Below are 56,949 nucleotides of genomic sequence, written 5' to 3' on the forward strand. Positions count from 1 at the left end.
TTTGGCTTCGACGTACATGCGCCTGAGCAGGTCGGCGTCGCCCTTTGGATCAAAGACGATGACCACCTCATGGTCGACGCGGTGAATGTCCTGGGTGATGTACACCTCGGCGAGTCGTGTTTTGCCGACACGAGTGGTACCCAGCACCAGTGTGTGTCCGACCCGTTCGCCCAGCGGCAGACCGACTTCCATTTCGTCTGGCTCGACCCCATGCAACAGCGGTGAGCCACCTACCGGGGGCAGAGGGCGCAACGGATTGAAGGCACTGTCCCAAGCCGTGACTCGGGCCAATGTCGAGAGCGGAAACGGTGCATGTTCCAGGCGTCGTTCGAGTTCACGGGCCAGGCGATAGCTGGTCGGTTGGTCGACATAGTGGGCGACCGCCGGATCCTGGGCCTCGACCAAGCGCTGGGTGTGCAGGCGGGTCCAGCGAAAGCCGCGGCCCATGAACAGACGCTTACGGCTGACCGGAATCTGCTTGCTGGTCAGTTCGTAGCGGGGCAGCCGCCGGATATTGCGCCGATAGCGCAGCACCTCCCAGGCTTGTCGCAGACGGATAAGGCCGAACAGGGTATAGGCCAGCGCCGCAGCCAGGCCGATCTCGGGTGAGAGGGCCACAGCCCAGGGCGAGTACACGCACAACACCCCGGCGGCGATGCAGATCGCTACGGTGTACAGTTCCACTGCTGGCCGGAGTTTGGACTCCATTGCATGCTCGGCCATGACCTATACTCACTGTTCCAATGAGGTGGCGGTGATCAGGACGGGGTAGTGCTCAATCTGCAGGCGGGTGGCGATGTCGTTGCCGTTGACCGGCAGGATGGTGATGTCCGGAGCGGCTGCTCGAATTCGGGCCAAAGCTCCGGTATCGGTTACTTCAACCGCTAGACCGGCCGCGCCCATTTCCTGCAGTTCAGTCGCGCGTTGATGCAACCAAGCCAGTGACTGGGGATCCTCACCTACCAGGAAAAATGGCCGTAAGCCGGGCATGTTCAGGGCGCGAGACTTGATTTGGCCGGGGCTCAAGTGAGAGCTGCGGACGGGTAGTATCCAGGCTTCATCGGCAAAAGTGGACAGGTCCGCATGCATGGCCCGATTAGGCTGGATCTCGTTGTTTATTGGCGGCCTGGCGACCTGAAAATGGAGGCGGGTGAAGTCGCTAGGCTGATCCCCGGCTACGGTCAGTTCCGGCTGGGCGAAAGGAGCCAAGAGCGGGATGAAATAGCAGATAGGGGGTATTCGCTTCATTGTGGTGTGCCCTGTTTGAAGGAAACCTGCAATCGTGCGAGTTGTCGGGAAAAGCCGGCGCGGTAACGCGCGGCCGGCGTTCCTCCTGCCGGGCGGTGATATCGGCCGGCAGCTGACACCCAATCACCGGTAGCTGCGTGATGCTCCTGCAACAGCGCGGCAGTCACGGCGAGATTTCGGTAGGGATCGAGGGCTTCGCAAGGGCTGGAGAAACGTTGTCCGTGGTAACCCAGGTTGGTTTGTCCAAGACCGACATCAACTCGCTTGGCGTTATGCCGGGCGAGTGCTTGAAGCAAGGCGTGACAGGCGGCCGCTCGGGTGGTGAATCGGTAAGGTATTCCTGCGATGTTCAGGGTCCACGGCCAGGGCAGCAGTCGACCCCGGACGCGGATACCACTCTCCTGCAGGACAATCGCGAACAGCACCGTAGAAGGGATGTCGGCGTCATGCGCCGCCAGTTGGTAGGCCGGAGGCGGAAGTTCGTCAGCCTGGACGGCGAGCACCGTCAGCATGAGTGCAATACTGCTCAGTCGAGGCGTTGCCATTGTCCATTCACCTGCTGGAGATTGGCGGGTAATGGTCCTGGGGCACCCAGGCTGAACCAGCGACCACGGTCATGGTTCAGGGTGATCTGCCGGCGTTGAACCTTGGCCGGATCGATGTCTGCTTGACGAGCCCAGCTACGGACACGTTCATCCTTGCCCTGGCTGCCCACCAGATAGATATCGAAAGCCATGTCGCTGCTTTGCAGACGCTGCGCTTCGGCGGTGCACGCTAGGCAATGGTCCTCGACAAACAAAGCTCGGCGCGGCTCTACCGGTGAGCTAGCGGTGGGCGGGGATGCCATACCCTGAATCGGCAACAGCCCAGGAAACAGCTTGGCCCAAGCCGCGGTGTAAGCGTTTTGGTAAGCCAACTCGCGCTCGGCGCGTTTGGCTTCCAACGCCACCTGCAATTCGGCATAGCGCTGGCGTTCTTGGTCGGTCTCTGCCTCGACGCCGAGCGCAGTCAGCGGATCGATATTCGGGCTCCAGAAACCACGTGGGCTGGCTTGGATCTGTTCGAAGCGTGTCCACTCCTGCTTCGTGAGACCCCAGCTTGTCGCCTGTTCAGGGTGCGAGCGCCCCAGCGGAGTGGACTGTGTGTCCTGGACCCGTGATGGTGTCGTGACAGGGTTAGCCATCGCAGCGGCCGTGCTAAGCAGTGAAACGAGACAGACGACGGGGGACAGTAGCGCTCGGTTCATGATCGTTTCTCAAGGGAGTTGCACGGTCTGGTCTGGCCGAGTGGTCACCGCGAAGATGGCCGTGTTCGGCTCCAGCACCTTCAGGTGCCATGTGCCTAGCTGCTCGCCGCTGTGCAGCAACTGGATATCCTTGAGCGAACGGCTATCAGGAGGAGCGACGGCCAGAAAGCGCTCGCCACCGCGAGATTCGACACCCAACACGGAGAATGGCGGTGAGAGCGGGGTAGGTTTGGCGCGAGCGGCTTTATTCGGCTTGACCGAGGAGGGCGTTGGTGGTGGGAGTGGTGGCTGGGCCTTGATGTCCAGGAGTTGCTGCTCGACGTGCTCAAGTCGTGCGCGTAGCGCGATCATGTCGGCTTCGGTGGCGCGGTCTGCCAGACCGTCGCGTAGCTCCTGTATCTCTTGCGCCCATTGATCCAGCATCGGATCGAGGGTATTGGCCTGTTGCTCACCGGTATCGACCATCTGCTTCAGGTCTTTCAGTGCGTACTGCAGCTTTTCCTGTGCATCCATGAGAGTGCTTGAATCACGTTGCAGGGTGTCCAGGGCCTGTAGGTGTTGGGTGTTCGCATTTTCCAGCTCGGTCACGCGTTGATACTGGTTATACAAACCACCACTCAGCCCGGAGACCGCCAGGCAAAGTGAGCCGACAATGAGGGTTTGAAACGTCGAGGCTTTCATGGGCGTGCCTCCGACTGATGGGACGAGGTTGGTGTGATCTGCACGGTGCCAGCGTCATTTTTCTCCCGTTCGAAGCAGACCGAACGGCTGACCTCATCGGTCGTGAGTTGCCATGCGGGGCCTGCCAGCACTTGTAGCGCGTTGCGTAATGAGATCGGGCCGAGTCGGTAATGGGCGGCGGGCAGAGCCCGGGTAAACAGTATTTTCACTGGTTCCTCGGCAGGGCAGAGCGAATAACCCGAGCGCTGCAGCACGTAGTGCATTGCTTCCTGTACCGAAGGATTCAGGTTGGACGGAATGCTCACGTCAACGATTTGAGCGAGAAGATCACGTTGTTCCGTGGTGGGCTCGGTGCTGACCAGCGTATAGCGGCCATAGCGGAGCTCTGACGGATGGTTTTCGTCGGCTGGGCTCCTCGATAACTGAGGCCGATTGGAGCCACCGTCAATCTCTGGATGAGTCGGCAATGGGGTTGGGATTGGCGCGGTGCAGGCGCTCAACAAGCCCAGCAGGCAGACAGGCGTGAAAAAACGCTCCATGGAAAAAACCTCATGTCAGATTCAGTGCAGAACCTGACATGAGGTGAAGGAGCGATTCAGTGAGGAAGTTGATTCAAGGTGGATCGTGTTAACGCTGAACTCGTTGCTATTCATCAAAAATCGCGAGCCCATCCAAGACGGCGGCGTCGGGGTCGAAGATCAACAACCTCACATCCGCCAATGCCGCTAGATACAGTACGTTGACCAAGGCTTCCGGCGTTCCGGCGTCGAGCTGTTCTTGCCTCAGCGACGAGTAAGGATTGCCCTCGATCTGCACCAAGTTATCGTCGGTCCAGGGCGTGCCGATTAGCTTACATCCGACGCCATTGCAGTCTGGCAGGGCAAAGGGTTCAAACAGTAGTCCGGTTGGCTTGGAGTCGAAATTGCCAACCCAGCTTTCCAGGTGGCGCAGCGCTTCGTCAGTGAGGTGTGCGGTACTGATCTCCCAGGCTCGACTGTAGTGTCCTGTGTCGAAGCTCAAACGATGGATCGTGGCTTGGGCTTCTTCCAGGGAGTACAGGTCACCGACGTGATGTCGCTCGTTGAGCATCTCGCCCGTCACGGCATAGATCACTTGCCGCACCAGCCCGGTGGACGGACAGCATTCATCCAGCTCATCCGGAATGAATTGGCCTTCGCTGATCAAGGCGAAATCATCGTTGAAAAGGCAGAGGAAAAGTTCCAGCGCATCGTCGGGTAGATGAGCTTGTGAGTCGTGTATGGAGCGAAAGCAGGGAGGGCAGTCGTTTGCGTAGGTGATCAGTAGCAGCCGTTCGATAGATAGCTTGTCATAGCCGCGGACGAATGGGTTTGAGGCCCCCAGCATGTCTGGGGTTTGGGTAGTGGAGTTCATGAGTATTCTCCAGGATGAAAATGAACAAGGCGCCCGAAGGCGCCTGTAAGGGTTAAAGCCAACCGTATTCGGCAAGAGAAAGTGGGCGACCTTCACCCACGATGAAGTGATCCAGTACGTGAACCTCGATCAACGCCAAGGCCTCCTTCAACCGTGCGGTCAAGACGCGATCTGCCTGGCTGGGTTCCGTACATCCCGAGGGATGGTTATGAACAAAAATGGCGGCTGCTGCGTTATGCGCCAAGGAACGCTTAACGACTTGGCGGGGGTAAACGCTGGCGCCATCGATACTCCCGTGAAAGAGGATCTCGAATGCCAGAACGCGATGACCGGCATCGAGAAAAATCACACCAAAAACTTCATGCTCTTGGGGTGCAATATGCAGTTTCAGGTATGACGCCACGGCGTCAGGTGACGTTAGGTTGGGGCCGCGGGTGAACAGCCGACGATCCAGAATGTGCAGCGCTTCGTCGATCAGCTGGTTTTCCTGGGCGATACGATCAGCCTCGACATCCGAGGTTTCAATCAGGGTGAGTTGGGTGCTCATGGGGTACCTCCGAAGGGAACAATCCGGGGGTACACACCCGAGGGGAGTGGTGTCCCCGAGGTGGATATAGAATGACGGGCATTGCGCGATGACGCGCTGTTTACAGCCGAGTGAATCGGTGGCGTTGTCCGTGCAGGTGTGAATCACAACCGTCGCAGGGCAATGGAGAGGCAGTTCTTATACCCTGGCCAGTTTCGGGATCGAAGTCGGCACTGATGGGCATTAGCCGAACCAGGCCAAGATGGAGGGCGGCGATACGTTTCGCGATCTCATCTGTCGTGTAGTAGAGCGATAACATGCTGTAGTCCTCGTAAGCCGTAGCGAACAGGCAATCGTCGCAGAGCCAGAAGGATTCCATATGGGTTCTCCTGTGCTGATTGAAGAAAAGGCGCTCGATTGAGCGCCTTGATGTCACCATCGTGGATTGTTCAGGCGGACCGAACAGTACGTGTGGCAACACGGCGGGCCGTGCGGGGAGTGGGTGCAGATTCAGGTTTGATCCTGCTCTCTGTTGGGTTGTCGGTATCCTCAGCTTCGGCATCAGCCGACGTTGGGGATGGCTCACTGTTTGGCGTTTGCTCAGCAGGTGCTGTTGCCTCCTGCCTGGCAGGCGCTTTGTATTCGAACGTGCCGTTGACCTTGATCCAGTCGATGTACAGCAGACGACCTTTCAGGCTGGCACCCGGCTGGCCTTGTTTATCGCCTTTCTCATAGAGAAATGGGTCAATCCACAGATCGCCGATACGGAACGACAGCAAGACCTTTTTCTCGGCTCTGACGGCGTCCATATAGAGACGAATCAAGCGTTCAGCTTCGCCACCAGCGACTTTGCAGTCGAAGCGGGTGTACTCGACCGCATCAGTGGCACCGTGCAGAGCCGCGATATCGCAGGCCATGAACGGCTGACCGCGGCGGACTTGTACTTCACGAACACGGTTGAGGTAGCCGATACCGACAGTGTGCAGATTGAAGTAAGTGGTCGCTTCTTGGGATTGGTTGGCGTGGGCCATGGTGGTTCTCCTATTTCAAGGGAAAACGGCGACGCACAGCCCCTAACGGGGATGTGAGCCCCGTCAGGGTGAGTGAGGTGAAGGCGAACGATGAACGACTTGTCACCGGTAAGCCGATGACGATCAGAACGATGCGTCTGGAAAATAGCGGTGCAGCAGAGGAGAAATCGGCAGCAGGTCTGCGGATCTAGGGTAGTAGGCATTCATCACCGCTGACGCGGTAATCGTGCGAGCCTCCGAATGCTGATCGCACTTGGGTAAACCACCACGAGCGTGGCGTAGCCTTGAAGGTTCAAGCTACCTGGGCTGGGCTGTCAACGACAGCGAACCACACCTTTTGTATAAGCCTGTCATAGGGGCGCGTCAAGATACCCCAAGCCGTTTTTTTATGGCCGGAATACAGTGGAAATTACTGGACTGAAGAAAGTGAAGAATGGGCCTGGCTAGGGGCCAGGCGAGGAATAGATAAGCCACCTTAGGCGGTCTGACGCAGTCGACAAGCTCCTCGCAAAACTTGATTTAACTGGGCCATGATTCGCCAACCGACCCTTATCGTGGCCTGGGTCGGAATACGCTGGCACGCATCCGCGCACAAAGGGTGCCCAGTATTTCCCCGGCGGGCTCCGGGACTGAATGCGATCGCGGTAGCGGATGACCGCTAATGCCTGGCAAAGGCAACAGCGGTCATCCGCCACCACGATCAGGTCGAGCACAAAGCGGGAATGAAATTCCGCAGAAGAGAAGGCTCCGAACTCAGGGAGTCCGACCGAGCTACCCGGAGCGAATCGGTCTTGGGTCGCCGTAGCGATGATCCTGAGGCACTACAGCAGAGCGGGTGTGACGACGTCAAGCCAGTGTGCTGAGAGGTTATTTGCTACTGAGATGAGCGGCCAGCCGTTCGACGGTCGTCAGGATAAAGGCACGGTCGCGTTCTTGAAGGCCGCTCAGCAGGCCCGCGATCATCTGGCCCTGGTCGTTGGGGCGAGTGCTCGACTCCGTCAGCAGTTCATCCATCCGGCAGTCGAAGATGTCTGCCAGTTGCATCAGCTTGACCACGGAAAGCTCCACCACACCCCGCTCAAGGCGCGAAATGGCTTCGCTGCCGATCCCCAGTCGTTCAGCCACCTCTTCCTGGGTCAGATTACGCTGGGTGCGGTGCTTCGCGATCATGCGTCCGATTTGGGCTTGGGTTGGATGTTTATGTGCCAAGTGATGAGTTCTCCAATTCAACCCGAATGGTTGAGCAAAGACCCGTTGACATGAACATCCTTAACGGTTGAGTATCAACTTATAGGGTTGTTATATTGACTGAAATACCTGTTTGTCGCGACGTGACATGTGTTCCTTCAGGAATCAGAGCCCGTAGTGACCAGTGAGACTGAGCGGTCTGATAGGACCAAATGGAGGAAAGGTTGAGCATGGATGAGCAGCACGAGAACGACATGGACTTGATCTGGGATCGAACACTGGAGCTGTTCATTAAGATCCATGATTGCCCTGATAACCCCGCACACCTCGACAGCCTTGTTCATTGGCTCAACGAAGATCCTGCTCACCTGAAAGCGTTCAACGAACTGGGGCAGATATGGATCGCGACAGGCATCGCGTTGGCCCGTGAAATCGGACAACCGCTAAGCGACTTGGAGAAGGATCAACTGCCGTTGTTGATGCACTGACCCGTACATCAGCCCCCCAAAGATTCATGTGATCACCAACGGTGCGTCATGGCCGACGCGGACCTTTGCTGATCGGCACAGTGCCTTTGCAGTTCGGGTAGTGGGAGCATGACCAAAACGGTCCTGATTTTCCCTTCCGCCTAAGCATCGAGGCGTTGCAAATGGGGCAGTGCGGTCCGGCTTCGACCGGTACCGACAAGGTGAGCGCTCCGGAGTGCTCGACCAACTGCGTAATCCAGTTCGCCTGCTTGGCGACGAATGCATCCAAGGTCAGCCGTCCCGCTTCGATTTCATCCAGAGCTTGCTCCCAGATCGCGGTCATACCCGGATCCGCGACTGCAGCGGGTACCGCTTCGATCAGCGTATGGGCCGCTGCGGAGGCCATTAAGGCACGTTTTTTCTTCAGCAAGTAACCGCGATCAATCAACCCCTTAATGATACCGGCACGTGTGGCTTCGGTGCCGATACCGGTGGTGTCCCGAAGTTTCTGTTTCAGGCGTGGATCGTTGACCAGCTTGGCCACATTTTTCATTGCCGTAATAAGATCGCCCTCGGTGAGCGGTTTGGGCGCAGCGGTGCGCATGGATTTGAGTTCGACGTTGTCCACTGCGCACTTCACACCCTGTTGTAGAGCGGGCAACACCTGGGACTTTTGACTGGGTTCATCGTCTTCGGCGCTGTCGGAGAGCAAGCCTTTCCAGCCTTGGACGAGGATCCGTTTGCCAACAGCAGTCAAACGCTCGGCGCCGCACTCCAGTTCGACCTCGGTTCGATCAAACTCGTGATGCGGCAGAAATTGCGCGAGGTAGTGGCTACGAATCAGTTCGTAGACTTGGCGTTCTTGTTCAGACATTCGCCCAAGGTTTGCCGGCTCGGTGGTGGGGATAATGGCGTGGTGCGCGGTGATCTTGGCATCGTTCCATGCTCGTGAGCGCAATGATCGATCGACGCTTCCGAGCGCTGGGCGTAACGCGGCATCCATTTTGAGCAGGGCAGCGAATACCGCGGCGACCTCGTTGAACATGCTCTCTGGCAAATAGCGGCAATCGCTGCGCGGATAGCTGGTGGCTTTGTGAGTTTCATATAAGGCTTGGGCGATGTTCAGGGTTTCCTGAGCGCCGAGTCCCAGCTTGCGTGAACAGACTTCTTGCAGTGTGCTCAGGTCGAAGGGCAGGGGCGGCGCTTTGCGGAAATGCTCAGTCTGCAGCGAGACTACGGTGGCGGTCTTGCTGCTAAAAATCGCTTGGACGGTCTGACTGGCAAACGCCTGCTGCAGGCAGCGACCGGCTTCGTCACGTCCTGAGCTGGGCGGTATCCACGACGCGATAAAGGGTTGCCCCATTGAAGACAGGTGCACATCCACCACCCAATACGGCACAGAAACGAAGCTGGCAATCGCGCGGTCTCGTTCAACCACCAAGCGCAAAGTGGGCGTTTGGACGCGTCCAACCGACAGCACGCCGTCATAGCCCGCCCGCCGTCCTAGGAGGGTAAACAAACGACTGAGGTTCATACCAATCAGCCAATCGGCGCGGCTGCGGGCGAGGGCTGAGTGATAGAGCGGGAAGGTCTCCTGACTAGACTTCAGCGAGGACAGTGCTTTGCGAATCGACGCCTCGTTGAGTGCGGATAACCAGAGGCGCTCAACAGAACCACGATAGTTGCAGAGCTCTAGTAACTCGCGGGCAATCATTTCACCTTCGCGATCGGCGTCGGTGGCGATGACGACGGTGGTAGCTTCGCTGAGCAGCTGTTTGATGATTTTGAACTGCGCGACAGTCTTGGGTTTGACCTCAACCCTCCACTGCGCGGGGATGATCGGTAGATGATCCAACGACCAGGTTTTGTACTGATCGCCATAGGCTTCAGGTGGGGCCGTTTCCAGTAGGTGACCGATACACCAGGTGACGGTTGTCTCGCGTCCGATCAAGCAACCATCGCCACGTCGGCTGGCTCCGAGAACCTTGGCGATGTCACGACCTTGGGAGGGTTTCTCGCAGAGAAAGAGACGCATAGAACTGCTCCGGGTTGAGTTCGGAGCAGCGTTGTTGGAAACAGCAGTGGCAAGCTATGAGAAACCTGTATGGCAGGTTCCTCATATTAGTCGGTGAGGGCAATCTTGATTGGGGGCGAGGCTAGTACCTTGTAGTCACGTGGACCACAGTGCTTCACGAGCAGCGAGTAATGACAGGCCGGGGACTTCGTGCAAAGGCGCAATTTTTATGCCTCAAGTCAGTCATGCCGGTGGTGGCTGCCCTCTGCGCTTTTTGGACTTCGCCGCAGGCGAGCTGGCTTGGACTGTAGCCTGCCCGACGGGAGTCGCAGACGAGGCTGATTCACTTGAGCGCTCCCGCATGACCACGTTCTGCACGCGATGAGGCAGGATGCCGACACGACGCGCCTCGATCTTGAAGGTGACCCGCGCATTGTCTTCACTGTCCTCCCACTCATCGCGCACCGTGCGGCCCTCTACCAACACGCGCATGCCTTTCTGGTACAGCGTGCTCCAGTGTTCAGCCTCGCGGTGCCAGAGCTCGACCGGCGCCCAATAGCCGCCTCGATCTTCGTAGCTGCCATCGCGTGGCACGGGGTTGTCGAAGTACACATTCAGCCGCAGCAAACGCCGTGGCTCGTCATTGCCTGATGGGAACTCCTGGAACTCTGGCGCACTGCCGATGTTGCCTTCGCCGACGAAAAAAGTACTCATCGTGATATCTCCGCTGCTGGTGTGGACTGGCGCAGCGGCCGTTCGGCACTGGCCATTTTGATTGCGCAGGTTGAAGCCTGACGGTAGAGCGAATGCATCACACTCATCTGCAAGTTCAATGCAATGCGTTCGCATTCGAAACGGTGCAATGCCTCGCGTACGGTTTGCGGCAAGGCCTTGTTGGAGGCCTGGCGTTCCCAGACCGCAACGCCCATACGGGCGAAGTCACGGGTGCGCCATCGCAAAAAGGTGCTGCCCGCACTGGTGTTCTGCAGCACCAATCGAATATCCAGCAGCGAGTAAGGCGGTTGTCCGGCCTGCTGCGCCACAGCCTCCATCAGACGACGTAACTGCGCCTCGGTTTCCCTCGCCACCTGCGCCAGGTATTCCAGCTCCCCCTTACCCTTAAAAGGTTTTAAAAGGCCTTTTAGGGAGGTAGCGTGTTCGAGGTGTCGATAGGCATCTGGTGTGAGTGTTTCGAGGGGGATTGGCTGAGTCGAGATAATGGGCTTCATGCTTCGTCCTCCGACTCGTCTACTGTCGCAGATGGCTCTGCCGCGTTCTCCGCCAACGCGTCAGCGTCATCCACTGCCACAGCACCACGACGAACGATGGGCGGCGCGAACTGGGAGCGGCGATGCCCCTCAAGGATGTCCGTAGGGGGCAAACCCATTCTCTCGATTGCCGCCAGAGCACGAGCGTTGTTCGCCGCCATGTCATCACGGGTGACGCCAGAATGCCGATAGCGCTGGGCCTGGCCGAACAGGCTGCGCAGCAGATGGGCGCCGTCGTCGATCCAGGCTTCCATGTCTCGGCGGCCGATCAAGGCGGTGTGATGGGCCAACAAGGTATGGCGCACCAAGGTGTCGTAGTCAGTCAGCAGGTAGACGGCGAGGAAGCCCAGCTGGCTGCCGATGTACAACGGCAAGGTGACGGGATGGATGTTGAGGTTGTCGCCCATGTCGATCTGTGTCGGCAAGTCCTGTCTGATCCGGTCCAACTGCTGGGTCAGTTCCAGCATCCCAGCCTTGGCCTGCATCAATTTTTCTTCGAGCTGCATGATCGCCCAGTCGGCATAAGGATCGTCCTGCGCTGCGGCTTGTTTGATCAGGTTAGTGACGCTGATGTAGCCCGCCATGCCCATGATCGAGTGGACGCCTTCGCGTGCGGTTCGACCTTGCCAGATTCGGGCGGCGTGGTGGGTGTGCAGTGTCAGGGTGATGCTGCTGCGCAATGAGCCAAGGTTGAGCTGATAGTGATCGGCCACGGTGTCGTCCTCGCATAGGCTTGGACGGGAACGTTGCGACAGACGAAGGTAAAGGACATCCGAAAAGCTGAATGCTGTCTGTTCGGTTTGGTTCTAAATGGTTGATTTAGAGGCGCTCGACAATGATGCCAGTGGCATCAAATCTACTGACGTCCAGGGCGTTTGCCACGCAGCTGGCGCAGTTCATCCAGGCACGCTTGGGCGAGGGCAGAGGCAGGTTCGCCCTTTTTCCTAAGCTGGCGCGGGGAAGCGGGTGGCGGTTCTGCAACGGGTAACGATTCAGCCTGACCTGCCCAAGGGCGGAAATCGCCTTTCAGCGCCCGCTGGATCAGGCCCATCAGATACGCCGCCGGTTTGCGGACGCTACCTGCCGCACACCGCGCGGCCGCTTCGTTGAGCACCGCCTGTCGATCCGCTAGTTTCAGCTTGTTCAGCGTCACGGTGACGGCCTGCCGCTCGCTCGGACTCAGGTACAGCGGATCAGGCCAGTGCAGGTTGTCCACCGCTGGGGTCGCGCGCGGTACAGTACAAATACTTTCTTTAAATACAGTACAGGCAGTGTTCGGATTCCGAACGCTGCCGGAAACCTTGGCGTTCAGACCCGGTTCGGAATCCGAACGAGGTTCCACACGATTCCGAACGAGGTGGTCGCCACCCAATTCGGAATCGTGTGATGCTTCATTGGGCGCCTTATCCAATCCTTGTTTTGTCCAATGGTCGCCCCAACTGTCGAGCCGGGTGGGGAGTTGACCCAAATCGATATCGGTGTCCTGACGAATTTCTTCCAACACATGCCGAGCGACAATTCGCACAGCCTTGGTCGCGTGAGAGAGGGCATGGCCGACCAGCTCCAGATAATCCTGATCCAGCTCCATGGCTTCGGCGGGGGTTAACGGTTCATCGTGCAGGACGTAAAGAGAACCTTGTAGGCGTCCGCTGAGCTGATCGCGACCACGGCTTACCAAACTAAGCCAGCGCGTCAACCTGAGCATCGTCAAGACGCGAGCGATGGTTTCACGGGATGCAGATACACCATAGGGTACGCTCGACAGGTAAGGTTGCAGATCTTCATAACGCGGCGTGACCACGCCATGGCCTTGCAGCATGAGTCGAAAGACTTGCCATGCATTACGTTCCAACGGCGTTAGCCGACAATCCAGGAGCAGACGACGCGGTACGACTTCGTGTGATTGGCCACTGAACAGAAAGCCAGCCTGGAGAGCTTGGTTGGAAGGTGGTTCGGTGGTCGGGTGTGCAGGCCAGCGTTCACTCAACTGCTGGGTGCATTGCTGCAGAACACGCTGCCAGCGACTGGAGGAGACGGTGTTCATGTTTCGTTGCTGTAATGGTCGATCTGCTGCCAAACGATGGTCAAGCTGATCTGTTGCTCCTCCGCCAACATCATCATGGCGTCGAGCTGATCCTCAGCACCGTCCTCAGCGCGTAGCTGGCACCAACGATGCCAGAGCGCATGTTCCTGCGCTTCGCTCAAGTTTTGGGGGCGGCCTTTACGGGTTTCTATCTTGAGCAGCCGTCGGCGCAGGGCGGTCTCCGAATGCGCCAAGCCGAAGCACTGATACATGATGGTGCTGCTGGCACCGAGCTTTAGCGCTCGGTTGATTAAGCGCTCATTCTGTTCGTCGCGTTCGGCCTGGTCGATCAATCGATGCAGCACCGGCGAATCAATCCTGATCTCAACCCAGGGGACGGTGGCGTGGGCCAGGCGTGACAGCGTGGTGGGCGGTAAGGACTGCAATAGGTAAATGTCCTCTTCATCCAGCCCGAGTGCTTTGCAGCGTTGCAGGTTACCCAGGCGCAACTCGTGAAGGACCTGAGTCAGCATGGCCTGGTTGAGCACATTGAAGGACAGGTTCATGGCTCCTCCCTTGGTGAGTCGACTTCAACGGAAATCGATAAGTCGATCAAGCGCCGGGCTAAGCGAATGAGACGATACAGTTTGATTAACAGACTGTCGGGCAGTCGCTCCAGCCCTACGTCCATGGCGGGACGATCTGTCAGCGGGAGTTGATAGACCCCCAATAGCAGTTGTCCGAACAAGGCTGAAGGCAATTGCTTACGATCCTCCCAGTTCACTTCGTCTTGAGCGCGGAGCAGGGCCAGGAGCAATAGGTGAACGCCGGTTGCGCGGGGCGCTGCAAGATCAAGTTGATCGATGTTCAGGGCGAAGCCCAAGTCGCGCTGCTGATCGATGACGCTCTCGGGATACCCGGCATAGGTCGCCAGTTCCCGAGCCAGCCCAGCAATGGCTAAACGCAGCTGCTCAGGGGTATCCAGTGTTGGTGCGATGATCCAGAGATCGTCGATCATGCAGGTTTCGACGGTCGGAGCTGGTTCGGGGGCAGTGTCGCGATCAATCTGTTCGCGAATTTGTTGGACACGTGACCGAGGGCTGACTGCTGATGCGACATTCGTTTTGGACAGCGTGAGTTGTTCCTCTGGCGCTGTTTCGGCCCGGGTTCTGGTTTCAATTAATTGAGGGCTGGACTCGGAGGAGGGAGGTCCTGCCGCGGCGTCATCAGCGCTCGGTGGGTGGCTGTTGTCCGAGGGCGTAACGACAACGCCGGGCGTCCGGATGTCCCGCTGTGTGGCGCTCAGCTCCAGAGCCAGCATACGGTAGGACTGTCCGAGTAAGGGGCTCATGCGTTCGAGCAGTTCATCCTGGACTCGTTCAAGATCAAAGGATTCAGGGTCGGCATCAAATTGGCCTAAGGTGTCGAGCCAAAATTCGGGGAACGCAATGACGTCGGTTGGATAACGATTCCACATTCGTTCAGCCTGACTGCGCAGACTGATCAGGCGTTCAATTTTGGGTTTACCCAATCCGGCATACAGGGTTTGTGGGATGGCGGGCAGCAGGTATTCGAGGGTGTCGAGCATCCGGCTGATGTGCGACTGTGAAATGGGGTAGCCACCAGCGGCAAGACGTCGTGCCAGCTCGCGTTGCGAGAGTGTTGCTCCATCTGGTTCGAGCATAGTCTTGAGTTTGGCTACTGCCAGAGCACGTTCGATGAAGGTGAGCTGGCCGTGCAGATCGCTTTCGGCCAGATGGCCGAGAAGAGTGGTGACTTCATTGCTCCAGGGCCGGAACAGGCAATGAATGCGAAAAAAGCGCTCATCGTGGGTTTCCTGCCATAGCTCGCCGAGAATCGCCAATCGTGTATTACCGCCGTTGCGGATTATGAAATAGGTTTCACCCGGACGGCGGGTAATCGGCGGTGGTTGATCCAGCCCGCGTTCACGAATCGAGGCTTTTATGTCGTGATAAAGCGGATTGCGGATGAAGCGTGGGTTGTGCTCGTAGGGCCGCAACTGCTCCAGGGTGACCAGCATGGGGGTGTCGATGACTGGATCGGATAGCCGCTCCAGTTCTGGACCCCGAGGAAAATGATCCTGGTGCAGTTTGTCGGTGATCTCCTCCTGACTGAGCTTCTTCATTTGAACAGCCTCAGCTAACCCTGGTTACGCAAATGGTCACCGAGCTCAAACTTAACGATCTCGGCTGTTCCCAAACCTTCGGAATACTGAGACAGCTCGGCGAGAAATCGCCCCATGGCCGAGCGCCCACGCTGCAGGCGAAAGACCACGGTGCAGTATTCCTCGCTAGGAGAATGATCTTGTCGAATAGATGGCTGAACGATGATGGGAAACTGATCCAGCATCAAAAGACTCCTCGCCAAACGCTGTTGGCCTCAACGTTGAACAAACAAAATGATTTGGCGCGAAATACCGTCTTCGGAATTCGCCTTATCAAACCTCTGCGTATCTGTTCACCCTAGAAATCGCCTCGCGCCATTCCGGAAACAACTCGATGGTCAGCGCTTGCATGGTTTCCAGCGCTGATCGCGAGCGTCGTTCACCTGGCTGGCGAGTCTCGATTCGGTGGGCTGGTAGACCAAGGGAGGCGGCATTGAGGTAAGCCACTCGGTCTGGAACTACGGTGTCTAGAACTGAGATGTTGGGAGCCCCAGCGAAGGCCTCGTGCAGGCCACGGATGATCATTCGCGTGTCTACTCGGATGCTATTTACCTGGTTCAGCAACAGTCGCAACGGTGGCAGCGTAATACCCAGGTGACGAAATGGTTCGAGGTCACTGATCAGCCTCAAAGTGCCGCGGCGCAGTTCGCGGGCGGCTAGTATTTCCGGTGTGATGGGGGAAAGGGCGATATCGCAGGCGAGGATGGCCATCTCCAGCAGCACGCTACGTGCGCCTTGGGTGTCGATCAAAAGCAGGTCATAACGGGGGCGGAAGTCGTCAAGCAGATTGCGCAGCCTTAATCGCCCGTCAGGGGCGTGCAGCAGCAACGTATTCAACTGGCCTTGAGCGTCGTTGGAGATGATCAGGTCGAGCCCCGCGATCACGGTCCTGGATACAATCTGGGTAGGCGTTGTTAAGTTGAGTGCAATGAGCTCGTACGCGCCGGCAACAGCTTTATGACTCAAGGCGTAATAGCTGGAGAGGGTGGGTTGGCTATCTAGATCGAGCAAAAGAACGCGTAGACCAGCATCCGCCAGCAGACCACCAAGATTGGCCGCTACTGTGGTTTTGCCGACCCCACCTTTGGTGGAAAGCACCGCAACCACACGCATGGTGTCAGCCCTGCTGGCTCAGGCGTTCAACGACCCATCGCTCGATCTCGAGCGAGTCCCAGCCGACTGCGCGCAGCCCAATGCGTTTGGCTTGGGGGAATTTTCCTTCTTTCATCAAGCTGTAGATGTGTGCTCGCTTGAAGCCTGTTCTACGCTCCACCTCCTCACGCCGCATGATGTGACGCTCGATCTGTGGTTGAGGCATTTCCGCGATGGGGAAGGGGTGGCTGGACATGCTGGTCGCTCCTGGCGCTAATTGGCGCGTGGTGGGAAGTGACCTGAAGTGAATAGCAGAAAAGCGAGCGAGTCATTGCACTGCAATCGAGTGCGCTGCATTGCAATGACTTGGCTCAGGTGGTTTTTTTTAGAGCGCGTTTGGCTGCAGCGAACTTTTTATCCAACGTTCGTTTGCTGAGACCGGGAATATCACTGTGGCGCGCGGTCAAAGCATCGACGATTGCGGCTTGGCTCTTGAATACGGAAAGAGGTTTACCTGCGGGCGACACGTCTAAGACAGTGTTGACCAAGGCACCGATGATCTGCAGGTAAGTATGTTCACTACGATCGCTGAGCTGTCCTTGCGTTTTTACCAATGTTTTAAGACTTTCCTGCTCAAGGCCCAGCGCCTGAAGGTCAGTTTCGACAGCTTGGAGCTGCCGTTGCAGAGCATCGCGCTCTCGCAGGAGGGCATCCCGTTCGGCCTGGAGGGCAAAATAAACACCCATGCTGATTTTATCCTGAGCGTCATCGCGCGAGTTGAACAGGAAATCGGGCCGCTGATCGGGATAGTAGATTTGCATCCAAAGACGTAAATCGGAGTGTCTAACAGTCAACAGGGTGGGCTCCACAGGGGTACCCAGGGGGACCGAAATGCCGAAGGAGCCATACGGCAACTCTCCATTGCGGACGGCATCATAGATTTTGTCAGTATTGGCCTGTAGGCACGGCCATTGAGGAAACAGATTCCGGAGCTTTTGCGGGCAAGACCAAGCCGCTTGCACGATCTGCGCTTCGTAACGAATGAGGTTGCACCAACGCAATGCTGCGTCGATGGGTCGATAGAAGATTTTAGCCTGGGAGTTAAAGTTATTTGAAGACATATGCGAACGGACCTCCATTTCCAATGGAAAGGGCATCTCGCACGTCCCTATTTTTTTGACTGCCTGCTGGGAGAACTGCCGGCAATATTCATTGGGACCTTCTGCTTGATGAGCTCATTCCATCTATCCAAATCCTAAAGTGGTGCTCTTATTTTTTAAAGGTTTCCTCCCAGGCAGACGGGACAGGATCACATCGCAGGGATTTGCCATTGATTTTTCGGCTAATCGCGACATTAGATCCACAGGGGGACCGTCATTTTGATTATGGGTTCATGCCACCAGTCGCAATTTCGTTGGGGCTGAAACGACCAACGCGCAGATCCTTCTGCTTAAAATACGACGGCCTCGTTCTTTGTGATACGTCGCGCGTACGGATGATCAAGAACAACGGTAGATCGGGTAATGACCGGTGCCGACCCATACAGCAGACTCCTCTCCAGACGCCGTCAAGCCAGACGGCTCGCAGCACAAGAATAACAATGCGCAGAGGAGCCACCATGTCGGGCATCGATACCCTTGGCTACATCGGATTTACTGCACGCGATATCGGTGCCTGGAAGAAGTTTGCGCCCGAGGTGCTGGGTTTGCAGATCGGTCAGGAATTGGAGGACGGCACATTGGTGTTGCGCGCCGACCTCCACCAGCGTCGAGTCGTCATTCATCCTGGCGATCATGACGATGTCGCTTATGTGGGTTGGGAGTGTCGCGGTAGCGAAGACCTACACAACGTGCGGAACGCGCTGCGGGATGCAGAGATTCCCTTCGAGGAAGTACCCAACGAGGTAGCGCAAGCGCTAGCCGTGCGGGAAATGATTCGATTCCGGGATGTCGATGGCGTGCTGATCGAAGCCCATTACGGACCTACGATACTTGCCAATCAGCCATTCGTGTCGCCGGTCGGTGCACGCCCATTCCTGACTCAGGAACAAGGTCTGGGACATCTGGTGCTCTCGACCGCTCAATATTCCGCTCAGATCGACTTCTATGAAAAGGTGCTGGGCTTCAAGCGCACCGACTCATTGATCATTTCAGGCGTCAACTGTGAGGCGATGTTCATGCGGGTGAACGAACGTCATCACTCCCTCGCCATCGTCGACATGCCGCCAACCCATGGCCCACGCCTGCATCACATTCTTCTGGAAATGAACTCGCTCGACGAAGTGGGTTTCGCCTATAGCCGCGCGCGCACGGCGGGCGCCCACATCCTTATCGATCTTGGACGGCACGTTAACGACAATATGTTCTCGTTCTACGTCCTGACCCCGTCTGGCTGGTCAGTGGAGATTGGTTGGGGCGGCATCCAGATCGACGACGAAACCTGGCACGTGACCCATTACCCCACCAACAGTAGCTGGGGACACGAATTCCATATGCCAGCCCAGTTTCAAGCGCCCAAGTAACGAAGGATGACCACCATGACTGTTCACACTGCTGAAACCACTTCACGTTTCATTGAAGTTAATGGCCTCAATATTCATTACCACGACACCGAGGTAGGTGACCGCGTGCTGGTGATGCTGCACGGGGGAGGACCTGGGGCGTCGGCGTGGACCAACTACCGGACCAACCTGCCGGCCTTCGCTGCAACTTACCGGGTCATCGCCTTCGACGCGCCGCACTATGGCAAATCGGACAAGCCCCTCAGTGCCTACCAGGACACGGACTTCTATACGGAGGTTTTTGCCCAGGCGCTCGACAAGCTAGGCGTGAAACGGGCCGACTTCATCGGAAATTCCATGGGCGGCACCATCTCCATGACCATGGCGATGAAACGCCCCGATCTGGTCGCAAAGCTGGTGCTCATGGGGCCTGGCGGTTCGCCGACCATGTTCACGCCGATGATGACCGAAGGTATCAAGATTCTGGGCGCCTTCTATCAAGGCGAAGGTCCGACCCGCGAGAAGCTCGAAGCAGCGGTACGCATCATGGTGTACGACCAGTCGATGGTGACGCCTGAACTGATCGAGGCGCGTTATCAGGCGGCTACTCATCCGGATCTTCTCAAACCGCGCGAATGGAAGGGCCATCCGATGCTCAATCTGTGGGAGCGCCTGGTCGGCTCGCCACTGCAGAACTCCACGTTGCTGATTTATGGCAAGGAGGACCGTGTCATCCCGTGGGACACCAGTTTGCTGCTGATGCGTTTGTTGCCCAACGCGAGCCTGCACGTATTTCCGCAATGCGGCCACTGGGCGCAGTTGGAAAAAGCCAGTGAGTTCAACACGCTGGTGCATGGTTTCCTGGAGCAGAGCGATGACTGATCATTCCTCTTTGGCCCAGCGTCTGCGTGTCGCCTATAAACAGGGCCCTATCGCACCGCTGCGCGACGGCCTGGCTCCCGATGACGCGACAGGCGCGTATGAGGTGCAGGCCATCAACACTCGCTATTGGGTAGAGCAGGGGCGCCGCATCGTGGGCCGCAAGGTGGGCCTGACGTCCCTGGCGGTGCAGAAACAGTTCGGTGTGAACCAGCCGGATTTCGGCGTTCTGTTCGAAGACATGCAATTGATCGATGGCGGGGTGCTCGACCGCGACGCCATGTTGCAGCCTAGGGCTGAAGCCGAAGTGGCGTTGGTGCTAGGGGCAGACGTGACCAGCCTCACCGCGACGCCGGACGACATCGCCGCCGCGACGCAGCACGCGTTTGCCGCGATCGAGATCGTCGACAGCCGTATCGCCGATTGGAAGATCACCTTCGCGGACACCGTCGCCGACAACGGTTCAAGCGCACGTTTCGTCCTGGGCAAGCAGGCCTGTTCGCTCGACGCACTGGATCTGTATACCTGCGGCATGGTGTTGGAAGTCAACGGAGTGGTCGCCTCGGTAGGGGCTGGTGCGGCGTGCCTGGGACATCCGTTGAACGCCGCTGCCTGGCTGGCAAGGACCCTGGCCGCGGCCGGTGAGCCGTTGCGTGCTGGCGACGTGGTGCTAACGGGGGCGCTGGGACCGATGGTCACCCTGGCCCCCGGCGACCACATCATGGCGAAGATCGGTGGCTTGGGTGCGGTGTCGTTCACCTATGGGGAGTCTGTCTGATGAAAACCGCCAAAGTAGCGATCATCGGCTCGGGTAATATCGGCACTGACCTGATGATCAAGATCATGCGCAACGCCAAGTATCTTGAAATGGCCGCCATGGTCGGCATCGACCCAAGCTCCGACGGCCTGGCTCGCGCGGCTCGACTGGGTGTCGCCACGACCCATGAGGGCGTGGAAGGCCTGACTCGCCTGCCAGTCTTCCGGGACATCGATTTCGTCTTCGATGCCACTTCGGCTGGCGCCCACGTCAAGAACGATGCTTTTCTGCGCCGCATCAAGCCGGGGATCCGGCTGATCGACCTGACGCCAGCCGCCATCGGCCCGTATTGCGTGCCGGTGGTGAACCTTGAGCAGAACCTGGGCCAACTCAACGTCAACATGGTGACCTGCGGCGGCCAGGCCACCATCCCGATGGTGGCGGCGGTGTCTCGCGTGGCCAAAGTGCATTACGCCGAGATCATCGCCTCGATCGCTAGCAAATCCGCCGGCCCTGGCACGCGCGCCAATATCGATGAGTTCACCGAGACTACCAGCAAGGCCATCGAGGTTATCGGTGGCGCGGCCAAGGGCAAGGCGATCATCATCATGAACCCGGCCGAGCCACCATTGATGATGCGAGACACGGTGTTCGTGCTCAGCGAAGCAGCGGATCAGTCCAGGGTCTGCGCCAGCATCGAAGAAATGACCGCCGCCGTGCAGGCCTACGTACCGGGCTATCGCCTCAAGCAGAAGGTGCAGTTCGACGTGATTCCCGATTCGGCGGCCCTGTGCATCCCTGGCCACGGCCGATTCAGCGGCCTGAAAACGTCGATCTTCCTCGAAGTGGAAGGCGCCGCTCATTATCTGCCGGCGTACGCCGGTAACCTCGACATCATGACCTCCGCCGCGCTGGCGACCGCCGAGCGCATGGCCCAGTCGATGGGAGTCTCGGCATGAGCAAGAAACTCTATATCTCCGACGTAACCTTGCGCGATGGTTGCCACGCGATCCGTCACCAGTATTCGATCCAGAACGTGCAGGATATCGCTCGCGCGTTGGACAAGGCCCGTGTCGATTCTATCGAGGTGACCCACGGCGATGGCCTGCAAGGTTCCAGCTTCAATTACGGCTTCGGCGCGCACAGCGATCTGGAATGGATCGAAGCGGCTGCCGACGTCATCGATCATGCGCGTATTGCCGTGCTGCTCCTGCCGGGCATCGGCACTGTGCACGACCTCAAGGCCGCTTACGAGGCTGGCGCCCGCACTGTGCGCGTGGCCACTCACTGCACCGAGGCGGACGTCTCGAAGCAGCACATCGAGTACGCCCGTTCGCTCGGCATGGATACTGTCGGTTTCCTGATGATGAGCCACATGATCCCGCCCGAGGAGCTGGCCCGCCAGGGCAAGCTAATGGAAAGCTACGGCGCGCAGTGCATCTACATGGCTGACTCCGGGGGCGCCATGAACATGAACGACATCCGCGATCGCATGCGAGCTTTCAAGGCGACGCTGAACCCCGAAACCCAGACCGGTATGCACGCCCACCATAATCTCAGCCTGGGCGTGGCCAACTCCATCGTCGCGGTGGAAGAGGGCTGCGACCGCATCGACGCCAGCCTGGCCGGCATGGGGCTGGCGCCGGTAACGCACCTCTGGAGGTCTTCATTGCCGCAGCAGAGCGGATGGGCTGGAACCATGGGACCGAGCTGTATCAGCTAATGGACGCCGCTGATGACTTGGTGCGCCCGCTGCAGGATCGCCCGGTGCGTGTTGACCGCGAAACCCTTGGCTTGGGCTACGCCGGCGTCTACTCCAGCTTCCTGCGCCATGCCGAAGTGGCTGCCGAGAAGTACGGCGTCAAGACCCTCGACATTCTCGTTGAACTGGGCAAGCGGCGCATGGTGGGCGGCCAGGAAGATATGATTGTCGACGTGGCATTGGATCTGCTGAAAGACGTTGCGCCCGCCACCTCGCCTAGCCGACCGGGCTGATTTCAGGTCTCACTTTTCTACAAACCCCGCTGCGGGAAAAAACAACAAAATGAATAGGAACTCGGTAATGACCACTTCTACCGTGAAGGCTTCGTACGACTTGCGTACACCCGTGCTGATCGCGGGGGCCGGCCCGGCGGGGCTGACCCTCTCCCTGGCGCTCAGTCGTTATGGTGTTCCACATATGCTCTTGGAGATGTTCCCCGGGGCGGCCCATACACCACGTGCGCACATCACCAATCAGCGCACCATGGAGATCTTCCGCGACCTTGGCATCGAAGAGGCAATAAAGGCCAAGGCGACACCCGCAGAGGGCATGTGGAGCAATGCCTGGATCACCACCATGGCAGGCCCGGAAGTGTATCGCTCTGAAGCATGGGGCGCCGGGGAAGAACACGCTGCACGTTACGCTCAAGCGAGCCCCTGCGGCATGTGCAATATCCCGCAGAACATCATGGAGCCGGTTTTGATCGAGGCCATCGAGGACGCGGGTGTCGCCGATCTTCGGTTCAGTCACCGGCTCGAGTCGTTCGTACAGGATGCGCAAGGTGTAACTGCAACGGTCGTCGAAGTACACAGTGGCGTGAGCTACACGGTACGTGCCGATTACCTGCTCGGGGCCGACGGTGCCCGCAGCAAAGTGGCCCAGGACTTGGCCCTGCCGTTCGAAGGGCAGATGGGCGTAGGCGGCGATGCGGGGATCGGTGAAGTCATCTATGTCTGGTTCAAGGGTGATCTGGCCCGTTATTGCACTCATCGTCCGGGCACCATGTTCTGGTCTACCGACATGTATAACGGAGCAACCTTTGTCAATGTCGCCCCTTGGGACGAGTGGATCGCCGGCTGGACGATGCCGCCAGGCATGACCTTCGATGGTGATCCCGAGACCCTCCGCAATCGGGTGCAATCCGTCATCGGCGATAGCACCGTCGATATCGTCATCAAGGGCGTGTCGCGCTGGACCATGAATAAAATGTGGGCCACCCGCTACGGCGAAGGGCGGGTGTGGTGTATGGGTGACGCGGTACATCGTCATCCTCCGATGAATGGCCTCGGCTCCAATACGTCGGTGGCTGACGGCTACAACTTGGCCTGGAAACTCAAGCTCTTGTTGGAAGGCAAAGCCGGGCCCGGACTGCTCCAGAGTTATGAGCTGGAGCGCCAGCCGGTGGGCGAGCGTATCGTCAACCGCGCCTGGGATTCGGCGATGGGCTTCTGGGGCCGCTTCTATTCCGAGTTCCTGGGTGTCAGCCCTGGCGCCACGCCGGACGAGGTCAAGCGTTCGCTGCTCCAACTGCATGAGGACAGTCCGGAAGGCGATGCCCGACGCGCTGGTTTCGAACGGCTCAAAGAGGAGGTGCTGGACCCAGCCTTCAACGCGCTGGGGATCGAGCTGGGGTATCGCTATCGGGCTGGCGCGCGGGTGGACGACGGTTCGCAAGAGCCACAACTCGATGGTCATCCAGACGTCGCCTACATGCCAACGACCTGGCCAGGCGCGCGTCTGCCGCACGCATGGATCGAGAAGGGGCGGCGGCGTATCTCCACGCTGGATCTGGTCGGACGCGGCCAGTTCGTACTGCTCACTGGCCGTGGCGGCGGCGCTTGGTTCGAGGCGGCGCAAGCCGCCCTGCACGGCACAGGTGTGCAGGTGAACGTCATACAGATCGATAGCCGTTTCGGCGCCGTGCGTGACCCCCTGGGCTACTGGGCGCGTGTTCGCGGTACGGGCAGCGATGGCGCCGTACTGGTCAGGCCGGACGGACATGTTGCCTGGCGTGCGCAGAGTTTGGCCGGCGCCGCTGAGTTACCGTCGATCATGGCGCAATTGCTCGATATGGGGCATGCCTCGGACAGCGAGCAGGTGCCGCAGCGGCCCGGCCTTGCGCTCGCAGCGCACGGCTGAATCCTGGAGAGCCTGATGATGAGCAGTAAAACCTTGGTCGACGCGTGGATCGATGTCCACGCGCACTTCAGCCCGCCGCGCTCGGTCGAACAACGTTCGGCGATGTGGCAGGCCCTGCAACAGGATCACTGGTCGGGCGAGCAGCCACCGGACTGGTCGTTGGACGACCGTCTTGCCTACATGGACAAGGTCGGCATCAGCATGCAGATGCTCAGCATGGTGCCGACAAGCCACGCAGCGCTGGAAGCGAGCAACCGCTACGGCGCCGAATGGGTAGCCCGGCACCCGGCTCGTTTCGGCCTGCTGGCCGGCCTGCCCACCGACGATGCCGAAGCCGCCCTGCGGGAATTGGCCCGGGCCGAAGCCTTGGATGCCGATGGGTTTGCGGTGTATTGCCAGTACAACGGCGTATTCCTCTCCGATCCGCGCCTGGAATCGCTTTGGGCCGCGCTCGATGAGCGCGCAGCGGTGGTGTTCGTACACCCTGACCACGCCGTACCGGGGCAATTCTCTCGACCCGGCGTATTGCTGGAGGTGGCCTATCAGACCGCCAGTGTTATCACCGATATGCTCTATGCCGGGGTGTTCAGGCGCTACCCGTCGATCCGCTTCATCCTCGCTCATTGTGGCGGTGCGCTGCCGGCGTTGTCGGGACGTTTGATTCTGCTCGGCAATGAGTCCTGGGTGCCTAACCCGCAGCGAATATCTCAACAGGAGATGCGCGAGCAACTGGCGGCGCTTTACCTGGACACCGCGATGACTGGATCGCAGCAGAGCCTGTCGGCGGGGCTTGCGATGACGTGCGCCGAACACGTGGTGTACGGCTCGGATTGCGGGGCACCCTGCACGACCGAACACACGGCCATTGCCAACATTGAGCAATTGCTGGCGTTCAGCGGACTGCGGCGCGAGCAGATCGAGCAGATCGGCCGCAATGCCCTGGCGTTGTTCCCTAAAGCCGCAATGAGGATTCAAGACGCGCAATAACGAGCGGTTAACGGTACCCGGCAGGTTGTAGCGAGATGTTCCACGACGTTTCGCTGCTGGTCGCAACGCCTGTGACCGGTGCAACAAAACAACAATAATAATCGAGGTAACTTCCCATGCGCGTACAACCCACACTACGTTTTGTTCCTTCTCTGGCTGGGCTGACGGCTGCCTTCATGATGAGCACCGCGCTGGCCGGCGAGACACCCATCTATGGTGGCCCGATTGGTGGAACCGACATCGGCGCCGCTTATCTGCCCCCACAGCCAGGGCTCTACATGGGTGCCGGTTACATCGGCGTGACCTCCGACGACTTCCGAGACGTCAACGGTGACAAGGTGCCGCTCGACACCGGTTTCGATGCGTCGGCCGGCGTGGTCGGGTTCAACTACGTCTACGACGCCAAGATATTCGGCGGCAGCGTCGCCACCTCGGCACAGTTCGGTTACGGTCGCCGCTGCATTCGTTTTGGCGAGCGCCATTGCAGTTCTGGCGCCGCCGATATCTATAGCGACCTGTTCTTCTGGAGCAAGTACTTGGGGGGAGGCGAGGCGGGCAATGCCGGACTTGCGCCGCTGCCTTACGGCCTGACCATCGGTGGTGGTCTTGGTATCACGATGCCCACCGGAAGTTATGACAAGCACGAGCCGGTCAATACCGGTGGCAACACCTGGATCGTTTCGCCGAACCTGGCCGTGAGCTACCTGACCGGTCCGAAGTATTCGTTGGGGGGCGATGGAACCGAATTCAGTGCTCGGCTGTTCTACTCGATGCCGCAAAAAAACCATGACACCGATTTCGACGCCGGGACAGTGGTCAACCTAGATTGGGCGATTACCGAACGTTATGGAAATTGGCAGGTCGGTCTCGCTGGGCAACAAGCCAAACAGATCGACGGTGACAAGCTGCCCAACGGTCTGCGAACCAACGATAGCAAGTTCTCGTCAGGCTCGGTCGGCCCGGTGGTCAGCGTGTTTCTGCCTAGCCTCGGTAGCCAGCTCAAGGTAAAAGCGGCGGCCAATTACGATGCTGAAAACACCTTCTCTGGTTACAGCCTGGTGATGATCATGGGTTGGAAAGTCTTCTGAGGCCATTTCTGCATCACGTTTTTCGACAAAGCCGGTGCATAGTTGCCGGCTTTGTCGTGCGTGTGCCTGACGGCTTTCTCCATGGACATCGACGGGCATATTGCTGATAAAGCTGATGGACGCCCTTGCGGCGGTGCGTTAGTTTGGCGTAACAACAATAAACAGGCACGTGATGCCTCGCTGCTTTCGCAGTTGGAGAAGCGTATGTCTCAGCTAGCCAATGCTATTGCTCAGGACCCGATAACGCTTGATCAAGGACTCTTTAAGTACCGCGACGAGGTCCTGTGGTCGCTTTCCAATCCGGCGTGTTACTTGCCTTCGGAAGCATTCGATCTTCTCCTTCGTTCCATTCGACTTTCTGCCGCCGTGCCGGGCCATGCCAACCTGACCGCTCCCTTTGGCGTGGATGTCCGTTACGGAGCGGATACCTTCGTGATCTACGAGGCCTACCGAGGCAAGTGCGTCGTTTCGTTCGATGCGCCGGTAGAGCCTATGAATTTCTGCCAGGGCGACATGTTGGTGCTGCCTTTTCATACGCATCATCGGATCATGGCGCCGGACCATACGCCTTGTATTGATATTCGTGATTTGATGGCCGCGCAGGTGGAGCCTCATTTAACGGATTCCCAAGGCCACCCTTCACTTGGCCTATTACTTGATCAACAGGTCAATTATGGCGGCGGCGGTGAGTTGTTCGAGCTGCGCATGGTCATTATGTTCGTCGACAAGCAAACCTCAGGCGCTTTGATCAACGGCTTGCCGGGGCCGATGTTGCTCAAGGGGTTCGCGGACAAGCATCGTTCATTTCTCAACGCCATCCATGACGAGCTGGATGTACAGCGCGGGAGTCGGTCCGTCACGCAACCCGCAGCAATCCGGCTAGCCGAGGCGTTGCTGACCATCGCTCTCAAGGAGGCCACTTCACAACCGGATACCGGGCCTATCTACAAGGGACTGGCCGATCCCGCTGTCGCTCGGGTGATTTCGGCAGTGCTCAAGGAACCTCAAAAGGACTGGGATCTACAGGATCTGGTCGAGGTCGCCCATGTTTGCCGCTCGGCGCTGAACAGTCGCTTCATGGCCTCGGTCGGTATGTCGCCGCGGCACTTCGTAACCCACGTGCGCTTGGCTCGGGCGAGCGAGATGTTGACAGAGACTACGCTGAGCATTGCGTCAATCGCTGAGCGATCCAACTACAGCTCGGAAGCTGCATTCAACCGTGCTTTCCGCAAATGGTGCGGTCTGACGCCAGGAGCGGTTAGGGATGCTGCTACTTCTGTCTCGAAGTTAGCTCCCAGCTGAGCGTTGGCTAGCCGCCCGAGCCGATATCCGTTTGGTTCGGCTGTTCCCAGATTCGCACTAATGGCTTACTGGTTCCGCTCAGATAACAGTTTTCTGGGCGTCAAAAAAACCGGGGCTTGCTGGCATCGGAGCCTGATCGGGTGATTACAGCCGCACTGAAGTCCAAGGCATTGTCCATGGCTAAGCAGCGTGCCGAGTCCAGTGAGGGTAGGGCGAAGCCTGCCACGGATTTGGCAACGTCCGTTACCCCAGTGCCTGCGGCTACGCTGCACGCGACCCTCACGCTGCTTGCAAAGGGCGATGTGCTCCATCGTGCGCATCAGGATAAATATCAGCCAGATCAATTCAATCCCGGTGTTTGATTCCTACTTTGTATGTTGGCACGACAGTTGAGGGCACCTTGATGGAGACCGTTTTCACGGCGTTCCCCACACGGCTGGCTTCAAGAGCCTCGACAAAGGAAAACTGACTGGGCAGGTTCGTTCTGTCGTCCAGGTTAGCCAACCGCTGCACCTAGTTGATCTGTCCAGCGTGCCCCTGCGGCAACTGGGCATCACGCACAAACAATTGATCGACACTGAGAAAGATCAATGCCCTGCGACGTGCAAATGGGCAGAGGCGATCCATTGCCAACGCCCAAATGCGCAAGGGCTATCATGCGAGCATGAAGAGGCGCGACGCTTTCAGTGTGCTAGTACCTGAGCGCACAAGTCGAAAAAAAACAGTAGCTTGAGCTGATTTTTTGCGGTTTTTGAAAAGTAGAGAAAGAGCCCATCATTGCCAGGTGAGCACTCAAGCAATACGGGCTCCAAGGCACCGCAGGCCAGCTCCCTTGAGGTATGAAAGGTGGATGAGTAGATGAGTCCGACGCCTTTAGTCGCTAGGCTGCGCATGAGTTCACCGTCGTTGACTGTGATCGGGCCTATCGGATCAATTCTTACGGTCGACCCGTTCTCGAGGAATTCCCAGCGATAAATGTCACCTTTCTCCGGCCGGCGAAACCTGATGCAGTCGGTGCATGAGGTCGCTGGTGGATTGTGGCTTCCCCTTGGCCTTGAAGTAATCCAGGCGCCCCAAAAACCGCCCATTTGAATGGTTTGCAAAGCCTAACCGCAATCATGTCCTGGGCGATGTAAGAACCGATAAAAATGCCGGTGTCATAGCCGTCGGCGGCGAAATTTTCGTGCTGATTGCTAACAGTGAGTTCCAGACTCAGGTTGGGCCATGCTTTTCGAAAAGCTGGTAACACAGGCTCAACAGCATGCGGCAATGCCAAACGTTCCATTAGTAGGCGCAAAGTGCCGGAGGGCGCCTTGGCTGACTGAGCAGCATCTTCCAATCCCGTTGCGGTAATTTTGGCGGCTGGTTCGACTTTCTGAAGTAAATCCAAGCCTGCTTCGGTCAGAGATACTCTACGTGTCGTCCGATGGAAAAGGAGGATTCCCAAGCGCTGTTCAAGTCTGGGCGGCGTATCGAGCCGGCACTGCATAAGAATTTCGGAGGCCTCGATTGCTCGTGTATGGCCGGATGAGATTGCCGGGCCTGGCGATGATACTGTTTTGGATCTGCGACGCCACAGCCGCCGAGAAGAATTATGACGTTACCACTTCGTTGATGGGGCGATCATCAGCGAAGTGGCCCAGTAGGGCACCGTACCGTTCTTTTTATGGGATTTTCCCGCTGCATACGTCCCATCGCACCTGAAGGGCTTCAGTCTATGACGACATGTCCTGGTTCGCTGGGGGCAACACGGGCTCCTGCGCCTCGCCAGCCTGAAGGTCATCTAGCAATGCCTTCCATAGCGACACGCACATCCCGATCATCACCAGCAGGAACGGGGCGGCGACGATGATGGCTGCGGTCTGCAACCCAGCGAGGCCGCCCATCACCAGCAGCACTGATGCAGCCGCACCGGCCAAGGTTCCCCACAACACTACCAGCCAGCGCGGTGGTTCCAAATTGCCGCGGGAGCAAAGCATCCCCATGACTATTGAGCCGGCGTCGGCCCCCGAAATGAAGAACACGCCGACCAGCACCATGGCCGCAAACGAAGTCAGCGCCGCGACGGGATACTGAGCCAGCAGCGCGAAGAGCGCCACTGCTGGTCCCTGATCATTCACTACAGCGGCAATACCACCGACGCCGGTCAACTCCGAGTACAGGGCCGCGCCCCCCATGATCGAGAACCACACCATCGTCACCCCACTGGGAATGAAGATGACGCAGACGACGAACTCGCGAATAGTTCGGCCGCGTGAAATTCGCGCGATGAAGGTGCCCACGAACGGCGCCCAGGAGATCCACCAGGCCCAGTAGAAGATGGTCCAGCTGGCGAGCCACTTGCCATCACTGAAGGCCGCGGTGCGAAACGACATTGGCACCAACTCGCGCATGTATTCGCCTACCGACGCGACCAGCGTGTTCATGATGAACACGCTGGGCCCCACTGTCGCCAGGAACAGTAGCAGCAGCACTGCAACCACCATGTTGACGTTGCTGAGAAACTGCACTCCCTTGCCCACGCCGGATACTGCGGAAAAGATGAAGAGCACTGTCATCACCGCAATGATCGTCAACGCAATGCCATTCGATTCACCGGTATGCCACAGGTAGTTCAGGCCGCTGTTGATCTGCTGCGCGCCCAGACCGAGCGAAGTAGCGGTGCCGAACAGAGTGGCCAAAACCGCGAGCACGTCAATCGACTTGCCCAGCGGACCGCGCACGCCTTTTTCGCCGATCAGCGGCGTAAAGGCGCTGGATATCAGGTTTGGCAGCCCCTTGCGGAACGAGAAGTAGGCCATGACCAGGCCGACGATGGCATAGATCGCCCAAGGGTGAAACGCCCAGTGGAAGTAAGCGTACTGCATGGCCAGCTTGGCGGCTTCCCTAGAGTGAGGCTGCGCCAGTCCGTGCGGTGGCGTCGCAAAGTGCGTGACCGGCTCGGCCACCCCCCAGAACATCAGCCCGATACCCATGCCGACGCTAAACATCATCGCGATCCACGACGAAGTACTGAACTCCGGTTGCTCCCCATCCTTGCCCAGCTTGATTCGGCCGAAGCGGCTGAAGGCCAGGAACAGCGCGAAGACCAGGAAAAACACTGTAGAGACGACGAAGCTCCAACCGAACTCGTCGATGATAGTGTTGAGCAGCGCCTGCAACGTCGTCGCCATGGCCTTGGGTGAGAGCGCCCCCCAGGCGACGAACGAGGCTGAAACCACGGCAGCCACCCAGAAAACCACCTTGTCGACGGATGAGTCAGGTGTTTTTTGCATTCTCTAATTTCCAGTAAAGTATGGAACCCGCGCGGCGGGGATAGCTATTGACCCCTTAATGGTCGCTGTCTTAGTAAACAGTGGCTTGCGCGTGGACGATCCCCACAATTCCAAACACGACAGCGTTATCAACAGTGCCAAGCAGGGACTAAAAGAAAGCTCTGGTGTTTTGACTCATAACAACGCTGGTCACCCCAGTGTTGCCAGTGGCGAACTTGCTTGAGGGTGCGTTACCGGCGATGAGGTTTACTACAAACCATCGCCCTTAACCTTTTCTTTGGATAAAACGTCTGGCTGAACAACGGAAAAGTGCCTATAAGTCACGAGCGCTTCGCCGGTGGGAGCTTTAGGTGAGTCGATCTGCCGCCACAGGCGCGGCAGGCATAGTCAAACCTTCGTACATTGCCCGCACTAAGGCACTGCTGAGGCAGGGGCGATTTGGAACAACGTCCATCTGCCTTCGAATCCGAACATTCCGCTTGTGATTTCTTTGACACTGTCGGGCATGCATTGAACTCGCGGGAGTACGAGCATGATCGGTATCCATAGCTCCTCGGTTTTTATAGAACAGTAGGGGGGGCATGAAGCGCAGTCCAACCTTCAGATATTCTTTGTAGTTGCTGCTGGTTGTGGTTATAGATCCTAAGGCTTATGCCGTGGGTAACGAAAATCGGGGTCAATAATAATCTACCCTGTGCGGGTGCTACTGATTTGCACAGCGGCTAGGGGCGATGCGTTCGCTCTGCCATTTTTACTCCCTGCTGTTTACGGCGCGCTACCCAATATATGGTTCTCGGTCAATCCTGGTATGAGTTATGGATGATCAGTGCTGCAAGGCGCGATTCTTGCTCGTAAATTCATCCCGTCACTTTTTTGATGGGGAAAATAAGAAGAGCCTCTCTCTGAGGCCTATGCTTTATGTGAGGAGATACCGCAATGCTGACGTCCAACTCCGGGGCCCAACCCCAGACCCATGCGCCTCAATCCATTGGCTTTTTGCTGCTGGACAATTTCACGCTAATTTCCCTGGCGTGCGCGGTGGAACCGCTACGCATGGCCAACCAGCTGTCTGGTCGTGAGTTGTATCGCTGGACCACCCTCACGGTCGATGGGGCTCAGGTCTGGGCCAGTGACGGTTTGCAGATCACCCCCGACGCCTCCATGCACAAGGCGCCGCCCCTGGACATTGTCATCGTCTGTGGCGGCATCGGCATCCAGCGCACCGTGACCCGTGAACATGTGTCGTGGCTGCAGAGTCAGGCCCGCCAGTCCCGTCGCCTCGGCGCGGTCTGCACTGGTAGCTGGGCCCTGGCTTGCGCCGGGCTGCTGGACGGTTTCGATTGCAGTGTGCACTGGGAATGCCTGGCGGCGATGCAGGAAGCTTTCCCGCGGGTATCGATGAGTACCCGCCTGTTCACCCTCGACCGCAACCGCTTCACCAGCTCCGGCGGCACCGCGCCGCTGGACATGATGCTGCATCTGATCAGCCGTGATCACGGTCGTGAGCTGTCGGCGGCGATCTCGGAAATGTTTGTCTACGAGCGTATCCGCAACGAACAGGATCACCAGCGCGTGCCGCTCAAGCACATGCTCTGGCACCAATCAGCCGAAGTTGCAGGAAATCGTCGCGCTGATGGAGGCCAACCTCGAAGAGCCGATCGACTTGGACCAACTGGCGGTGTATGTCGCCGTGTCCCGGCGTCAGCTGGAGCGGTTGTTTCAGAGATTTCTGCACTGTTCGCCGTCGCGCTATTACCTCAAGCTGCGGCTGATTCGTGCGCGACAACTGCTCAAGCAGACGCCGATCTCAATCATCGAAGTTGCTTCAATTTGCGGTTTCGTCTCCACGCCGCACTTCTCCAAGTGCTATCGCGAATATTACGGAATTCCGCCCCGAGACGAACGCGTAGGCTCCAATACCGCTCAACAGATTGCTTTGATACCGATATCGCCGAATTTTGTTTCATCACCCTTTGGAGCGCTGTCGATTTTGGGTCAGGCTAGCGAAGAGTCAACGTTTGCTAGCGTTCGGTTATGAACTGCGGCATCGCTTGGCGGGTTTGGATTTGCGAGGAAGCATGCTAGGGCCGAGTACTGATCTGTTTTTGCGTTAACGCGAAGTGTTAGCGTCTTGGTGAGACTTCAGTGATAGAATCGATGCCTACGCAGGAGGTGTCGTGAAAAGCAAGTCTAACCATGCAGCAAGAACCCCTAAATTGTTGAACCCCGAAACCCTCGGGGTGCGCCTGCGGACCGCCCGTAAGCAGCGAGGCTGGACGCTGATTCAGCTTTCGGAGCGTTCGAACGTTTCGATCACCACTATCTCCCGAGCGGAGCGAGGGCAACTTGCCTTAGGCTATGAAAATGTCGCCGCCCTGGCTCAGGCTTTACAGTTGGATATAGGCACGCTGTTCTCCCAGGACTATGAGTCGTCGCCACCTGATCAGGGACCGGTTGTAACTCGGGCCGGGGAAGGCGTGGCCTACAGGGGACTCTCGTTCACCTATGAGTTTCTCGCCACCGCTGTGAGTGGCAAGCCCATCAACCCTGTCTTGGGTACGATCCACGCCCGCAAAATCAATAGCCCAGAAGACTTCGCCAGGCACTCTGGGGTGGAATTCATCTATGTGCTCGCTGGGGCAGTTGAGGTGCATTTCGAAACAGGTGAAGTGACTCGCCTGGGGAAAGGCGACTCACTGTATTTTGACAGTCGTGTTGGTCATGCCTACATCAGTGTCAGCAAGCAGTTGGCCAAAATAATCGGTGTGATCACGGCTGAAAGCGATCATATGCTCCTTGCGCGGGAAGGGCATGATGAGCCTTCCCACTGAGTGATCACGGCTACCGTCCTTCTTCGCACCATTAGTTTTGTCTTCCCACATGCAGTTTGCAGCCGCCCTGTTCAAGGCATGTCCATGTGGGACTGTGACGGCGTCGTCACGTCTTTCTCTTGACCCCCGTGAACCAGGGCTGATCTGTTTCGCGAGGTCAGTTCCCCAGGGGACCGGCCACCGGGCTCGGCATGCAGCCGTTCCGCACAAGGAACTGTGCAGAGTCGAGAATGGGCAGCCATTTCGCACCTCTGACTTTCGCTAAATTTGCGTATTAGCAAAAAAAGCTTGATAAAAATATTCTCCAGTAGTTTCATATGGTTTTCGCGTATACGCAAATTTGAGGCTTGGGTTGACCTTGTCGAGAATGGTGTATTCAGTCGAGGAGATGGTGGGGCTGCGTGTTTTTCACGGCAGCAGTGCATCGGTTTCGGTGGCCATGGGAGAAGCGGAAAACAGGCAGAGCAGAGTAGGGTGAAAACAGGCAGTCAGGCATTGGTGCCGCTTCGGCTGGTGAGGAGGCTCAGCGTGCAGCCAGTCGGCGAAAATGGCATCCAAGTCGTTTCGGCGGAAAAAGCTAATTTCAATAACAATTAGGCTATCGGTAGGTGTTCACAAACATGGCAAATAAACTTCTCAGCTCTCGCCAGATATCTTTTATGGCGTTGGGCATGTCCATTGGTGTCGGCCTCTTTCTGGGGTCAGCATCAGCGATTAAGTCCGCTGGACCCTCTGTCCTTTTGGCCTACATCATCAGTGGCGGTGTGATATTCCTGATTATGCGCGCGCTGGGTGAAATGACCGTTCATAATCCGGTTTCCGGCTCATTTGCCGCCTATGCACACGAATACCTCGGACCGTATGCGGGTTTTTTATCCAGTTGGAACTATTGGATTTTGATGGTTGGGGTAGGGGTCGCTGAATCGACTGCGGTCGGTATTTACATGAAGGCTTGGTTCCCTGATGTGCCGCAGTGGACTTGGGTTTGTTTTTCCATCGCATCAATTTGTGCGCTGAATCTCCTTGCGGTTCGCGCCTTCGGTGAAGCCGAGTTCTGGTTCGCACTCATCAAGGTCGCGACGATCCTGGCCCTTATTGCTGGGGGCGGAATGATGATTGTTACCGGCTGGGGCAACAACGGCGTACCGCTGGGACTCTCCAATCTTTGGCAGCATGGCGGTTGGTTTCCCAATGGCATCAGCGGCATGTTGATTTCGTTGCCCATCGTAGCGTATGCCTTCGCTGGCGTAGAAATGATTGGTATCGCAGCATCGGAGTCGGAAGATCCAAAGAAAACCATCCCGCGCGCTATCAACTCTGTGCTGTGGCGAATTCTGCTGTTCTATGTAGCCGCGATTGCAGTGATTCTGGCCATTTATCCCTGGGATCAGATCGGAACGCAGGGCAGCCCGTTCGTTACAACATTTGAACGCTTGGGCATTAAAGAAGCCGCGGGCATCATAAACTTCGTCGTGATAACCGCAGCCCTTTCCAGTTTCAACTGCATCCTGTTTAGTGGGGGGCGCATACTCAAGAGATTGGCCGACGAAGGCCAAGCACCGAAAATGCTCCAAAAAGTTCGTAGCAATGGAATCCCTGCGCGTGCGGTATTCGCAACGGTCGCCTGTATGGCTCTCGGGGTGGTTCTGAATTATGCGGTTCCAGATCGTGCGTTTGGCTACATGATGTCCTTGTTAGCCTTCAACGTCGCTTGGACGTGGGGAATGATTACGTTGACCTATATATTTTTCCAGCGTCGGATCAGGAAGTCCGGTGTCGTCAATGATTATCCGATGCCGTTGCGAAAAATCTCCCCGGCGATTTGTTTGTTATTTGTGGCGTTTGTATTGTTCATGCTGGGTTATGAGTCAGAGACGCGGGTTTCACTTTATGCGGGCGGTATCTGGACAGCCGTTATATCTGTGTTGTATTTCTTGAACCGGCAGCCCTCAAAAGCCGATATCGGTGGTGTGTCAGTACCATAAGAAAATAAAAACGTTAGAAATCTACCTCCTGATAAATATTTATAAGTAATAAGGTGAAAAAACATGGGGAGTTATCGCTCGGGCTTAACCCTGCTCGGATGTCTGGCTGCGGGGCACGTCATGGCCGCCGATCAATCAACATCAGCTGGATTCGTTGAAGATAGCCATTTCAATATATTGCTTCGAAATGCTTACATCAGCCGAGATTATGATGATCGGCGAGAGGACAAGGCAGAATGGGGCCAAGCGGTAATCGGAAAGTTTTCCTCCGGGTTTACTCAGGGCACTATAGGTATGGGGGTTGACGCGTTCGGGCTCTATGGCGCTCGTTTGGATGGGGGTAAGGGGAAGTCGGGGGCAGGGGGAATCGATTTCTTCAAACGTGGAGATAGTGGAGAAGCCGCTCACGATCTAAGTCGTGCGGGGGCGTCGGTGAAGTTTAAGTTTTCGGATACCGTTCTGTCCTATGGCGAGTTGATGCCAAGCTGGCCCATACTTAACCATGACGATGGTCGTCTTTTACCCGAAAGCTATACTGGCACGATGCTCGTTTCCAAGGAAATTCAAGGATTGGAACTGAATGCCGGGCATTTCACTGCACAAGCTCGCAAGAGCGCCGAGGGACGGGATAGTGGTGGGCTGAAACAAATTGATGTGTTAGGGGCAAACTACAGTCTTAGCGACAGTCTTAGCGGCTCCTTTTACGTTTCCGATGTCGAGGATCGTCTGAAGAAGCAGTACCTCGGGGCGACTTATTTGATCCCGTTGGAGAGTGCCCGTTCTCTGAAACTTGACTTCAATGGTTACCATTCCCAACTTGATCGAGCCTATGCCGACGAGTTGGCCACTGGGCGAGAAAACACCATTTGGAGCTTGGCGGCTACCTATGCTCTCGGACCACATTCGTTCACGATCGCACACCAGCGCAGCAGTGGCGACACCGGCTACCAATACGGGCGCAACCAAAATGCTGGCGGCGTGGGAGATGGGGGCGGCAGCATTTTCCTGAGTAATTCTTACTGGTCGGATTTCAACGCGGAAGACGAGCGATCCTGGCAGTTGGCTTATGGAGTGGATTTTGCAACTTACGGTATGCCGGGACTGACATATCGAATCGCTTACGTGAAAGGAGACAACATCCGCACCAACGAGGGCGAGGGTAAAGAGCACGAGTTGTTCAATCAGGTGCAGTACGTTGTCCAAACCGGGCCAGCCAAGGATCTGAAGTTACGTCTACGTGGGTCCTGGCTTCGAGTATCAGATAATGCCAGCGACTATAACGTCAGCGGCAACGAGGTCCGAGCGTTCATCGAGTATCCAATAAGCATTTTTTAAGTATTGGAATCGACGTTGGTGGGGCAGTGATTTGAACCCTACCACCGTCACATCATGTGGCGATTTTTTATTCGGCATTTAGGGGGCCGACTTCGTATTGGAAGTCGCTTCCTGAATGTCGATGAGCAACGAGTAACGGCAGTTTCGTTTTGCGCAACAAGCGGTTCGCATACACAGGTTATAGGTCCCGGCGCTATTGCCCCGTGCAACCTATGCTTTTCAGCACCCGAAATTGAAGGATTACAGATGCACATCATTGTTGTAGGCGCTGGCATCAGTGGCACCGTGACTGCGCTGACGCTGATGCGTGATGGCCATAGTGTCGAGATAATCGAAGGGGCTCACGCGCCTGCCACAGGTGCAAGCTTTGCCAATGCCGGACTCATCTCCCCGGGTCACTGTTTCAGCTGGGCCGAGCCAGGCATTGTTGGTATTGCAGTTAAATCTATGTTGGGCTTGGGTGATGGCATCGGAATCCACGGTCCCTGGACACCCGCGCTGGCCCGATGGGCCACTTTGTTTGCTCGGGAGGCAACGCGAGAGCGGTGGCTGGCGAACTCAAAAGCTGCTTTAGCGCTCTCGTGCTACTCGCGTGATCTGCAATTCGGCCAGTGCGACATACCTAATGCCGACTATGGTGGGCGTCTTAGTGGGATCTTGTATCTGTATGAAGAGGGGCAGACGCCCGGTCCGTATGATGCAGCGTTATTAAGAGAGGCGGGAGAGCCATTCGAAGAACTCGATTCAGCTTCCTTGCTGAAGCAAGAACCTCCATTGCAGGCGGCCCGGGTAAAGTTTGCGAAGGGCATCTACTGTTCTCAAGACGGCACGGGAGACGCCGCGCTTTACGCCAGCGCCGCAATGAACAGGGCCATTGAACTTGGTGCGACGGTGCGGTTCGACGAGCGAGTGCTCGGTTTTGATGTTCAGGACGGTGTCGCTAAAGGGCTGCACACCGACAAAAGTTATCGTCAGGGTGACGCTGTCGTAGTGGCAGCTGGACTTGCATCGCGGCAACTTATGAGATCGATCGGGCACAACCTGCCGATCCATCCAGTCACAGGCTATTCGATTTCCTACCCAGCTCCCTCAGGTCGAAGATCCCGTGTTGGTGCTGTGTCGATCCGGCATAAAGTGGCGTGGGCTTCGTTCGGTGAAACACTGCGATTCACGGGCTTTGCTGATGTGGGGATTCCCGATGGTCCGGTCATGCAGACGCAGTTTGCAGCACTTAAAAATTTCGCGGAAAAAGTCTGTCCTGACATTCAAGGCGTGACTCCACTTCAATGGGAGGGACAACGTCCAATGACCCCGGACAACCTTCCGTTTCTAGGGGCGAGCCATATACCCAACCTATTTCTCAACTGTGGGCACGGCGCGATGGGATGGACGATGGCCTGTGGTTCGGCACGCATTGTGAGTGATCTGATTGCCGACCGTAGACCCGTCATTGATCTGGCACCCTATCAGTGGGACCGCTACGGTCTTATAGGGCGTCGCCCGGTCAAGCCCACAAGTTCTTGCTTTACATCTTAAATACGGGAGCCTTGCCATGACTCGACATGCAATTTTTTATCCAGCGGCACCGCAGTTGCCTTTCTCATCCGCCGTCCGCGCAGGTGGTTTCTTATTGCTTTCTGGGCAGATTCCTTTTGATTCGAACCTAAAGCCCCATGCCGGTCCTATCGAAGAACAGAGTCATGCTGTTTTGACAAACATTGGTAAAACGTTGAAAGATTTAGGAAGTTCTATGGATCACATCGTGAAAGTTACGGTGTGGCTAAGCGACCTCAACGACTTTGCAACCTTCAATGAAGTGTATCGCGGCTACTTCAACTCTCAACGCTTGCCTGTGCGTAGCCTTGTGCAGGCGCAGCTCGCGTTTGGTGTTGGCGTTGAGATTGAAGTTCAGGCAGTCGACGTTAACGCTTGAACGACGGCCCGTGATCAATCAGGCAGTTTTCCACGCTGATTCCTCATCGTCGGATTTGTTCAATTAGCTTAGTTCCGCACTGCGGTAATGATTTGGTTTTTGCACGCCGAACAAACGAGTGATGGTTAACTCGGCCCGTTAACACTGTGCAAAAGTTTAATGCTGTTTGGAGCATTCATGAGCATCGATTTGCAATATCAATCAGGTTTTGGGAATGAGTTCAGCAGCGAGTCGCTCGCCGGCGCGTTGCCCAAGGGACAGAATTCACCGCAAAAATTGCCATATGGGTTGTATGCCGAATTGTTTTCGGGGACAGCGTTCACCATGCCTCGAGCAGAGCTTCGTCGCACGTGGATGTACAGAATCCAGCCTTCAGCCAAACATCCGAAGTTCACTCGCTTGAAGCGTCAGTTGGTTGGGGGAGGGTTGGGAACTGTCACCCCGAATAGGCTTCGCTGGAACCCGCTTCCCGCTTCTGAATGCCCCGTCGATTTTATTGACGGCCTGGTCTGCATGGTTGCGAATTCGAGCCCAGAAAAACCGGTAGGCACGACCGTGTACAGCTATTTTGCCAACCGTTCGATGGAGCGTGTGTTCTTCAATGCTGATGGCGAACTGTTGGTGGTGCCGCAATCTGGACGACTGATGATTTCTACCGAGCTTGGAAAACTTCAGGTAGAACCTCAGGAAATTGTCGTTTTGCCCAGAGGGCTCAAGTTCCGTGTTGAGCTGTTGGACAGCTGCGCGCGTGGCTATGTAGCAGAGAACCATGGCGCGCCTCTGCGTATTCCGGATCTCGGGCCTATTGGCAGTAATGGATTGGCGAATCCACGAGATTTCCTGACGCCAGTCGCTGCCTATGAGCAGGTTGGTCCTGTGCCATTGGTGCAAAAGTTTTCGGGCGAGTTATGGGGATGCATTTCGGAGCATTCGCCGCTCGATGTTGTGGCCTGGCATGGCAACAATGTGCCCTATAAATACGACCTGCGTCGGTTCAACACCCTGGGAACGGTGAGCTTTGACCACCCGGATCCCTCGATTTTTACTGTTCTGACCTCGCCTACCAGCGTCCATGGGATGGCCAACCTCGACTTTGTGATTTTTCCGCCCCGCTGGATGGTGGCGGAGAACACGTTCCGTCCCCCCTGGTTCCACCGAAACTTCATGAATGAATACATGGGGTTGATTACTGGCGAATACGACGCCAAAGCCGATGGTTTCCTTGCCGGTGGCTCTTCGCTCCACAGTTGCATGAGTGCTCACGGTCCTGATGGTCCGACTTGCACTCAAGCCGTTGCTGCACAGCTTCAACCCGTCAAGATCACCGACACGATGGCATTCATGTTCGAAACCAGCCAAGTCCTTCGGCCGAGCCGCTACGCGCTTGAAACCTCTCAGTTGCAAGCCGATTACGACGGTTGCTGGGCCAGCATCCCTAAAACTTTTGACCCGGAGCTTCGCTAAGCAATGTCTGTTCAGCTCATCCAACGAAGCTGGGTCGAATCGGCGAACGGCCATTGCGACTTTCCGATTCAGAATCTCCCGCTTGGCATTTTCAGTCATGGGAATAGCCGCAAAAAGGCCGGTGTCGCCATAGGTGATTCAATTTTGGATCTCCAGGCACTGAAATCTACAGGGTTGGTCCAAGGGTCAGCGTTACGGGCGATTGAAGCGACTGACACAGGTCGTCTGAACGAACTGTTTGAGTTGGGTAGCGGCCCGCGTATCGCTTTGCGGGGTGTGCTGCTGTCACTGCTTGACGAGCAGTCCAGGCATCAGGATCTGGTTGGAGCGTGCCTGTTGCCTGCCGTCGATTGTGTGATGGGTTTGCCTGCGCATATCAGTGATTACACCGACTTCTATGTCGGCATTGAGCATGCCAGGAATGTGGGCAAGCTGTTTCGGCCCGAAAATCCGCTGCTGGCGAACTACAAGTACGTCCCGATCGGATATCACGGTCGTGCTTCTACCATACGCCCGTCAGGGACGGACGTGCGACGACCCCATGGACAGACCCTGCCGGCAGGTGAAGTTCAGCCCACCTTTGGGCCGTGTACCCGTCTTGATTATGAGCTGGAAATTGGCGTCTGGGTTGGGAAGGGTAACCAGATAGGTGAGGCTGTACCGATTGCCGGGGCGGCAGATCACATCGCGGGTTTATGCCTGCTGAACGACTGGTCCGCACGTGATGTTCAGGCCTGGGAGTACCAGCCCCTTGGTCCGTTCCTGTCCAAGAGTTTTATAACCACCGTCTCCCCATGGGTTGTCACCATGGAGGCTTTGGAGCCGTTTCGTCATGCGCAACCTGGGCGCCCTGACGGAGATCCTCGTCCCCTGACTTACCTGCTGGACGAAGCTGACCAGGCTCGCGGGGCGTTTGCCATCGAACTGGAGGTGCTGATTCAGTCTGAACTGATGCGCCAGAAGGGGCTGGCTCCCCAACGCCTGACGTTGAGCAACACCCTGAACATGTATTGGACGGTTGCTCAGATGCTGACGCACCACACCGTCAACGGGTGTCAACTTCAGGCTGGCGACCTCTTTGGCTCAGGGACTCTTTCCGGTGCAGAACCAGGCCAGTTCGGCAGCCTTCTGGAGATCACGGAAGGTGGCAAACGATCAATCGCCCTGAGCTCAGGAGAGCAGCGATGTTTCCTTGAAGATGGCGATGAAATTTTCCTGCGCGCGCGATGTGTGCGACCAGGTTTTGCATCAATCGGTTTCGGCGAATGCCGAGGCAAGATTATTAAGGCGCGATGAGATAAGGGGCACAAGCATGGCTGATTTATTTGAAAATCCGATGGGGCTCATGGGCTTTGAGTTCATTGAACTGGCGTCCCCGCAATCCGGCATTGTCGAGCCTGTACTGGAGGGGATGGGATTCACCCACGTGGCAAACCATCGCTCCAAGAAGGTGGCGCTGTATCGCCAGGGTGAGATCAATGCGATCGTGAATAATGAGCAGACCGGCCAAGCCGCATTTTTTGCGGCCGAACACGGTCCGTCGGTGTGCGGCATGGCGTTTCGCGTCAAGGATTCGCAACTGGCCTACAAACGCGCCCTGGAACTTGGTGCCCAGCCGATCCACATCGAAACCGGCCCGATGGAGCTGAACCTGCCGGCGATCAAGGGCATCGGCGGCGCGCCGTTGTACCTGATCGACCGTTTTGGCGAGGGCAACTCGATCTATGACATCGACTTCGTGTTCCTCGAAGGCGTAGACCATAACCCGGTGGGCGCGGGCCTGAAGATCATCGACCACCTGACCCACAACGTCTACCGCGGACGCATGGCCTACTGGGCGAACTTCTACGAGAAGCTGTTCAACTTCCGTGAGATCCGCTACTTCGATATCAAGGGTGAATACACCGGCCTGACTTCCAAGGCCATGACCGCACCGGACGGCATGATCCGTATTCCACTCAACGAAGAGTCGTCCAAGGGCGCCGGGCAGATAGAAGAGTTCCTGATGCAGTTCAACGGCGAAGGCATCCAGCACGTGGCATTCCTCACCGACGATCTGCTGCAGACGTGGGATGCCCTCAAGGCCAGCGGCACCCAGTTCATGACCGCTCCACCGCAAACGTATTTTGAGATGTTGGAAGGCCGAATTCCAGGACACGGCGAGCCTACTGAGGAACTTCGCAAGCGCGGCATTCTTCTTGATGGCGTGTCGGAGAACGGTGAACGGCGCTTGTTGCTACAGATATTTTCAGAGACTGCCCTGGGCCCGGTGTTCTTCGAGTTCATCCAACGTAAGGGGGACAGTGGTTTCGGCGAGGGTAATTTTAAAGCGCTGTTCGAGTCCATCGAGCGTGATCAAGTTCGTCGGGGGGTTATTGAAACCGGCTGATTCAACGTGCGTAACGCCCTGAAGCACTCCTTCCTCGCTATATGCCGCTGGTCGTCCAGAGGACTACGTACTGTATGAACATAAAACAAAAACTGACGCTCGCTTTTGCCGCTATTGCCTCCCTCCCGGCAGTGCTCGTAGCCGCATTCATTATCTTCAACGTAAGGGGCGAAGCCCGTAGCAGTTTCATTGACAGCAGCACACGCGAAATCCGTCAGGTCGATAACGCCATGCAGCTATTTTTCCAAGCCATCAGCCAGAACGTGGATTACCTTGCCGTGCATCCGCTGCTGAACGATGTCGATGGCTCGATCAAACAATACATGTCCAGCGACGCCCCGAAAATGCCATTGGGGGCCAAGGACCAGCGGTTGTTCGGTCTGTTCGAAGGTCTGGCCAAGAGCCATGTGGCCTATGCCTCCATCGCCATGGGTACTATGGACGGTGGCGGTGTCTTTTGGCCGGGCGATGCCAACATGCACAGCTACGACCCACGTATCCGTCCCTGGTACAAGGCTGCCCAGGCCCGGCCGGGCGAAACCATTCGCACCGAGGCCTACTACTGGGCACCCGACGATGCCGTCCTGGTGTCTACCGTGCGGACATTTGCCAACCAGTTGGGCGCCAGCGGCGGTGTGGTGGGTATTGACGTGACGCTCAATCAGCTCACCGAGTTGGTCAAACAGATCAAGCTGGGCGGTAGCGGCTATTTGATGCTGATGGAAGGCAACAACACCGTACTGGTCGATCCTAGCAAGCCGGAGCACAACTTCAAGCGCCTCGGGGATTTGGGAGACGGCTACGCGCAGCTCGCTCAGGCTGGAAAAGGTTTGGTCGAAGTCGAACTGGACGGCGAGCGCTACATGGCCAACGTCGCGCCATCCGATACGCTGGGCTGGAAACTCGTCGGCTTGATCAAGGAAAGCGAAGTGATGGCCGGTGCATCGCGCCTGACCTGGATCATCGCGTTGATAACAGCAGCCTGTGCTGTCCTGTTCGCTGTGCTGGGCGCGGCATTCGCCGGGCTGATCGTCAAGCCTATACGGGGTGTCGCCAGCGGTCTGGAAGGCATTGCCCAAGGCGAAAGTGACCTCACCGCTCGCCTGGATGTACGGGGTCAGGACGAAACGGCGCAGTTGGCCGGCTGGTTCAATCAGTTCCTGGAGGCGATACGGACTCTGATCAAGCGCATTGGCTTGGCTGCGGGGCAAATCCACGGCAGTTCCAGTAACTGCACCGAGGTGTCGCAGCAGATGTCGCAAGTCGCCAGTCGTCAGCGTGATGCGGTAGACATGGTTTCCACTGCGTTTCATGAGATGGTTTCTACGTCCAACGAAGTAGCGCGTTCCTGCAGTCAGGCCGCTGATTCAGCGGAAAACGGTCAGCTTCAGGCCCACACCGGGCAGAAGCAGATCGACGATGCGGTAAGCAATGTCGACCGCCTGAGCCAGGAAGTCGGCCAGGCGGCCGAGGCCATGGTGGAACTGGAGCAGGACAGCAACGATATCCAGTCGATCCTCGGTACCATTCGCTCTATTGCAGAGCAGACTAATCTGCTGGCATTGAATGCCGCCATCGAAGCAGCCAGGGCAGGAGAGCAAGGGCGCGGTTTCGCGGTGGTTGCCGACGAAGTACGGGCGCTGGCCAAGCGTACCGCGGATTCCACCGCGGAAATCGACGCATTGCTGGGTAACCTGGCACGCCGTACCCACCTGATGGGCAAGCGGATGCATGCGAGCCTGGAGGTGTCCCAGGAAGCGGTGGTTTCGATTAACGAGGCGCGTGTGAGTTTCGAGCAGATCCGCGAGTCGGTGGACGTGATTCGTGACATGAATACCCAGATCGCCACCGCAGCGGAAGAGCAGCATCAGGTGGCCGAGGATATCAACCGTCACATTAGCCAGATCCATGGCGACGCGCAGCAGGTGGCGTCTTTAGCCGAGGCGACCCGGGAGGACGCGCAGAATTTGGCGCAACTTTCCCAAACGCTGAACCATCTGGTCAGCCGCTTTAACACTTGACCCGGTCAGCGCCAGGCTTGAGTAGCTGTCAGGGAACCCAGGCATCGGTTTCTACTGGTCCTCCCTGATCATGTTGAGCGCTGCTTTCACCACGGCTGGTCGCCTGACCCAGGTTTTTGAAATAACGAGGCGACCAGCATCCCGCGCTTTTTTGTCGCCGTGTCCGCAGGCAAGCTGTCAATGCGGCTTGCGAGACAAGGCCGTGACCCACTGCTTCGGACCTACTTGATGTGCAGCTCCCGCAGAGACAAACTCATCGCCTCCTGATTGCTGAGATAATCTCGTCTGATCATCCTTTCCAGCAATTTAGTGCGGTCAAATACAAAGTCTCTGAGTTTGGCCAGGGGGTAAGGCAGATAGTGGAAGAGATTGCCCAGCTTGCGGGCGAATTCCACATGGTGATTGACGTAATCAACACGCTCTGCTTCGAATGCCGCAATGCCTTCAGCGAGGGCTTTTCCGTCGCTCAAATTCCGCTTGCCCAGTGTGCTGCCCAGGAAATACCCATCTTCAATGGCCATGCCCATCTGGTTGCTTCGCCGCTTCCAGCAGGGGCGCGCACATGGCTTCGATTTCGCCCATGCGGGCACCCATCTCGATGGCCAGGCCGATCGAGAGGTTCCAGACATAGTTTATCGGGAAATACTTGAACATAAGGCTTCCTCAATCAGTCGTTAGTTTTCGATTTTTTCATCGTCAATAATGGCTACCGCGCGTACAAAACCGGCGGAGGCGTGTTTGATCTTGTAGGGGGAAACACGACACCAGCAAACCGTGGTCTGTGATGCTCAACCCCAAGGACTGCTGGGCGATCCGGCGAGGGCGATGGCATTTGACCGAGCATCGTCACGAACTTTGCTGCCCCCATTACCCAGCGGCGTCGGCCACCGACCAAGTGACCGATTGTTGTTTGCCCCTAATGGCCTATGGCGAGATTCTGGGGCTGTCGCATATCCGTCAAGTTGGATTGCGGGACTTGTCCGAGGAGGGCTTACAGATTGCTGAGGCGGTGGCGGAACAAACGGCCCTGGCGTTGGCGAATGGCCGGATGCGCCAAGTATTGGAAACTCAATCCATCAAGGATCCGCTGACCGGGTTGTACAACCGGCGGTTCATGGACGAGACGCTTAAGCGCGAGCTGGCGCGCTCTGAACGTAATGGGTCAAACCTCAGTGTCGTCATGCTAGACCTCGATAACTTCAAGCACCTGAATGACGTCTATGGCCATTCTGCCGGCGACGCAGTGCTCCGTGCGGTCTCCGCTCTGATAATGCGATCGCTAAGGTCGTTCGATATTGCATGCCGATTCGGCGGAGAAGAGCTGATTGTGATTCTTCCAGAGTGTTCAGCCGAGGCCGCTGCATCAGGGGCTGAAACCATACGAGCGTCTTTGGAAGAAATGAGCCTTACGGACCACGGTCAGACGTTCACGGTAACAGCTTCCTTTGGGATTGCTTCTACAGAAACCTGTGGGGATGATCAGACCTCACTTCTGAAAGCCGCTGACTCGGCACTTTACGCGGCCAAGCGCCTTGGAAAAAACAGAGTTGAATCCTGGCCAATACTGAAAAACTGAGCTGAATAGTTTGCAAAAACGCGCGGCGGGGTCGGCCCCAGGCTGTACAACTTTGGGAGCGTGCAATCGCTCCCTTCGTGATCTACGAGGCCCACCGAGGCCAGTGCGTCGTTGCGTTCGACGCGCCGACGGGGTCCATGGATTTCTGTCAGGGCGACATGCTGGCGGTGCCGTTTCATACGCATCATTGGCAACGACTCCTCGCCGGAACCGATATAGCCCGACAACCACCAAGTGCTTGGCAAACCCAGGCTCTTTTTCCTTTAAGGATGGTCACGATGAAAACTTCAGCACTTGATTTTAATCGCTTCATCAATTCCTTGGGCGCACAGCTAGGCGCCTCATTGTCCCCGCAGAACGGTGTGTGTGCGTTATATGATTCCCAAGATAACGAAGCGGCCGTCATCGAGTTACCCGAGCACAGCGAGATGGTTATTTTTCATTGTCGCATCGCTCGCTGCCCGGAGCGCGCCGCCGACTTGCAGCGTTTGTTGAGCCTCAATTTCGACGTCGCCCGTTTGCACGGTTGCTGGTTCGCTGTTCACCAAGGGGATGTACGACTTTGCGCTCAGCGTGAACTGGTGTCGCTTGATGAGCCGACATTCTGTGACGTCGTCCGAGGTTTTATCGCCCAGGCGCGCGAAGCTCGCACGTTCTGGCAGTCCTGAACGGGAAAAGCGCCGCCTTGCCCCGGCGCTTCCCCTTGCTTCCTCTCAGGTTTTCAGTTCGAACCCGTCCTGTTCCAGCATGCCAGTCGCCTTCTTGAGCGGCTCTGAAGGTCGTGACAGTTCACCGTCAAATTTGTAACCAATAGGGGTGTCCTGGTCTTCTCCGTAAATAAAAGTGATCCGCCCGAGTGTTTTACTGACGCTCAGGGAAGTCCCGCTGTTGTAGCTGACCAGAGGCGACGGGGAGGTGAAGTTCTCCGCTTGGGTAACGGTATGGAAGACCGTCAGCCGCCTGATCCGCATGTTTTCGCGATTTTCCAGGTGGCTGGAGAGTTCGCCCTGAGTCATCGTGCCGTTGCGGCTTCCTTCGTCGATCTGGTCGATCAACGCATCTTTCGGTTCCAATCGCACGCGGGCAAGCGTACCGGCGCTCGCCTGCATCGCGTCGAGCATGGCTTGTAGCTTTGGATCCCGACTCATCAGGTCGGCGACCTTCGCCGCGTTGCCGGACGAACTCTCTCCGCTCACCAAACTGATGATTTTGCTGACCACACCATGCTGATCCAGGCCTGAAAGATTGGTTTTGCTCGTCTCGAAGCGTGCGCCACTCAACACGCTGTGGTTATTCGCCGAGGCCTCCTGCTTAACCGTTGCACGTTTCAATTGACGCAGAGCACTGTATTGCTCGTCGTTCTGCGAAGAGGTGCCGGCAAATAGTGCGTTGAGCCCGTCAAGCTGTGCCTGGATCTTCTCTTCGGGCGTCTTGCCGGTGTAGCGTGAGTTCAGGGGATCGGCCAATTCCGCCAGTCTGGCTTTGGTGGCGTTATCCTTGAAAGCGCTTCCCAGGGTGGCGGACAGTTTGCCGAGTGTTTGCGCGGTCATTGGCGTTGCCACTTCATAGCTGAACTTGACGCGTTTGGTGGTCCTTGATTCCACTGTGACGGTTGCCCCGCCGCCCAGGTTCATGGTCGCGGCTTGCGCCCCCGGTGTGGGCGTCGGCCCGGAGGTCGGCGTTGTCGTCGGATCGACATGGCTGCCGGCGATCTGCCCACGGGCCAGTCCGCCTACGGCCAAACTGTTGAAAAAGCGCGGTCGGTTCTTGCCGCCCTCACGCAATTCGGTCTTGTCATTTTTCTGTGTCAAGGAATAGTCGGTGTAGCTCAGCAAATTCACGCTGACATTTGCACCGATCCCCAGACGTGCCACGCCAGACAATGGATTGCTCTCATCTTCGGACAGACCGAAAGTGGCGCGCAGTTCCGCGTTCCCCCCGGCAGTAATATCGAAATTAAAGCGACGCGCTTCGTAGGTTTCATGGGCCACCGCTTTATTCAGCACGTGCAGCGGGTTCAGCTTCCCCTCGAACAGGTCGTCGACGAATCCGTCGATGTCTTCGTCCGGGACGCGGAAGACCACCCCCGCGCGTTGACTGGCCGCAGCGGTGGCGGTCACGTCCGCACCCAGGCGAAAGTTGGGCGTCATTGTGCGATTGTTGCCGATGTCGACACTGCGAGCCGGGTCGTTTTCGTCAAAAAAGCCCGGCCAGAAATCCTTGCCACCACCGACACCCGCGCTGAGGTTACCCGCGGCTTCGCTTATCAGATACAAGGTGATGCCCGCGTCGCCGCGTTCAGCGTTGAGGATGTAGTTGCGATTGCCAGTGGTGCCGGCAGATGGCCAAGGCCCGGCGGCCTTGTTGGCGAGGCTGAAGAAGGGGGTGGTGAGGTTCAGTCCATAGCCGCGTTGCAGGCCGATTTCATCGTCCTCATGCTCCAGCTGTTTGAGCATGGATTTGAACGTGTCCGCGAGGGCTGCCTGGTCCTTGCTGCCGGTAGCGGCTCGCATATTGACGCTGACGGCATGGTCGGGTTTTTTGAATGATTTCAGGAATGTCTTCACCGCATCATAGGCACTTTCCAATGCCGCGTTATCGGTAAAGCCCATGTCGGTGACCTGCTTGAGCGGGTTCTGTGCGTAGGTGACATCGCGCAGCGTGGCCAGTTTTCTTTGCAGCGCGGCCATGTCGCTCTGCGGAGTGAGCAGCTCAACCTGATCCAGAAGCGTACCGAGGTTTTTGAGCGTCACCAGATCCAAGGCCAAACGCGCCTTGGTCAAACCATGGTCGTCGCTGGTGTCGCGGCGTTGCCCCAGAGGGATATCGGCTTTCTGATGACTGAGTTTCAGTCCATGGTCCTTGAGCGTTCCAAGCAGCGTTGCGGTGCGGTTCTGCGCCGAAGGGGCGACTTGGGCCAGGGCATTTTCCAGTTCTCCGACCAGATCATGACCGGAGCTCTTGAAATTGAGTGTTGTGCCGAGATCGGCGAGCTTCTTGCCCCATTGGGTGCGTGTCGACGGCTTCGCCAGTTCGCCATGGAGGTTAAGCAGGCCATCGCGTTGACGCAGGTTTTTGAAGCGGCCGTAGCCCTGGGCGACGGTCATCAGCGCGGTGTAGCTGTGCTTTTCCAACTCGTCGCGCAGGGCTTCCAGTTCCTTGACCAACGTGGCGCTTTCAGGCCCCAGGTTCAGTCGGTCGATGCGTGCTTTGAGGTCGTTACCCGGAGCGGGGGGCTTTCCACCGGTTTCATGAATCAGTTCGAGTTGTTTGAAGAGGATCGACTGGCTGTCGTACACCTCTGCTAAGCCTTCCCGGCCCTGATATCGATGCTGGATATGGTTGCCGGCGTTCTTCATCCAGCGGGGCGTTTCCATCGTGTTTTTGTAAATGTTGGCGCGGATGAACTCGCTGGTGCTGGCGCGATTTTTGTTTTCGACTCCACCACGCCCCAGCACATTGACGTCCAGTGTGGCGGTCAGGCCAGTACCTGGAATTCGCCAGGTTTTGTTCGCCTGCTTGATTCTCGAGTAGGTATCGTTCAGACCATTCTCTTCCACGGGTCTGGGCCTGAACGGTTGCCATTGGCCGCCCTTGAGCCGTATCGGGTCCTGCTCCGGGCCGCCCTCGAGCTGAGCGCTCAGCACATTGTCATCGTTGCTATAGAGCGTGCTGACCGGTCGTCCTTCGGGTGTGGGGACGGGTGTCCATTTGGCTCGCAGATGATCAGCCAGCTTCGTCGCTTGCCAATCCTCCTTGGACAGGCTGTAAAGCTTGCCGGTGCTGGTGAGCGCATGCAGGTTGTGCTTTTCGTCCAGTGACAGGACCTTGATATCACCTTGCAATCCGGGAAAACCCAGTGTAACGGGCTTGCCATCCTTGCGATGGGCGGTCAATCGGTTCTGGTCGTCCAGTGCGACGAATTGTTTTTCGCTGACCATGGCAAAAGCCGTGATCACCCGGTTATCGAGCCCCTCGATTTCCTTGCCCATCGCGACCTTGGTCGAGCGTGGCGTCGGATGCAGTGCCGTATTGGCGCTGAATGGGAGATTGGGATGTTGAGGGCTCACATCGAGTTTGAGCAGCTTTCCGCCCTTGAGTACATAGGCGTTGCTGTCGGCACCGCGTTGCAGGCGATCGATGTCCTTGATGCCGGCGTCCTTCCAGCATTGCGCAGTGGCCTCCCAGCGCTGAATGCGTCCGCCGCTGAGGCCCACCAGCCCGGAGCGGTCTAGGTTGAGTCGGTCCGCGGCCGCGGGCGCGGCGGGCACGGTCAAGCCGCGTACATTGTCCAGCACCAGGGCGCCGCTGAGATTCCAGCCACTTTCCAGTCGGACGCCTGCCTCATCCAGTGCATGGGAGTGAACCTCGCCTTGGCGATTTTTGATCAGGGCATGAACGCGCCCGTCGTCCCCGCTGATAAACCCGCTGACACTGTGATGTTGATCCGTCAGCCGATAATTTTCCTGTTCGGGCATGAGTCGCAATGGCGACTCATCATTTTCGAAGGCGCTGCGTTCAGTGCTGTAGAGCCTGCCTTGGGTGTCTGCGACAAATAGTCGTCCGGCGCTCAGGCCAATTGCCGATGCCTGCGCCTGGCCGCCGTCCAGTTCCAGTGTTCGTGTTTTTTTCCAGCGCGGCCCATCAATGCCCGGGCTCATATCCGCCAGCACGACAGTTTGGGTCTCTTTGCCGCTGAGCAATGCAGCAGTGTTGTCTGGCGCAATGGAAAATGACGTGAGGTCATTGGCCTCGATGTGCGGCATCAACGGGCTGGAGAGGTCGACGACGACATCATCGCTTTTGGCGTAGATCGAGCCGTTCCCACCCGTCGAGAGGTGGTTGAAGGTGAGTTCTTCGGTGCCTTCGGGCGCCTTCCATCGGCTGCTTGACGGGTCAAATTGGTAGAGCCGATCTTCATGCACACGCAGATGTTCGCCATCGGAGCGATGATGCACGCCGGTGAGATGGGCCATGTGTGCCTTGCCTGGAAGCGCCTGGGTCTGGCGACCGCTGCTGGTGTCGATGTGGAGTTGGTCGCCTTCTCGTTGCAGACTCACCGCTGGGGCAGGGGTGCCGGTTGTTTCGAGCGTCTGCTTGCTGCTGCGAATCAATACCAGGGCGCTGTCGTCGTGGGCCAGATGCAACAGGTGCCCGTTAGGCTCGAGCAACTGATGTCCATGCACGCCCGGCCTGCTCTGATGGGCCAGGTAGGTCTGTCCAGGTTTGGCGAGAATATCGTTCAGCAATGGCGCCACGCCAGAGGTGCTGAACGCGGAAAAGTCGGGCCTTGAGTCGGCGCTAAGGGTAACCGTCTCCTGTGGTTGCGCGCCGCGCACCAGGCCGTTTTCCGTCAGGTCGAAACGGCCTGCGCCGCTGCGGCTCAACGCAGGTCGTGGGAGAGAAGCGGGTGTGTCGGTTTCATTGGTCTTGGTGCCCGATCCGCTTGCCTGGTCCGGATCGGGGCGAAGCATGGACTGGCGCATCCCATCGGAACCTTGCAAGCGGCCGTCGGATAAACGGGTCCTGCGAGCGGCATTGATCGCCGCCTCTTCGTCTGTCGAAGAAGCCGACCCTCTGGGCCTCACTCTATGTACCTGGGGATCTTCCGGTAAATCGAAACGAACGTGGCTGTTGTTTCTTGGCGCAGATTCGAGATCAGGTGGTCCGTCGGCGTCATTGGTTTTGGTGCCCGATCCGCTCGCCTGGTTCGGATTTGGGCGAAGCATGGACTGGCGCATACCATCGGAGCCTTGCAGGCGGCTGTCGGGCGACCGTGCCAGGCGAGCGGCGTTCGTTGCAATCTGTTCGTTCGACAGGGGGCGGGCGGGCTTGGTGGTGGGCGGCTTGGCAGCTGCCTGCCGAGGGGGTTTGGATTTCTGGAACAATTTGCCGACGTTTTTCAACATTCGTTTACCCACGCCACTGAGGGCGTGCGAGGAACCTTGAGTCGGTTGTTCGGTGCGTTGCTGCAAGTCGGAGCTGGCGGGAGGGCTCGGCAGCGTTGTCGGGTGGGCGGTATTGCTGGTGGTGCGGTTGATCGTCGGTGTCGGCATTTGGTATCTCCCGTCCAGGCCGTTGTCTGATAGCAGCTTCGGTAAAATTCTGGAATTTCTTCTGTCGCTGAGTGGTGCGCAATCCTTAACGGTTCCGTTGCAACGACAGTCAGATTAAGTGTTTCGGTTTCATGGGGTGTCATTCAGCCCGATTGGAAGGGAACCGTATTGGCGAGCGGGCCACGTAGGATGGACATGCTCAGGATGTCGTCCCATGCCGCCCGCTTTTCCAAATACCTTGAACGGGTCGCTCACCCGCTCGATCCAAATCGCCGTCCTGGCTTTGGGTTCGCTGTGTGCGGGCTGCCAGACGGTTGACTATTCGCAGCCGCGCCTGGATCGCACGCCGCGTCTGGTGGCGGGCCTGGCTTACAGATCGGAGGGGCGAGCGCCGGGTTTTGGGCGCACGGCAGCGGGTAGCGACAGGCCTGTGTTCAACGGCGAGGATGTCTGGCTGCGAATAGCCCAGCGATGTAACCTGATCGATCATCAACAGATTAATGAACGGATTGTCCGCCAACGTGACTGGCTGCAGAGCAATCAAGGTTTTTTGCGCGGGGCCAGTACTCGCGCCGGTCCGTACTTGCATTACATCGTCGAACGCCTGGATGAGCGCCAGATGCCGCTGGAACTGGCGTTATTACCCATGATCGAAAGCGCTTATAATCCGATGGCCAGCTCCTCGCGTGCCGCAGCTGGTCTATGGCAATTCGTTCCCGCCACCGGGCGCCACTTCAACTTGCATCAGAGCGCTACTTACGACGCCCGGCGTGATGTGGTCGCATCGAGCAAGGCGGCCATGGATTACCTGACGCGCCTGCATGATCAATTCGACGGTGACTGGCTGTTGGCGTTGGCGGCGTACAACGCCGGTGAGGGCACGGTCGGGCGTGCGATTGAAGCCAATCGCCAGCGCGGCAGGCCCGTCGATTACTGGCACTTGACTTTGCCCAAGGAAACCCAGGATTACGTACCGCGTTTACTGGCGCTCTCTTTGATCGTGCGCAACCCCGAAGCCTACGCAGTGCAGCTTACGCCCGTGGCGAATACACCGTATTTTGATGTAGTCCAGTTAAACCACGCAGTGGATCTTACGCAGCTTGCGACGGTGTCAGGCGTAGACGGCGGACAACTATTAGGACTCAATGCAGCGTTTTTGCAGAGCAAGACGTTGGAGGGGCCTGGGCATCTGCTGATACCGAAGGCTCAGGGTCAAGCTTTGGCGGCTGGCATCATGCGACTCACGGGACAGTCGCCGGTCACTCCCCCCGTGTTTGGTCACGACGCCACTCAGGTAGCTGTACGCCCACCCGAGCATCAAACGATGAAATCGGTGGGAGTGGCCGAGCGGACACCGATACCGAAAATCGCCCCGCCGGTACATGCAGTTAAAAGTCTGCCACAGTCTGAAGCGGTGCAGAGCATTGAGGTGGCTGAGCATCGGATAGTGTCGCCAGTGCGAACAGTGCATTCGCAAGAGGGGGCCTCCGCGCCTGAAACGGTGCAAGCAGAACACCCAATAGACGACCGTTCGTCGCCGCGCTTCGGTGATCGCATTGAATATCGTGAAAAACCCAGGGCTCCACGAGTGGTTTTGTACGCCAGTGAGCCCAGTCAATAATTTCCTGGCTCGGGCGCGGTTGCCGGCAAATCGTTGATAATTGCCCTGTTTTGGTGCTTTTGCGGGAAGCCGGCAGCCAACAATCGTTCCAGCACGTCACGCATCTCCAATGCGCTTGGAGAGTTCGGATTTTTCCATGCGAGGAAATAGATATTCAACTGAACCATTTCATTTGTAAGCAAATGTAAAGCTATTTAGTAATACTATTTATCCTCCCAAGAAAGCCGCCACGCTTGCCGTTCAAAAATCCTTAGTGACTCTCTATTCTCGACAGCTAAGTGTTCTCCGGCGCTCACGTTCATCTGGTTAACTGGATCCAACCTTTCAAAAATGCTCCGCTCATACCACCTCGTTTTCGGTTTTCCGAATGGGGGGGTGGCAAAAAGCTATCTCGCAGCGCCCCCCAAAAACTTGAGGATCCTGCGCTCGACAAAGCGACCTGTACGCCAGCGTTCGGAAAACCGACTTGTTTAAAGATACGGCCTGGCGTCGCTGTTAAGTTTTAACTAAATCGATACTTTGATTTTTGAAAAAAGCTGCGTTCTGTTTAACTTTAAAGTTGCCAGAATTTCATGAGTTAACAGTTGAGCAGAAAAGCGTAAGTCAGATGAGGGTGTGGTAAATATAGATCCGAAGTGTGCAACTTTATTGCCCGGAGTCTACAACTTTCTTATCAGCTTGATCGCTTGTCGGATGTGATCTGTATCACGCTTTTTGCTGGCCTGATTGATCGGTCCCAGGGCATGTGCTAGGCCTCGCCTGGCGAGTGCGAAGTCTTCTCAAACTCGCTTGTAAGCGAGTCTTGGTAGGGGGAACCCTACTCAGGGTAAGGCGGTTGGGCGGGTTGACTCGGAGGGAATAACGTTTATTAAATTACCTGGCTTGAACTTCCTGCCAAACGTGAAGAATCGTGAGGTAACTGAGTATGGTAAACAATAAATAGAGGGAGGATTGGGTGTTTCGTTGTCGTTCCACAGAACTAAATTAGTATATTTCTGCCTTGTAAGGCGTGCGATTATTCATTCGCCTGCATCCACAGAGAGAGCATTTCGATGGGCACCGAAGTCGATGTTAGTGGTCACGAGTTTTGGGGCAATACTGCATTTTCACTCTGTCATCAAACTGAAATAAACGGCGCTTTGCTGAACATGGATTGGCTGCTGTGTGGCGAGACCGGATCCGGCAAGGATACGTTAGCCAATCGAATCCATGAGCAGTCCGGCCGGTCCGGGCCGTTTGTCGGCATGAACTGCGCGGCCATCCCGGAACAGCTCGCCGAAAGTCAACTGTTTGGTGTGGTCAATGGCGCATTTACCGGCGTCTGTCGTTCACGTGAGGGCTATATCGAAGCGTCCTCGGGGGGCACGTTGTACTTGGACGAGATCGACAGCATGCCGCTGAGCCTGCAAGCCAAGTTGTTACGCGTCCTGGAAGCGCGGGGCGTTGAGCGCCTTGGTTCAACGGCCTTCATTCCCGTGGATCTGCGCGTCATTGCATCGGCCCAACGGCCGCTGGATCAACTGGTGGAGCAAGGGCTTTTTCGCCGCGATCTGTTTTTTCGGCTTAACGCGTTGACGGTCCATTTGCCCGCCTTGCGTAAACGCCGGGATCAGATCCTGCCCTTGTTCGACCAGTTCACCCAGTGCATCGCGACAGAGTTTGGTCGCCCCGTACCGGTCCTTGACCGTGGCCGGATGCAACTGCTGCTCAGCCACGATTGGTCGGGCAATATTCGGGAACTGAAAACGGCGGCCAAACGTTTTGTGTTGGGTTTCCCATTGTTGGGCACGGATCCGGTAGAGGTCCGCAGTCCGGCCCCCAGCCTGCGGGATCAACTTCGCGTGATAGAGAAAATGCTCATCCAGGATGCATTGAAGCGACACCGCCAAAACGTCGAGGCCGTGGTTCAGGAGTTGGATATTCCCAAACGTACCCTTTACCACCGCATGAAGGAGCTAGGAGTCGCGGCCCAGATCGCAGCTTCGGCCTGAATCTGTAACGTTGCTGTATCAAGCAATCCTGATGGATTAGAGGTCGTGGATGAGTGTTGACGACGGGTTTGAGCACTATTTTGATGAAGAATGCATTCCCAATCTGGGGATTGTTGCCGAAAGCATTACACAATTGGGCATCGACGTACTGTTGTCGGGCGAGACCGGCACGGGCAAGGACACGATTGCAGAACGGATCCATGCGATGTCCGGCCGCAAGGGCCGCTTCGTCGCGATGAATTGCGCGGCGATTCCCGAATCACTGGCCGAAAGCGAGTTGTTTGGCGTGGTCAGCGGCGCCTACACCGGCGCCGACCGCTCGCGGGTCGGTTACATCGAAGCAGCACAAGGCGGGATCTTGTACCTGGATGAAATCGACAGCATGCCACTGGCCCTGCAGGCCAAATTGCTGCGGGTGTTGGAAACGCGCGCGATTGAACGACTGGGCTCAACGTCAACGATTCAACTCGATATCCGTGTGATTGCCTCCGCACAACGCTCGCTGGACGCTGCGGTAGAGCAGGGGCACTTTCGCCGCGACCTGTTTTTTCGGTTGAACGTTCTGCCCCTGGAGTTGCAGCCGTTGCGTGTCCAATGTGAGCGTATTGTGCCGTTGTTCATTCGGTTCGCGGCCGCCGCCGCCAGCGAGTTGAAGAGGACGGCCCCCAGGGTCTGCCCACAGTTGCAGCACATGCTC

The 56,949-nt window shown here is 57.2% G+C and carries 51 protein-coding genes and 6 pseudogenes (2 of these 57 cut by a window edge); 26 read left to right on the forward strand and 31 right to left on the reverse strand.

Going from position 1 to position 56,949, the window contains the following annotated elements; genetic code table 11:
• From traD to ACWNZ1_RS03990, 11 genes are all read right to left on the reverse strand, one after another.
• On the reverse strand, window positions 1-723 hold the beginning of the coding sequence (gene traD / locus ACWNZ1_RS03940; protein WP_456027371.1) for a type IV conjugative transfer system coupling protein TraD. The gene continues 1,383 nt to the left of window position 1, outside the view; only the first 723 of its 2,106 coding nucleotides appear in the window; the start codon lies at window positions 721-723; its stop codon lies beyond the left edge, outside the window.
• Window positions 724-732: 9 nt separating this feature from the next.
• On the reverse strand, window positions 733-1,248 hold the full coding sequence (locus ACWNZ1_RS03945; RefSeq protein WP_456027372.1) for an integrating conjugative element protein: 516 nt from the start codon (window positions 1,246-1,248) through the stop codon (window positions 733-735).
• A complete protein-coding gene (locus ACWNZ1_RS03950; protein WP_456027373.1) occupies window positions 1,245-1,793 on the reverse strand; it encodes a lytic transglycosylase in 549 nt (182 codons plus the stop codon). The genes ACWNZ1_RS03945 and ACWNZ1_RS03950 overlap by 4 nt, the downstream gene beginning before the upstream one ends.
• The gene (locus tag ACWNZ1_RS03955) at window positions 1,775-2,494 is read right to left on the reverse strand and encodes a TIGR03759 family integrating conjugative element protein (protein ID WP_456027374.1); all 720 of its coding nucleotides are present in this window, start codon (window positions 2,492-2,494) and stop codon (window positions 1,775-1,777) included. Before ACWNZ1_RS03955 ends, ACWNZ1_RS03950 begins: the two co-directional genes overlap by 19 nt.
• A 9-nt stretch (window positions 2,495-2,503) precedes the next feature.
• Complete coding sequence (locus ACWNZ1_RS03960) at window positions 2,504-3,175, reverse strand: chemotaxis protein (RefSeq protein WP_456027375.1); 672 nt, start codon at window positions 3,173-3,175, stop codon at window positions 2,504-2,506.
• Window positions 3,172-3,714, reverse strand: coding sequence for a PFGI-1 class ICE element type IV pilus protein PilL2 (gene pilL2 / locus ACWNZ1_RS03965; protein ID WP_456027376.1), 543 nt, complete (start codon window positions 3,712-3,714; stop codon window positions 3,172-3,174). The genes ACWNZ1_RS03960 and pilL2 overlap by 4 nt, the downstream gene beginning before the upstream one ends.
• A 106-nt stretch (window positions 3,715-3,820) precedes the next feature.
• The gene (locus ACWNZ1_RS03970) at window positions 3,821-4,567 is read right to left on the reverse strand and encodes a DUF5983 family protein (protein WP_456027377.1); all 747 of its coding nucleotides are present in this window, start codon (window positions 4,565-4,567) and stop codon (window positions 3,821-3,823) included.
• Window positions 4,568-4,619: 52 nt separating this feature from the next.
• Window positions 4,620-5,114, reverse strand: coding sequence for a JAB domain-containing protein (locus ACWNZ1_RS03975; protein ID WP_456027378.1), 495 nt, complete (start codon window positions 5,112-5,114; stop codon window positions 4,620-4,622).
• A gap of 100 nt (window positions 5,115-5,214) precedes the next feature.
• Window positions 5,215-5,472 (reverse strand): hypothetical protein, encoded by a 258-nt coding sequence (locus ACWNZ1_RS03980; RefSeq protein WP_456027379.1) that lies wholly within the window; start codon window positions 5,470-5,472, stop codon window positions 5,215-5,217.
• Window positions 5,473-5,542: 70 nt separating this feature from the next.
• Window positions 5,543-6,124 (reverse strand): STY4534 family ICE replication protein, encoded by a 582-nt coding sequence (locus ACWNZ1_RS03985; protein WP_456027380.1) that lies wholly within the window; start codon window positions 6,122-6,124, stop codon window positions 5,543-5,545.
• Window positions 6,125-6,991: 867 nt separating this feature from the next.
• Window positions 6,992-7,333, reverse strand: a complete 342-nt coding sequence (locus ACWNZ1_RS03990) for a helix-turn-helix domain-containing protein (protein ID WP_434562894.1) — start codon at window positions 7,331-7,333, stop codon at window positions 6,992-6,994.
• A gap of 209 nt (window positions 7,334-7,542) precedes the next feature.
• Here ACWNZ1_RS03990 and ACWNZ1_RS03995 point away from each other — a divergent pair, with 209 nt between their 5' ends.
• Window positions 7,543-7,800: a hypothetical protein gene (locus tag ACWNZ1_RS03995; protein WP_456027381.1), complete on the forward strand. Its 258-nt coding sequence runs from the start codon at window positions 7,543-7,545 to the stop codon at window positions 7,798-7,800.
• Window positions 7,801-7,846: 46 nt separating this feature from the next.
• Here the strand turns inward: ACWNZ1_RS03995 and ACWNZ1_RS04000 are convergent, their stop codons facing one another.
• From ACWNZ1_RS04000 to ACWNZ1_RS04050, 11 genes are all read right to left on the reverse strand, one after another.
• Window positions 7,847-9,814, reverse strand: a complete 1,968-nt coding sequence (locus ACWNZ1_RS04000) for a DNA topoisomerase III (RefSeq protein WP_456027382.1) — start codon at window positions 9,812-9,814, stop codon at window positions 7,847-7,849.
• 222 nt (window positions 9,815-10,036) lie between these two features.
• On the reverse strand, window positions 10,037-10,507 hold the full coding sequence (locus ACWNZ1_RS04005) for a single-stranded DNA-binding protein (RefSeq protein WP_456027383.1): 471 nt from the start codon (window positions 10,505-10,507) through the stop codon (window positions 10,037-10,039).
• Window positions 10,504-11,022, reverse strand: coding sequence for a DUF3158 family protein (locus tag ACWNZ1_RS04010; protein ID WP_456027384.1), 519 nt, complete (start codon window positions 11,020-11,022; stop codon window positions 10,504-10,506). Before ACWNZ1_RS04010 ends, ACWNZ1_RS04005 begins: the two co-directional genes overlap by 4 nt.
• Complete coding sequence (locus tag ACWNZ1_RS04015) at window positions 11,019-11,774, reverse strand: PFL_4669 family integrating conjugative element protein (RefSeq protein WP_456027385.1); 756 nt, start codon at window positions 11,772-11,774, stop codon at window positions 11,019-11,021. The genes ACWNZ1_RS04010 and ACWNZ1_RS04015 overlap by 4 nt, the downstream gene beginning before the upstream one ends.
• Before the next feature lie 143 nt (window positions 11,775-11,917).
• Window positions 11,918-13,105, reverse strand: coding sequence for an STY4528 family pathogenicity island replication protein (locus ACWNZ1_RS04020; protein WP_456027386.1), 1,188 nt, complete (start codon window positions 13,103-13,105; stop codon window positions 11,918-11,920).
• On the reverse strand, window positions 13,102-13,650 hold the full coding sequence (locus tag ACWNZ1_RS04025) for a DUF2857 domain-containing protein (protein ID WP_456027387.1): 549 nt from the start codon (window positions 13,648-13,650) through the stop codon (window positions 13,102-13,104). Before ACWNZ1_RS04025 ends, ACWNZ1_RS04020 begins: the two co-directional genes overlap by 4 nt.
• The gene (locus ACWNZ1_RS04030) at window positions 13,647-15,230 is read right to left on the reverse strand and encodes a ParB family protein (RefSeq protein WP_456027388.1); all 1,584 of its coding nucleotides are present in this window, start codon (window positions 15,228-15,230) and stop codon (window positions 13,647-13,649) included. The genes ACWNZ1_RS04025 and ACWNZ1_RS04030 overlap by 4 nt, the downstream gene beginning before the upstream one ends.
• Window positions 15,231-15,244: 14 nt before the next feature.
• The gene (locus ACWNZ1_RS04035) at window positions 15,245-15,454 is read right to left on the reverse strand and encodes a hypothetical protein (RefSeq protein WP_456027389.1); all 210 of its coding nucleotides are present in this window, start codon (window positions 15,452-15,454) and stop codon (window positions 15,245-15,247) included.
• Between the two features lie 88 nt (window positions 15,455-15,542).
• Window positions 15,543-16,382, reverse strand: coding sequence for a ParA family protein (locus tag ACWNZ1_RS04040; RefSeq protein ID WP_456027390.1), 840 nt, complete (start codon window positions 16,380-16,382; stop codon window positions 15,543-15,545).
• A gap of 4 nt (window positions 16,383-16,386) precedes the next feature.
• Window positions 16,387-16,617: an AlpA family phage regulatory protein gene (locus ACWNZ1_RS04045; RefSeq protein ID WP_456027391.1), complete on the reverse strand. Its 231-nt coding sequence runs from the start codon at window positions 16,615-16,617 to the stop codon at window positions 16,387-16,389.
• 115 nt (window positions 16,618-16,732) lie between these two features.
• A complete protein-coding gene (locus ACWNZ1_RS04050) occupies window positions 16,733-17,518 on the reverse strand; it encodes a hypothetical protein (RefSeq protein WP_456027392.1) in 786 nt (261 codons plus the stop codon).
• A 461-nt stretch (window positions 17,519-17,979) separates the two neighbouring features.
• Here ACWNZ1_RS04050 and ACWNZ1_RS04055 point away from each other — a divergent pair, with 461 nt between their 5' ends.
• The 9 genes and pseudogenes from ACWNZ1_RS04055 to ACWNZ1_RS04095 all read left to right on the forward strand — a co-directional run bounded on the left by ACWNZ1_RS04055 (window position 17,980) and on the right by ACWNZ1_RS04095 (window position 27,775).
• Window positions 17,980-18,882 (forward strand): VOC family protein, encoded by a 903-nt coding sequence (locus tag ACWNZ1_RS04055; RefSeq protein ID WP_456027393.1) that lies wholly within the window; start codon window positions 17,980-17,982, stop codon window positions 18,880-18,882.
• 15 nt (window positions 18,883-18,897) lie between these two features.
• Window positions 18,898-19,743 (forward strand): alpha/beta fold hydrolase, encoded by an 846-nt coding sequence (locus tag ACWNZ1_RS04060; RefSeq protein ID WP_456027394.1) that lies wholly within the window; start codon window positions 18,898-18,900, stop codon window positions 19,741-19,743.
• Complete coding sequence (locus ACWNZ1_RS04065; protein ID WP_456027395.1) at window positions 19,736-20,518, forward strand: 2-keto-4-pentenoate hydratase; 783 nt, start codon at window positions 19,736-19,738, stop codon at window positions 20,516-20,518. The genes ACWNZ1_RS04060 and ACWNZ1_RS04065 overlap by 8 nt, the downstream gene beginning before the upstream one ends.
• A complete protein-coding gene (locus ACWNZ1_RS04070) occupies window positions 20,518-21,456 on the forward strand; it encodes an acetaldehyde dehydrogenase (acetylating) (protein ID WP_456027396.1) in 939 nt (312 codons plus the stop codon). Before ACWNZ1_RS04065 ends, ACWNZ1_RS04070 begins: the two co-directional genes overlap by 1 nt.
• Window positions 21,453-22,492, forward strand: a pseudogene (gene dmpG, locus ACWNZ1_RS04075) (4-hydroxy-2-oxovalerate aldolase). The gene ACWNZ1_RS04070 and the pseudogene dmpG overlap by 4 nt, the downstream one beginning before the upstream one ends.
• A gap of 67 nt (window positions 22,493-22,559) precedes the next feature.
• Window positions 22,560-24,398: an FAD-dependent monooxygenase gene (locus ACWNZ1_RS04080; protein ID WP_456027397.1), complete on the forward strand. Its 1,839-nt coding sequence runs from the start codon at window positions 22,560-22,562 to the stop codon at window positions 24,396-24,398.
• Between the two features lie 15 nt (window positions 24,399-24,413).
• Window positions 24,414-25,385 carry an amidohydrolase family protein gene (locus tag ACWNZ1_RS04085; protein WP_456027398.1) on the forward strand — a complete coding sequence of 324 codons (972 nt, stop codon included), beginning with the start codon at window positions 24,414-24,416 and terminating at the stop codon, window positions 25,383-25,385.
• A 116-nt stretch (window positions 25,386-25,501) separates the two neighbouring features.
• Window positions 25,502-26,473, forward strand: a complete 972-nt coding sequence (locus tag ACWNZ1_RS04090) for a SphA family protein (protein WP_456027399.1) — start codon at window positions 25,502-25,504, stop codon at window positions 26,471-26,473.
• An 81-nt stretch (window positions 26,474-26,554) separates the two neighbouring features.
• A complete protein-coding gene (locus ACWNZ1_RS04095; RefSeq protein ID WP_456027400.1) occupies window positions 26,555-27,775 on the forward strand; it encodes a helix-turn-helix domain-containing protein in 1,221 nt (406 codons plus the stop codon).
• Between the two features lie 683 nt (window positions 27,776-28,458).
• Here ACWNZ1_RS04095 and ACWNZ1_RS04100 read toward each other — a convergent pair.
• The 4 genes and pseudogenes from ACWNZ1_RS04100 to ACWNZ1_RS04115 all read right to left on the reverse strand — a co-directional run bounded on the left by ACWNZ1_RS04100 (window position 28,459) and on the right by ACWNZ1_RS04115 (window position 31,050).
• Complete coding sequence (locus ACWNZ1_RS04100) at window positions 28,459-28,782, reverse strand: LysR substrate-binding domain-containing protein (RefSeq protein ID WP_456027448.1); 324 nt, start codon at window positions 28,780-28,782, stop codon at window positions 28,459-28,461.
• Window positions 28,713-29,165: a LysR substrate-binding domain-containing protein gene (locus ACWNZ1_RS04105; RefSeq protein ID WP_456027449.1), complete on the reverse strand. Its 453-nt coding sequence runs from the start codon at window positions 29,163-29,165 to the stop codon at window positions 28,713-28,715. The genes ACWNZ1_RS04100 and ACWNZ1_RS04105 overlap by 70 nt, the downstream gene beginning before the upstream one ends.
• Before the next feature lie 9 nt (window positions 29,166-29,174).
• Window positions 29,175-29,264: pseudogene (locus ACWNZ1_RS04110) on the reverse strand (hypothetical protein); the annotation flags it as partial.
• Between the two features lie 226 nt (window positions 29,265-29,490).
• The gene (locus ACWNZ1_RS04115; protein ID WP_288915042.1) at window positions 29,491-31,050 is read right to left on the reverse strand and encodes a BCCT family transporter; all 1,560 of its coding nucleotides are present in this window, start codon (window positions 31,048-31,050) and stop codon (window positions 29,491-29,493) included.
• 936 nt (window positions 31,051-31,986) lie between these two features.
• Between ACWNZ1_RS04115 and gbdR the strand changes: the two are divergent.
• From gbdR to ACWNZ1_RS04170, 11 genes and pseudogenes are all read left to right on the forward strand, one after another.
• Window positions 31,987-33,088 (forward strand): annotated as a pseudogene (gbdR, locus tag ACWNZ1_RS04120) (choline metabolism transcriptional regulator GbdR).
• A 139-nt stretch (window positions 33,089-33,227) separates the two neighbouring features.
• Window positions 33,228-33,881, forward strand: coding sequence for a helix-turn-helix domain-containing protein (locus ACWNZ1_RS04125; protein ID WP_288915037.1), 654 nt, complete (start codon window positions 33,228-33,230; stop codon window positions 33,879-33,881).
• 620 nt (window positions 33,882-34,501) lie between these two features.
• Window positions 34,502-35,866 carry an amino acid permease gene (locus ACWNZ1_RS04130; protein WP_288915034.1) on the forward strand — a complete coding sequence of 455 codons (1,365 nt, stop codon included), beginning with the start codon at window positions 34,502-34,504 and terminating at the stop codon, window positions 35,864-35,866.
• 63 nt (window positions 35,867-35,929) lie between these two features.
• The gene (locus ACWNZ1_RS04135) at window positions 35,930-37,201 is read left to right on the forward strand and encodes an OprD family outer membrane porin (protein WP_456027401.1); all 1,272 of its coding nucleotides are present in this window, start codon (window positions 35,930-35,932) and stop codon (window positions 37,199-37,201) included.
• 246 nt (window positions 37,202-37,447) lie between these two features.
• On the forward strand, window positions 37,448-38,737 hold the full coding sequence (locus tag ACWNZ1_RS04140; protein WP_456027402.1) for an FAD-dependent oxidoreductase: 1,290 nt from the start codon (window positions 37,448-37,450) through the stop codon (window positions 38,735-38,737).
• A 16-nt stretch (window positions 38,738-38,753) separates the two neighbouring features.
• A complete protein-coding gene (locus ACWNZ1_RS04145; RefSeq protein ID WP_456027403.1) occupies window positions 38,754-39,134 on the forward strand; it encodes a RidA family protein in 381 nt (126 codons plus the stop codon).
• A 177-nt stretch (window positions 39,135-39,311) separates the two neighbouring features.
• Window positions 39,312-40,598, forward strand: a complete 1,287-nt coding sequence (gene hmgA / locus ACWNZ1_RS04150) for a homogentisate 1,2-dioxygenase (protein ID WP_288916310.1) — start codon at window positions 39,312-39,314, stop codon at window positions 40,596-40,598.
• Window positions 40,599-40,601: 3 nt separating this feature from the next.
• Entirely contained in the window at window positions 40,602-41,894 is a 1,293-nt protein-coding gene (fahA, locus tag ACWNZ1_RS04155) for a fumarylacetoacetase (RefSeq protein ID WP_288916313.1), read from the forward strand.
• A gap of 16 nt (window positions 41,895-41,910) precedes the next feature.
• Window positions 41,911-42,987: a 4-hydroxyphenylpyruvate dioxygenase gene (gene hppD, locus ACWNZ1_RS04160; RefSeq protein ID WP_288916315.1), complete on the forward strand. Its 1,077-nt coding sequence runs from the start codon at window positions 41,911-41,913 to the stop codon at window positions 42,985-42,987.
• Between the two features lie 230 nt (window positions 42,988-43,217).
• Window positions 43,218-44,150, forward strand: a pseudogene (locus tag ACWNZ1_RS04165) (cache domain-containing protein); the annotation flags it as partial.
• Window positions 44,151-44,279: 129 nt separating this feature from the next.
• The gene (locus ACWNZ1_RS04170; RefSeq protein WP_456027450.1) at window positions 44,280-45,008 is read left to right on the forward strand and encodes a methyl-accepting chemotaxis protein; all 729 of its coding nucleotides are present in this window, start codon (window positions 44,280-44,282) and stop codon (window positions 45,006-45,008) included.
• Window positions 45,009-45,229: 221 nt separating this feature from the next.
• Here the strand turns inward: ACWNZ1_RS04170 and ACWNZ1_RS04175 are convergent, their stop codons facing one another.
• From ACWNZ1_RS04175 to ACWNZ1_RS04185, 3 genes and pseudogenes are all read right to left on the reverse strand, one after another.
• Window positions 45,230-45,535 (reverse strand): hypothetical protein, encoded by a 306-nt coding sequence (locus ACWNZ1_RS04175; protein WP_456027404.1) that lies wholly within the window; start codon window positions 45,533-45,535, stop codon window positions 45,230-45,232.
• Window positions 45,525-45,662: pseudogene (locus ACWNZ1_RS04180) on the reverse strand (alpha/beta hydrolase); the annotation flags it as partial. The pseudogene ACWNZ1_RS04180 and the gene ACWNZ1_RS04175, both read right to left, overlap by 11 nt.
• Before the next feature lie 20 nt (window positions 45,663-45,682).
• Window positions 45,683-45,782, reverse strand: a pseudogene (locus ACWNZ1_RS04185) (cyclase family protein); the annotation flags it as partial.
• Window positions 45,783-45,792: 10 nt separating this feature from the next.
• Between ACWNZ1_RS04185 and ACWNZ1_RS04190 the strand changes: the two are divergent.
• Together ACWNZ1_RS04190 and ACWNZ1_RS04195 are read left to right on the forward strand one after the other, a co-directional pair.
• Window positions 45,793-46,584 (forward strand): sensor domain-containing diguanylate cyclase, encoded by a 792-nt coding sequence (locus ACWNZ1_RS04190; RefSeq protein ID WP_288916323.1) that lies wholly within the window; start codon window positions 45,793-45,795, stop codon window positions 46,582-46,584.
• Window positions 46,585-46,862: 278 nt separating this feature from the next.
• A complete protein-coding gene (locus ACWNZ1_RS04195; protein WP_456027405.1) occupies window positions 46,863-47,252 on the forward strand; it encodes a type III secretion system chaperone in 390 nt (129 codons plus the stop codon).
• A 45-nt stretch (window positions 47,253-47,297) separates the two neighbouring features.
• Here the strand turns inward: ACWNZ1_RS04195 and ACWNZ1_RS04200 are convergent, their stop codons facing one another.
• Complete coding sequence (locus ACWNZ1_RS04200) at window positions 47,298-52,640, reverse strand: AvrE-family type 3 secretion system effector (protein WP_456027406.1); 5,343 nt, start codon at window positions 52,638-52,640, stop codon at window positions 47,298-47,300.
• Between the two features lie 214 nt (window positions 52,641-52,854).
• Between ACWNZ1_RS04200 and ACWNZ1_RS04205 the strand changes: the two genes are divergently transcribed.
• Window positions 52,855-54,261 carry a transglycosylase SLT domain-containing protein gene (locus ACWNZ1_RS04205; RefSeq protein WP_288913837.1) on the forward strand — a complete coding sequence of 469 codons (1,407 nt, stop codon included), beginning with the start codon at window positions 52,855-52,857 and terminating at the stop codon, window positions 54,259-54,261.
• On the opposite strand, the gene ACWNZ1_RS04210 is transcribed toward ACWNZ1_RS04205, so the two are convergent.
• The gene (locus tag ACWNZ1_RS04210; protein WP_288913839.1) at window positions 54,255-54,419 is read right to left on the reverse strand and encodes a hypothetical protein; all 165 of its coding nucleotides are present in this window, start codon (window positions 54,417-54,419) and stop codon (window positions 54,255-54,257) included. The two genes, ACWNZ1_RS04205 and ACWNZ1_RS04210, sit on opposite strands and share 7 nt — an antisense overlap.
• Window positions 54,420-55,313: 894 nt before the next feature.
• On the opposite strand from ACWNZ1_RS04210, the gene ACWNZ1_RS04215 reads away from it, so the two are divergent.
• A complete protein-coding gene (locus ACWNZ1_RS04215; RefSeq protein ID WP_288913841.1) occupies window positions 55,314-56,252 on the forward strand; it encodes a sigma 54-interacting transcriptional regulator in 939 nt (312 codons plus the stop codon).
• 49 nt (window positions 56,253-56,301) lie between these two features.
• Window positions 56,302-56,949 carry the 5' portion of a sigma 54-interacting transcriptional regulator gene (locus ACWNZ1_RS04220; RefSeq protein ID WP_288913844.1) on the forward strand. It continues 261 nt past the right edge of the window, so only the first 648 of its 909 coding nucleotides appear in the window; the start codon lies at window positions 56,302-56,304; its stop codon lies beyond the right edge, outside the window.

The sequence above is a fragment of the Pseudomonas sp. CFBP 5748 genome, assembly GCF_053850495.1.

Bases quoted from the DNA above. Each gene is read 5' to 3' on its own strand.
- ACWNZ1_RS04060 (WP_456027394.1), top strand. From the start codon at position 18,898: ATGACTGTTCACACTGCTGAAACCACTTCACGTTTCATTGAAGTTAAT.
- ACWNZ1_RS03970 (WP_456027377.1), bottom strand. From the start codon at position 4,567: ATGAACTCCACTACCCAAACCCCAGACATGCTGGGGGCCTCAAACCCA.
- ACWNZ1_RS04130 (WP_288915034.1), top strand. From the start codon at position 34,502: ATGGCAAATAAACTTCTCAGCTCTCGCCAGATATCTTTTATGGCGTTG.
- ACWNZ1_RS04045 (WP_456027391.1), bottom strand. From the start codon at position 16,617: ATGTCCAGCCACCCCTTCCCCATCGCGGAAATGCCTCAACCACAGATC.
- ACWNZ1_RS03975 (WP_456027378.1), bottom strand. From the start codon at position 5,114: ATGAGCACCCAACTCACCCTGATTGAAACCTCGGATGTCGAGGCTGAT.
- ACWNZ1_RS04065 (WP_456027395.1), top strand. From the start codon at position 19,736: ATGACTGATCATTCCTCTTTGGCCCAGCGTCTGCGTGTCGCCTATAAA.
- ACWNZ1_RS04085 (WP_456027398.1), top strand. From the start codon at position 24,414: ATGATGAGCAGTAAAACCTTGGTCGACGCGTGGATCGATGTCCACGCG.
- ACWNZ1_RS03945 (WP_456027372.1), bottom strand. From the start codon at position 1,248: ATGAAGCGAATACCCCCTATCTGCTATTTCATCCCGCTCTTGGCTCCT.
- ACWNZ1_RS03985 (WP_456027380.1), bottom strand. From the start codon at position 6,124: ATGGCCCACGCCAACCAATCCCAAGAAGCGACCACTTACTTCAATCTG.
- ACWNZ1_RS04145 (WP_456027403.1), top strand. From the start codon at position 38,754: ATGACTCGACATGCAATTTTTTATCCAGCGGCACCGCAGTTGCCTTTC.
- ACWNZ1_RS03995 (WP_456027381.1), top strand. From the start codon at position 7,543: ATGGATGAGCAGCACGAGAACGACATGGACTTGATCTGGGATCGAACA.
- ACWNZ1_RS04095 (WP_456027400.1), top strand. From the start codon at position 26,555: ATGGACATCGACGGGCATATTGCTGATAAAGCTGATGGACGCCCTTGC.
- ACWNZ1_RS04205 (WP_288913837.1), top strand. From the start codon at position 52,855: ATGCCGCCCGCTTTTCCAAATACCTTGAACGGGTCGCTCACCCGCTCG.
- ACWNZ1_RS04195 (WP_456027405.1), top strand. From the start codon at position 46,863: ATGAAAACTTCAGCACTTGATTTTAATCGCTTCATCAATTCCTTGGGC.
- ACWNZ1_RS04115 (WP_288915042.1), bottom strand. From the start codon at position 31,050: ATGCAAAAAACACCTGACTCATCCGTCGACAAGGTGGTTTTCTGGGTG.
- ACWNZ1_RS04035 (WP_456027389.1), bottom strand. From the start codon at position 15,454: ATGCTGGATCAGTTTCCCATCATCGTTCAGCCATCTATTCGACAAGAT.
- ACWNZ1_RS04040 (WP_456027390.1), bottom strand. From the start codon at position 16,382: ATGCGTGTGGTTGCGGTGCTTTCCACCAAAGGTGGGGTCGGCAAAACC.
- ACWNZ1_RS04190 (WP_288916323.1), top strand. From the start codon at position 45,793: ATGCTCAACCCCAAGGACTGCTGGGCGATCCGGCGAGGGCGATGGCAT.
- ACWNZ1_RS03960 (WP_456027375.1), bottom strand. From the start codon at position 3,175: ATGAAAGCCTCGACGTTTCAAACCCTCATTGTCGGCTCACTTTGCCTG.
- ACWNZ1_RS04090 (WP_456027399.1), top strand. From the start codon at position 25,502: ATGCGCGTACAACCCACACTACGTTTTGTTCCTTCTCTGGCTGGGCTG.
- ACWNZ1_RS04200 (WP_456027406.1), bottom strand. From the start codon at position 52,640: ATGCCGACACCGACGATCAACCGCACCACCAGCAATACCGCCCACCCG.
- ACWNZ1_RS04135 (WP_456027401.1), top strand. From the start codon at position 35,930: ATGGGGAGTTATCGCTCGGGCTTAACCCTGCTCGGATGTCTGGCTGCG.
- ACWNZ1_RS03980 (WP_456027379.1), bottom strand. From the start codon at position 5,472: ATGGAATCCTTCTGGCTCTGCGACGATTGCCTGTTCGCTACGGCTTAC.
- ACWNZ1_RS04215 (WP_288913841.1), top strand. From the start codon at position 55,314: ATGGGCACCGAAGTCGATGTTAGTGGTCACGAGTTTTGGGGCAATACT.
- ACWNZ1_RS04010 (WP_456027384.1), bottom strand. From the start codon at position 11,022: ATGAAGCCCATTATCTCGACTCAGCCAATCCCCCTCGAAACACTCACA.
- pilL2 (WP_456027376.1), bottom strand. From the start codon at position 3,714: ATGGAGCGTTTTTTCACGCCTGTCTGCCTGCTGGGCTTGTTGAGCGCC.
- fahA (WP_288916313.1), top strand. From the start codon at position 40,602: ATGTCTGTTCAGCTCATCCAACGAAGCTGGGTCGAATCGGCGAACGGC.
- hppD (WP_288916315.1), top strand. From the start codon at position 41,911: ATGGCTGATTTATTTGAAAATCCGATGGGGCTCATGGGCTTTGAGTTC.
- hmgA (WP_288916310.1), top strand. From the start codon at position 39,312: ATGAGCATCGATTTGCAATATCAATCAGGTTTTGGGAATGAGTTCAGC.
- ACWNZ1_RS04050 (WP_456027392.1), bottom strand. From the start codon at position 17,518: ATGCCCTTTCCATTGGAAATGGAGGTCCGTTCGCATATGTCTTCAAAT.
- ACWNZ1_RS04070 (WP_456027396.1), top strand. From the start codon at position 20,518: ATGAAAACCGCCAAAGTAGCGATCATCGGCTCGGGTAATATCGGCACT.
- ACWNZ1_RS03950 (WP_456027373.1), bottom strand. From the start codon at position 1,793: ATGGCAACGCCTCGACTGAGCAGTATTGCACTCATGCTGACGGTGCTC.
- ACWNZ1_RS04000 (WP_456027382.1), bottom strand. From the start codon at position 9,814: ATGCGTCTCTTTCTCTGCGAGAAACCCTCCCAAGGTCGTGACATCGCC.
- ACWNZ1_RS04175 (WP_456027404.1), bottom strand. From the start codon at position 45,535: ATGGGCATGGCCATTGAAGATGGGTATTTCCTGGGCAGCACACTGGGC.
- ACWNZ1_RS04055 (WP_456027393.1), top strand. From the start codon at position 17,980: ATGTCGGGCATCGATACCCTTGGCTACATCGGATTTACTGCACGCGAT.
- ACWNZ1_RS04005 (WP_456027383.1), bottom strand. From the start codon at position 10,507: ATGAGTACTTTTTTCGTCGGCGAAGGCAACATCGGCAGTGCGCCAGAG.
- ACWNZ1_RS04170 (WP_456027450.1), top strand. From the start codon at position 44,280: ATGGTTTCCACTGCGTTTCATGAGATGGTTTCTACGTCCAACGAAGTA.
- ACWNZ1_RS04025 (WP_456027387.1), bottom strand. From the start codon at position 13,650: ATGAACCTGTCCTTCAATGTGCTCAACCAGGCCATGCTGACTCAGGTC.
- ACWNZ1_RS04020 (WP_456027386.1), bottom strand. From the start codon at position 13,105: ATGAACACCGTCTCCTCCAGTCGCTGGCAGCGTGTTCTGCAGCAATGC.
- ACWNZ1_RS04080 (WP_456027397.1), top strand. From the start codon at position 22,560: ATGACCACTTCTACCGTGAAGGCTTCGTACGACTTGCGTACACCCGTG.
- ACWNZ1_RS04140 (WP_456027402.1), top strand. From the start codon at position 37,448: ATGCACATCATTGTTGTAGGCGCTGGCATCAGTGGCACCGTGACTGCG.
- ACWNZ1_RS04030 (WP_456027388.1), bottom strand. From the start codon at position 15,230: ATGAAGAAGCTCAGTCAGGAGGAGATCACCGACAAACTGCACCAGGAT.
- ACWNZ1_RS03955 (WP_456027374.1), bottom strand. From the start codon at position 2,494: ATGAACCGAGCGCTACTGTCCCCCGTCGTCTGTCTCGTTTCACTGCTT.